General features: G+C 39.9%; 50 protein-coding genes and 2 pseudogenes (1 of these 52 running past the window's edge). 33 read left to right on the forward strand and 19 right to left on the reverse strand.

All coding sequences use genetic code 11. The annotated features are described in order from the left end of the window. Positions 1-341 precede the first annotated feature (341 nt). Positions 342-1,142, forward strand: coding sequence for an SGNH/GDSL hydrolase family protein (locus FCL54_RS03525; protein WP_138123279.1), 801 nt, complete (start codon positions 342-344; stop codon positions 1,140-1,142). A gap of 115 nt (positions 1,143-1,257) precedes the next feature. Beyond that, a pseudogene (locus FCL54_RS24305) lies at positions 1,258-1,451 on the forward strand (HTH domain-containing protein); the annotation flags it as partial. Between the two features lie 194 nt (positions 1,452-1,645). Here the strand turns inward: FCL54_RS24305 and FCL54_RS03530 are convergent. Genes FCL54_RS03530 through FCL54_RS03540 form a run of 3 tightly spaced genes read right to left on the reverse strand, consistent with a single transcriptional unit; the run spans position 1,646 to position 2,592 of the window. Continuing rightward, positions 1,646-1,897: a hypothetical protein gene (locus FCL54_RS03530; protein WP_171016664.1), complete on the reverse strand. Its 252-nt coding sequence runs from the start codon at positions 1,895-1,897 to the stop codon at positions 1,646-1,648. 24 nt (positions 1,898-1,921) lie between these two features. Beyond that, positions 1,922-2,251, reverse strand: coding sequence for a hypothetical protein (locus FCL54_RS03535; protein ID WP_138123283.1), 330 nt, complete (start codon positions 2,249-2,251; stop codon positions 1,922-1,924). A gap of 26 nt (positions 2,252-2,277) precedes the next feature. Then, positions 2,278-2,592 (reverse strand): hypothetical protein, encoded by a 315-nt coding sequence (locus FCL54_RS03540; protein ID WP_138123285.1) that lies wholly within the window; start codon positions 2,590-2,592, stop codon positions 2,278-2,280. Positions 2,593-2,896: 304 nt separating this feature from the next. On the opposite strand from FCL54_RS03540, the gene FCL54_RS03545 reads away from it, so the two are divergent. Further along, positions 2,897-3,295: a hypothetical protein gene (locus FCL54_RS03545; protein ID WP_138123287.1), complete on the forward strand. Its 399-nt coding sequence runs from the start codon at positions 2,897-2,899 to the stop codon at positions 3,293-3,295. A 108-nt stretch (positions 3,296-3,403) separates the two neighbouring features. On the opposite strand, the pseudogene FCL54_RS24310 reads toward FCL54_RS03545, so the two are convergent. Continuing rightward, positions 3,404-3,568, reverse strand: a pseudogene (locus tag FCL54_RS24310) (nuclease-related domain-containing protein); the annotation flags it as partial. Between the two features lie 138 nt (positions 3,569-3,706). Here FCL54_RS24310 and FCL54_RS03555 point away from each other — a divergent pair. From FCL54_RS03555 to FCL54_RS03570, 4 genes are all read left to right on the forward strand, one after another. Then, positions 3,707-4,378, forward strand: a complete 672-nt coding sequence (locus FCL54_RS03555; protein WP_171016665.1) for a hypothetical protein — start codon at positions 3,707-3,709, stop codon at positions 4,376-4,378. A gap of 88 nt (positions 4,379-4,466) precedes the next feature. Then, positions 4,467-5,078, forward strand: coding sequence for an OmpA family protein (locus FCL54_RS03560; protein ID WP_246055124.1), 612 nt, complete (start codon positions 4,467-4,469; stop codon positions 5,076-5,078). Between the two features lie 207 nt (positions 5,079-5,285). Then, positions 5,286-5,621, forward strand: coding sequence for a hypothetical protein (locus FCL54_RS03565; protein ID WP_138123293.1), 336 nt, complete (start codon positions 5,286-5,288; stop codon positions 5,619-5,621). A 103-nt stretch (positions 5,622-5,724) separates the two neighbouring features. Continuing rightward, positions 5,725-6,069 carry a hypothetical protein gene (locus FCL54_RS03570; protein ID WP_138123295.1) on the forward strand — a complete coding sequence of 115 codons (345 nt, stop codon included), beginning with the start codon at positions 5,725-5,727 and terminating at the stop codon, positions 6,067-6,069. A gap of 79 nt (positions 6,070-6,148) precedes the next feature. On the opposite strand, the gene FCL54_RS03575 is transcribed toward FCL54_RS03570, so the two are convergent. The 3 genes from FCL54_RS03575 to FCL54_RS03585 form a co-directional block, all read right to left on the reverse strand. Then, on the reverse strand, positions 6,149-6,556 hold the full coding sequence (locus tag FCL54_RS03575; RefSeq protein ID WP_138123297.1) for a VanZ family protein: 408 nt from the start codon (positions 6,554-6,556) through the stop codon (positions 6,149-6,151). Positions 6,557-6,785: 229 nt separating this feature from the next. Further along, positions 6,786-7,820 (reverse strand): DUF4179 domain-containing protein, encoded by a 1,035-nt coding sequence (locus tag FCL54_RS03580; RefSeq protein WP_138123299.1) that lies wholly within the window; start codon positions 7,818-7,820, stop codon positions 6,786-6,788. A 1-nt stretch (position 7,821) separates the two neighbouring features. After that, the gene (locus tag FCL54_RS03585; RefSeq protein ID WP_138123301.1) at positions 7,822-8,364 is read right to left on the reverse strand and encodes a sigma-70 family RNA polymerase sigma factor; all 543 of its coding nucleotides are present in this window, start codon (positions 8,362-8,364) and stop codon (positions 7,822-7,824) included. Positions 8,365-8,561: 197 nt separating this feature from the next. Between FCL54_RS03585 and FCL54_RS03590 the strand changes: the two genes are divergently transcribed. The 7 genes from FCL54_RS03590 to FCL54_RS03620 all read left to right on the forward strand — a co-directional run bounded on the left by FCL54_RS03590 (position 8,562) and on the right by FCL54_RS03620 (position 18,116). Then, on the forward strand, positions 8,562-11,483 hold the full coding sequence (locus tag FCL54_RS03590; protein ID WP_138123303.1) for a hypothetical protein: 2,922 nt from the start codon (positions 8,562-8,564) through the stop codon (positions 11,481-11,483). Positions 11,484-11,836: 353 nt separating this feature from the next. Then, the gene (locus FCL54_RS03595; RefSeq protein WP_138123305.1) at positions 11,837-12,394 is read left to right on the forward strand and encodes a TcaA second domain-containing protein; all 558 of its coding nucleotides are present in this window, start codon (positions 11,837-11,839) and stop codon (positions 12,392-12,394) included. Next, complete coding sequence (locus tag FCL54_RS03600) at positions 12,366-13,208, forward strand: TcaA NTF2-like domain-containing protein (RefSeq protein ID WP_138123307.1); 843 nt, start codon at positions 12,366-12,368, stop codon at positions 13,206-13,208. The genes FCL54_RS03595 and FCL54_RS03600 overlap by 29 nt, the downstream gene beginning before the upstream one ends. A gap of 20 nt (positions 13,209-13,228) precedes the next feature. Continuing rightward, positions 13,229-14,056 (forward strand): zinc ribbon domain-containing protein, encoded by an 828-nt coding sequence (locus tag FCL54_RS03605; protein WP_138123309.1) that lies wholly within the window; start codon positions 13,229-13,231, stop codon positions 14,054-14,056. Between the two features lie 84 nt (positions 14,057-14,140). Further along, a complete protein-coding gene (locus FCL54_RS03610; protein ID WP_138123311.1) occupies positions 14,141-15,538 on the forward strand; it encodes a zinc ribbon domain-containing protein in 1,398 nt (465 codons plus the stop codon). Positions 15,539-15,835: 297 nt separating this feature from the next. Next, on the forward strand, positions 15,836-16,906 hold the full coding sequence (locus FCL54_RS03615) for an outer membrane protein assembly factor BamD (protein ID WP_138123313.1): 1,071 nt from the start codon (positions 15,836-15,838) through the stop codon (positions 16,904-16,906). 325 nt (positions 16,907-17,231) lie between these two features. Further along, positions 17,232-18,116: an alpha/beta fold hydrolase gene (locus FCL54_RS03620; RefSeq protein ID WP_138123315.1), complete on the forward strand. Its 885-nt coding sequence runs from the start codon at positions 17,232-17,234 to the stop codon at positions 18,114-18,116. A gap of 236 nt (positions 18,117-18,352) precedes the next feature. On the opposite strand, the gene FCL54_RS23790 is transcribed toward FCL54_RS03620, so the two are convergent. Further along, positions 18,353-18,502, reverse strand: coding sequence for a hypothetical protein (locus FCL54_RS23790; protein WP_171016666.1), 150 nt, complete (start codon positions 18,500-18,502; stop codon positions 18,353-18,355). A gap of 621 nt (positions 18,503-19,123) precedes the next feature. On the opposite strand from FCL54_RS23790, the gene FCL54_RS23795 reads away from it, so the two are divergent. Together FCL54_RS23795 and FCL54_RS03625 are read left to right on the forward strand one after the other, a co-directional pair. Next, the gene (locus FCL54_RS23795) at positions 19,124-19,270 is read left to right on the forward strand and encodes a hypothetical protein (RefSeq protein WP_171016667.1); all 147 of its coding nucleotides are present in this window, start codon (positions 19,124-19,126) and stop codon (positions 19,268-19,270) included. 87 nt (positions 19,271-19,357) lie between these two features. Beyond that, on the forward strand, positions 19,358-19,654 hold the full coding sequence (locus FCL54_RS03625) for a type II toxin-antitoxin system death-on-curing family toxin (RefSeq protein WP_342773852.1): 297 nt from the start codon (positions 19,358-19,360) through the stop codon (positions 19,652-19,654). A gap of 707 nt (positions 19,655-20,361) precedes the next feature. Here the strand turns inward: FCL54_RS03625 and hepT are convergent. From hepT to FCL54_RS03645, 4 genes are all read right to left on the reverse strand, one after another. After that, positions 20,362-20,784 carry a type VII toxin-antitoxin system HepT family RNase toxin gene (hepT, locus tag FCL54_RS03630; RefSeq protein ID WP_138123319.1) on the reverse strand — a complete coding sequence of 141 codons (423 nt, stop codon included), beginning with the start codon at positions 20,782-20,784 and terminating at the stop codon, positions 20,362-20,364. Beyond that, the gene (mntA, locus tag FCL54_RS03635; RefSeq protein WP_138123321.1) at positions 20,753-21,157 is read right to left on the reverse strand and encodes a type VII toxin-antitoxin system MntA family adenylyltransferase antitoxin; all 405 of its coding nucleotides are present in this window, start codon (positions 21,155-21,157) and stop codon (positions 20,753-20,755) included. The genes hepT and mntA overlap by 32 nt, the downstream gene beginning before the upstream one ends. Before the next feature lie 136 nt (positions 21,158-21,293). Further along, on the reverse strand, positions 21,294-22,448 hold the full coding sequence (locus tag FCL54_RS03640; protein WP_138123323.1) for an SEC-C metal-binding domain-containing protein: 1,155 nt from the start codon (positions 22,446-22,448) through the stop codon (positions 21,294-21,296). Between the two features lie 117 nt (positions 22,449-22,565). After that, the gene (locus tag FCL54_RS03645; RefSeq protein ID WP_138123325.1) at positions 22,566-22,823 is read right to left on the reverse strand and encodes a hypothetical protein; all 258 of its coding nucleotides are present in this window, start codon (positions 22,821-22,823) and stop codon (positions 22,566-22,568) included. A gap of 265 nt (positions 22,824-23,088) precedes the next feature. Between FCL54_RS03645 and FCL54_RS03650 the strand changes: the two genes are divergently transcribed. The 4 genes from FCL54_RS03650 to FCL54_RS03665 all read left to right on the forward strand — a co-directional run bounded on the left by FCL54_RS03650 (position 23,089) and on the right by FCL54_RS03665 (position 29,678). Further along, positions 23,089-23,793 carry a transposase gene (locus FCL54_RS03650; RefSeq protein WP_246055125.1) on the forward strand — a complete coding sequence of 235 codons (705 nt, stop codon included), beginning with the start codon at positions 23,089-23,091 and terminating at the stop codon, positions 23,791-23,793. Between the two features lie 107 nt (positions 23,794-23,900). Continuing rightward, a complete protein-coding gene (locus FCL54_RS03655) occupies positions 23,901-25,430 on the forward strand; it encodes a YifB family Mg chelatase-like AAA ATPase (protein ID WP_138123327.1) in 1,530 nt (509 codons plus the stop codon). Between the two features lie 328 nt (positions 25,431-25,758). Continuing rightward, positions 25,759-28,425 carry a glycoside hydrolase family 84 protein gene (locus tag FCL54_RS03660; RefSeq protein WP_171016668.1) on the forward strand — a complete coding sequence of 889 codons (2,667 nt, stop codon included), beginning with the start codon at positions 25,759-25,761 and terminating at the stop codon, positions 28,423-28,425. Between the two features lie 368 nt (positions 28,426-28,793). Beyond that, positions 28,794-29,678 (forward strand): alpha/beta fold hydrolase, encoded by an 885-nt coding sequence (locus tag FCL54_RS03665; RefSeq protein ID WP_138123331.1) that lies wholly within the window; start codon positions 28,794-28,796, stop codon positions 29,676-29,678. Positions 29,679-29,917: 239 nt separating this feature from the next. Here FCL54_RS03665 and FCL54_RS03670 read toward each other — a convergent pair whose 3' ends face one another. Continuing rightward, positions 29,918-30,244, reverse strand: coding sequence for a hypothetical protein (locus FCL54_RS03670; protein WP_138123333.1), 327 nt, complete (start codon positions 30,242-30,244; stop codon positions 29,918-29,920). An 11-nt stretch (positions 30,245-30,255) separates the two neighbouring features. Continuing rightward, positions 30,256-31,137 carry a hypothetical protein gene (locus tag FCL54_RS03675; RefSeq protein ID WP_138123335.1) on the reverse strand — a complete coding sequence of 294 codons (882 nt, stop codon included), beginning with the start codon at positions 31,135-31,137 and terminating at the stop codon, positions 30,256-30,258. Between the two features lie 603 nt (positions 31,138-31,740). Between FCL54_RS03675 and FCL54_RS03680 the strand changes: the two genes are divergently transcribed. Both FCL54_RS03680 and FCL54_RS03685 read left to right on the forward strand, forming a co-directional pair. Then, the gene (locus FCL54_RS03680) at positions 31,741-32,769 is read left to right on the forward strand and encodes a hypothetical protein (RefSeq protein WP_138123337.1); all 1,029 of its coding nucleotides are present in this window, start codon (positions 31,741-31,743) and stop codon (positions 32,767-32,769) included. A gap of 345 nt (positions 32,770-33,114) precedes the next feature. Further along, positions 33,115-34,383: a glycosyl hydrolase family 18 protein gene (locus FCL54_RS03685; RefSeq protein WP_171016669.1), complete on the forward strand. Its 1,269-nt coding sequence runs from the start codon at positions 33,115-33,117 to the stop codon at positions 34,381-34,383. A 229-nt stretch (positions 34,384-34,612) separates the two neighbouring features. On the opposite strand, the gene FCL54_RS03690 is transcribed toward FCL54_RS03685, so the two are convergent. The 4 genes from FCL54_RS03690 to FCL54_RS03705 all read right to left on the reverse strand — a co-directional run bounded on the left by FCL54_RS03690 (position 34,613) and on the right by FCL54_RS03705 (position 39,698). Beyond that, positions 34,613-35,389: a nuclease-related domain-containing protein gene (locus FCL54_RS03690; RefSeq protein ID WP_138123341.1), complete on the reverse strand. Its 777-nt coding sequence runs from the start codon at positions 35,387-35,389 to the stop codon at positions 34,613-34,615. Positions 35,390-35,737: 348 nt separating this feature from the next. Then, positions 35,738-37,099: an aspartate aminotransferase family protein gene (locus FCL54_RS03695; protein WP_138123343.1), complete on the reverse strand. Its 1,362-nt coding sequence runs from the start codon at positions 37,097-37,099 to the stop codon at positions 35,738-35,740. Between the two features lie 15 nt (positions 37,100-37,114). Next, positions 37,115-38,218 carry an alanine dehydrogenase gene (ald, locus tag FCL54_RS03700; RefSeq protein WP_138123345.1) on the reverse strand — a complete coding sequence of 368 codons (1,104 nt, stop codon included), beginning with the start codon at positions 38,216-38,218 and terminating at the stop codon, positions 37,115-37,117. 10 nt (positions 38,219-38,228) lie between these two features. After that, positions 38,229-39,698, reverse strand: a complete 1,470-nt coding sequence (locus FCL54_RS03705) for a CoA-acylating methylmalonate-semialdehyde dehydrogenase (RefSeq protein ID WP_138123347.1) — start codon at positions 39,696-39,698, stop codon at positions 38,229-38,231. Between the two features lie 163 nt (positions 39,699-39,861). Here FCL54_RS03705 and FCL54_RS03710 point away from each other — a divergent pair, with 163 nt between their 5' ends. From FCL54_RS03710 to FCL54_RS03725, 5 genes are all read left to right on the forward strand, one after another. Then, positions 39,862-41,508, forward strand: coding sequence for a PucR family transcriptional regulator (locus tag FCL54_RS03710; protein ID WP_138123349.1), 1,647 nt, complete (start codon positions 39,862-39,864; stop codon positions 41,506-41,508). A 484-nt stretch (positions 41,509-41,992) separates the two neighbouring features. Further along, the gene (locus FCL54_RS03715) at positions 41,993-42,838 is read left to right on the forward strand and encodes a carbon-nitrogen hydrolase family protein (protein WP_138123351.1); all 846 of its coding nucleotides are present in this window, start codon (positions 41,993-41,995) and stop codon (positions 42,836-42,838) included. A gap of 20 nt (positions 42,839-42,858) precedes the next feature. Further along, entirely contained in the window at positions 42,859-44,364 is a 1,506-nt protein-coding gene (locus FCL54_RS03720) for a sodium:solute symporter family transporter (protein WP_138123353.1), read from the forward strand. Positions 44,365-44,378: 14 nt separating this feature from the next. After that, positions 44,379-44,546, forward strand: a complete 168-nt coding sequence (locus tag FCL54_RS23800) for a hypothetical protein (RefSeq protein ID WP_171016670.1) — start codon at positions 44,379-44,381, stop codon at positions 44,544-44,546. Between the two features lie 383 nt (positions 44,547-44,929). After that, positions 44,930-48,505: a glycoside hydrolase family 2 TIM barrel-domain containing protein gene (locus tag FCL54_RS03725; RefSeq protein WP_138123355.1), complete on the forward strand. Its 3,576-nt coding sequence runs from the start codon at positions 44,930-44,932 to the stop codon at positions 48,503-48,505. Positions 48,506-49,303: 798 nt separating this feature from the next. On the opposite strand, the gene FCL54_RS03730 is transcribed toward FCL54_RS03725, so the two are convergent. Next, a complete protein-coding gene (locus FCL54_RS03730) occupies positions 49,304-51,403 on the reverse strand; it encodes a M28 family peptidase (protein WP_138123357.1) in 2,100 nt (699 codons plus the stop codon). Between the two features lie 426 nt (positions 51,404-51,829). Between FCL54_RS03730 and FCL54_RS03735 the strand changes: the two genes are divergently transcribed. From FCL54_RS03735 to FCL54_RS03760, 6 genes are all read left to right on the forward strand, one after another. Continuing rightward, a complete protein-coding gene (locus FCL54_RS03735) occupies positions 51,830-52,849 on the forward strand; it encodes an asparaginase (protein WP_138123359.1) in 1,020 nt (339 codons plus the stop codon). A gap of 18 nt (positions 52,850-52,867) precedes the next feature. Further along, positions 52,868-54,493: a glutathione ABC transporter substrate-binding protein gene (locus FCL54_RS03740; protein WP_246055126.1), complete on the forward strand. Its 1,626-nt coding sequence runs from the start codon at positions 52,868-52,870 to the stop codon at positions 54,491-54,493. 68 nt (positions 54,494-54,561) lie between these two features. Then, positions 54,562-55,482: a glutathione ABC transporter permease GsiC gene (gsiC, locus tag FCL54_RS03745; RefSeq protein WP_138123361.1), complete on the forward strand. Its 921-nt coding sequence runs from the start codon at positions 54,562-54,564 to the stop codon at positions 55,480-55,482. Between the two features lie 12 nt (positions 55,483-55,494). Then, on the forward strand, positions 55,495-56,418 hold the full coding sequence (locus FCL54_RS03750) for an ABC transporter permease subunit (protein WP_138123363.1): 924 nt from the start codon (positions 55,495-55,497) through the stop codon (positions 56,416-56,418). Between the two features lie 19 nt (positions 56,419-56,437). Further along, positions 56,438-57,424, forward strand: a complete 987-nt coding sequence (locus tag FCL54_RS03755; protein WP_138123365.1) for an ABC transporter ATP-binding protein — start codon at positions 56,438-56,440, stop codon at positions 57,422-57,424. 1 nt (position 57,425) lies between these two features. Beyond that, on the forward strand, positions 57,426-57,671 hold the start of the coding sequence (locus tag FCL54_RS03760; protein ID WP_138123367.1) for an ABC transporter ATP-binding protein. Its footprint extends 726 nt past the window's final position; only the first 246 of its 972 coding nucleotides appear in the window; the start codon lies at positions 57,426-57,428; its stop codon lies off the right edge, out of view.

The raw sequence follows: 57,671 nt of genomic DNA on the forward strand, positions 1-57,671 counted from the left end.
CACTCCAAATCAGTAATATATAGAAATGATTATCCGTTATTATTGGGGAATTTGAAACCGTTGTTATTAGGGATTTTAGCACCGTTGCTTACATTCCCAAGTTTTCATTCAAGCAAGTTTCTAAAGCTTGGTTAATGAAAGGTTTAAAACTCCTTACAGTTCTTTGGATATTTAGTCTAGCATTTACATTTAGTCCTGTTATTTCTTCATACTAATGCTTTTAATTTTCATAAAACCAAAAGTTTTAATTACAAAAAAATGTAAAATAATTCTAAAAAAGACAATAAACTGATAAAATAAGACAATAAATATAATAGAAAGAAAGTGCTATAGGGGGATCTATGAAAAAGTTAGGCTTGATCTTGATTTGTATAATGTCATTTATTTTAGTTATTTACGGTAAAATCCATTGGGAGACGAAAATTGAAAGAAGTACAACAGAAGCAAAAGCAGAGTTGCTAAAGGGAGATGAAGTGAAAAAACAACCAGAAAAAGAGAAGGATGAAGAAGGAAAAGATTTTTCAGTGCTACCGACAAATCTGCCTGAAGATATTAAGCAGCTAATAGTTAACGCTGAAAAAAATGGTGATTCAATTAAAATGGTTGCAATGGGATCTTCAGCCACTTCTAAGGACTCAAATAGTTGGCCAGCAATTCTGCAAGAGAAGTTGGACTCTGCATATGGAAATGGAATCTTTGAAATAGAAGTTGAAAGTTATAATGATAAAAACTCGCTAAATATATATAGGGATGAGCTTTATAAAGAAATCGCAACTAATGAGACGGACGTTCTGTTGCTTCAGCCTTTTTTTCTTAAGGATAGTGGCAAAGTGTCTGTAAAGGATACTTTATATGTTACAAATGATATTATAAAATCTTTTAAGAATAATAATGACGATTTAATCGTTTTAATACAACCGCCAAATCCAATTTTTGATGCTGCTAACTATAATGAACGCATAGTTGAATTAAAAGAATTTGCGGAAGATAATGCTTTTATATACCTTGATCATTGGACTGCATGGCCAGATGGTGGTAGTGAAAAAATAAAAACATATTTAGATGAAGAAGGAAAACTTCCAAGTGAAAAAGGGAATAAAGCATGGGCAGAATACCTTGCTGATTTTTTCACTGGAAATTAAGCAACTCTTAAAAAGTCACACTAAAGTATAAAGCCCCCTATAGGAAACACTTTGAAAAAAGGTCTTCCTATAGGGGGCTTTTTGTATAAAATAACTTATGGTGAAGAAGTTTGTTATGTCTACGAAAGTTTTTACAGAGAAAGAGCTGCCATTCTATCAAGGCAAACATATGTAAAGTCCGTTAGTTCAAAGAGTATCACCTATTCTGAAGAATTTAAACATCATTTTATTTCCGCGTATCAAACAGGAAAACTTCCGAGGGAGATCTTTGAGGAAGCAGGATTTGATGTTAAAATTCTTGGCTTAAAGAACAAATACATTCTAAAGAGGGACAGGAAAGTCTTTCGGTTCAACTTGGGCAAACCGAGACATTGATATAGCGTTTTTAAAGCAAAAGACGCTTTTTTGGAGTGATTCTGGCAACTGAAAACGAACACACCCATTAATCGAACGTTGGTTTAATGGGTGTGTTCGTCAAAATAACATACTATTGGGGAGTTATACTACTTTCTCTTATTCAACCAATTTGATACATCATTAGCTTTTACGGCTGCTCGATATGCAGTTTCATCTATTGCTAAAAATCCACCGAGAATTCTAAGCTCTCTGTATGCTTTGTGGTCTTTATCAGAGAATACATGGGAACACTTTTTGCATTGTCCAGGTAGAGTTTTATTGTCCCTCTTAAAATAAACTTGGAAACATTCTCCACAGTGAAAAGCATTTCCTTTTTGAACAATAGTACCCTCGTTCATCCCTACCACCCCTGTATCATTCACTTACCAGTTTCCTATACTATTTAATAAACCGCTCTTTGATATTCTTATCGGATTTAGATGTAGAAACTTACTGTTTTTTCCATTGTCGATAATATAAAGCTCCAGGTCGTCTGAACCTTTTCCTGACATAATTCTAAAATCTTCAGTACTAAAGGAATTCACCGTCTCAATCAATGGCTTCATTGAATACTTACCAACTGTAATATCAAAGTTAACCCATTCTTCCACTCTGCCAAAGCTTTTTCTCTTTCCGATTACTAAACTTTTACTATTTCTAAGCTTATCTGTTTTAATAAAAACATCTAAATCATTACTTATGGATATGCTCATCTTATTTCTCCTCGCTTTTTTAGAAATTAACGTCTATAGATTGAATCTTTAAATAGAAAGTAATGCTCTCTTCCTTGTTCGGTTCCGATACGGCAGGCTTCAGACGCTATTTTTTCATAGCAAGATTTTAAACTCTTAATTTTATGAAATGGAGTTATTTGATCTTGCCTATCAATTTTGTCAAAAAAGGAATTTAGAACCTTAGTGTTTTGAATCTCTCTAACTTTCTCAACATCATAGGGAGAGCCATGTATTTCACCAAGCTCATAACCGAAGTTGTCTATAAAAAGATCAAGGATAACTTTTGATACAAACTCTTTATGTATTCCAGTTTCTAACATTATGACAAGATCTTCTTGGGCATCTAACTTGTTGCATTCTAATATGATCACCTTGTCAATCTCGGGTTTATGATTCTCCCATTCATTTAAAAGAATTTGATTAATTTCAGACCTTGAAAGCACCTGCTTTTTGAACCGATTAAATATACCCAGATAAGGAACCTCCCTTTATGAAATTTCTATATTTTTAAGAATATAGTACTATTATAGATGAATAATTTGTAAATGTATGTATTATTTTGAAGTTGCTTACAATTTTCAACTCTATTAGAATGAAAGTATCTTAAGAGTAGGAGACTAAAGAATGAATCGATCGGAAGCAATAAACATTCAGATGACAAAGGATTTTAATAGCATTCTTGGTGGAGCAGAGAGAGAGTTATTAAAAGCTTTAAAGAACTATACTAATTTATCACAATCGGAAATCAACAATATAATGTCAGATCAAACCTTTATTAAAAACTATTTAAGTAAGCATTGTCTGGATTTATTTAGTCTCGGGTGGATGATAGGGTTGGAAGAATCCGTGAACAAATTTAGTGCAAGGATAGAAAAAATGGGAGCAGAATCTAAAGAAACACTAAATGAATTACTTGTTTTTCTACAAAATACCTTTTCCACAAAAATAGTTATCGATATATTTCATGATATTGGTTTAGGATTCTTTAATAATGGACATTATGCTGGATCACAATTTAAATGATTTATTCCCTTTTCAAGAAGTTCAATATTACTAAAATTACTTTCTAAAGTTCATACTTCAAATGAAAAAATCCAGCTCAAACTCCGGGTCTTTCATTCTGGGGAAAATTTTTCGATCTTTTTGGCCGTAAATAGTATCTTGATAGTTTTTGGTTTCTATGACGAAGATTCCGTATGGGTTTATAACAACATGGTCAATTTGTGAATACCCAGATTTCGCTTTTGGATTGCTAACAATAATGAAAAGCTGATTGAAAATACTAGTGAAGCACAATCATTTTTAAAGGATAGCTATGAAAGACTTAATGATCATAATGATAAAATAACCGAAAAACTAACTGCAAACTTGAGTCAGCTAGAAGGATTGCTAGGAAAAGAGTTCACGGAAAAGATTGAGGGATTACGAATATCATTGGATGAAAGGACCTCTATCCTATCAGATAGTATCCAGGATTTATCGAAAGAGTTCATTGAATACCAGAACACGATTAGTGCTGTATCAGAAACAATGAAGGAAGTTTCTGAAGAACAGAAGGTCTATCAAGAAACTATGCAGTACCGAGAAGAGATGTTTGAAAAGATTAATGAGCAACTTAATTTATTCCAATCCCATTTTGGTGAAGCTGTTAACTATCAGCAGGAAGTTGCCGCCAGCTATGAGGAGACAGCTAATAAAAATCATTTATTGATTCAAGAGGTTAATAATATTATTGAAAAAATGAATGCTGCATATGAAAACAGGGATCATCAATTTGAGGGGCAAATGGAATCTTTAAAAACAACCTTCAAAAAGCTAGAAGATTATTTAGGAAGCAGTATGAACGACGGGTTTAAAGACCTTGTTAAGAAAATGGGAGATTATATCACATTTACAAATAAACTAGTCGAACAAAAATTAAAAGAAATGGGTTTGTTACAAACAACTCTTCAAGAAGGAAGCAGTTTTCACATCCAGCAAACAATGAGTGGGCTAAAGACTGAACTTGACCGGCTAAATCAAACGGTCTCAACCTTTACTCGATCGGCAAACAATATATCAACGTTTATTGTAAATGCTGAAGAGAAAGGCATGAAAATAAAATGATTACTAAATATCAGCGGTTATTTCGCTCAGAAAATGAAGAGAGTCACTTCTGGCCGTCATTTACTGACTTGTTAACGACCATATTGATTTGCTTTATCTTATTTTCCTCATAACGAGCTTTATCTTCCAAAATAAAATCGAAGGAATCATTCATTATCAGCAAACGATAGATCAGATTATGGGTGTTCGTTTTGAAATCGTTAAAGCTCTTAATGAAGAATTTTCAGATACTGAGCTGGATATAGATGTTGATCCTGAAACAGGCGCGATCAGCTTTAGTGGGAATGTTCTGTTTGAATACGGAAAAGACAAGTTGCAGTCAAAGTTTGAAAAAGACCTTAATGAGTTCATTCCAAGGTATATGGGTGTATTGCTCAGCGACAGATTTAACCCATACATAGGAGAAATAATCATAGAAGGACATACAGATAAAGTCGGTGGTTATTTAAGTAACTTAAATCTATCTCAAGCTCGGGCATTTAGCGTAGCACACTATATTTTTAGTGAAAGGTTTCCCGACAAGGGCTTTCGAACGAAACTACGAGAAAAAATTACAGTTAACGGGCGTTCCTTTTTAGATGAAAAAACAAATGAACAGGGTCAATATGATGAAGAAAAATCTCGGAGGGTAGAATTTAAATTTCGATTGAAAGATACCGAGATACTGGAAGCCACGAAAGAACTGCTGAAAAATAATTAGAATGATTTGTTAGGTAGCGAACAAGGGTGTTAATCAAATGTTTGATTAATGTCTTTGTTCTCTAAAATCAAGGTGACAGTACATATGGAAATGTGATGGTATTAATTTCGCTAAAATTAACTTAATATTTTGCTTATTTTATGTCTAGCTGTAATAGCTCATGCGATATGTAGAGAAATGCGTATCTAAAGATAGGAGGATTAATCAATGGAAAGAGTTGTTGCTATAGAAGATTTATTAACAGCTGAAGCAGTATTTGTAGCTTTTAAAAGAGTTTACCCTGGATTTTTTCAAAAGATAAAAGAAGTATTTATATTTATGCGAAATAAAGGGATTCCAATTAGGTTCGGTTGTATGACTTTTCTGGGCTGGGAATCCAAAAAAGAGAAAAAAGTAAAACCAGAAGATAAAATGCTTCTGAAAAACGTCGTGATCAAACTCAAATATGAGGACATGGAAGCATTTAAGCATTTCATTAAACTATTAAACAGACACAGAGAAAAAGGTTACGAAAATATTGGCCAAATCATTAATAAAGTGTGATTGGTGCCATGTGATTGGTGCCAGGCACCCAAAAAAGACATTTTATCGAAATGTCTTTCTTGAGTGGACATTACAAATGTGAAGAGATTGGAGCCAGAAAAAGTTGGGGGATAACCAAAAGGTAAGACAATACAGCGATGAATATCAAGAAGACATGGATTTAATTGGTCATTTGGAAGTTTCTTTAGATATGATTCATGAGCATATTGGGTATATAGAAGATGATTTTAGGCATCCAAGAAATATTGAATCTATTAAGAAGATAAAAAAGCAAGTGTCGGATTTATTAGACGAACTTGGGTCTTTAGAAGGTCAGTTTATAAAACAGTTATATACAGATACAGAAGAATTTATAGGGTATTCTTTTCAACCTCCAAAAGAAACCTATAGTTTAACAGGATCAAAAGCCCCTCTTATCGAGCAACGAGGAAAGAAATATAGAAGATAGAACATTGATGCCAGGCACCGAAGAGAACACACCCTTTAATCAAACGTTTGATTAAAGGGTGTGTTCTTTATTACTTCATTTACTTTTCAATATTATTTGATCCCTTTATTTCGATTTGACTTTTATAAATCTGTTTGAGAATAATGTAACAAACCAAAACACCAATAGTATCTTTAATTAAGTCTATTAAAGTGGCGGATCTAGAAGGGACAAACGATTGATGGATCTCATCAAGAAAACCATAAGCTATAGCAAGGAATGCGCTTAGCTTATTGGTTGCTGGCGTAAGCTTCCCTAAACCATAGAAGAACAGCAGCCAGAGAACATATAAAGTTGCAAACTCTACTAAATGCAAGGCCTCTTTAATTGTTGAATCATAGGAGAGTCCTGTGTCGATTACATGATCCTGAGGATGGCTCGATAAGTACCAGATTAACCCCATATAACCAAATGGCAAGATGAGAAAAAAGTAACGAACAAATTTCATGTTAGAAGTGCTCCTCTGAAAAAATATAATTACTTATTTTAAGGAACAATTATGCTGATGTCTATGTGTATGTGAAGGGTGCCAGGCACCGAAAAAAGACATTATTGCTCGAATGTCTTTCTGGAGTGGACGGCCATCAATAAGAATGTTCAAAAAAAGGAACACCTCTATTCATCAAACGTTTGATGAATAGAGGTGTTGTTCTTGTACTTTCCTTTGATCCCTTCTTCTATTTATTTAAAGGTACCGTAAACGTTATGCTTTTTGATCTGTCATTCATACTATAAGCCTTAATAGTTATACTATCGGGAATCTCTTTTATCGGAGGGAAGGTTGATCGGTTAATAACAAGTTCCCTGCCATCATCTAAAAGTTCGGTGTGTCCTGATACTCCTTCGTCAGCCCCAACGTCTTTAATGCTAAATAAGATGTCTTGTCCCATTCCCTTTTCGACCATGGTTTCAGTCTCAAGTTCGATTCCGGTAGGGGAGAAAGTGACGGATTTGATTGTGATTTCTCCTCCGAGCCCTTTGGCTGTATAGTCTGGAGAGAATGATTGAACATTTTCTTTTGTCTTTTCTTTTGATATTGGAATCTTATAGCTCCATTCTCCTTTAACGCCTTGGATTTCAGAGAAACTTAGTTCTAATGTGATTTTATCTCCTTCAGGAAATTCGATAGGGTAAATATTTAAAATGCCTTCATAGGATCTGTCGCTTTTTACATCGAAGTCTTCTCCGTATCCACCATATGCTTTCGCCCCATTGAGTTTTATATCATAGTTTGGAATGGTTAGAATGAGAGATGAGCCAGGGGTTTTTGGTGGCAGTTCCCATATCTTATCAGTATTGTTTTTTAGTTCATATCCCACAGAGAGATTCACTCCATCATAGTAGGTATTTGTAATCGTTAATTCAACATCGTTCGAGACGATTGTTTTTTTATACTCATCTGCAACTCCGACTTCTTTTGCCTTCTCGAGTCCAATATCTTTTTGGTGGTCATCATAAAGAAATGAAATGATAGGCAGTTTTTGCAAGATGTTTGCCAGAGCTGGCGAGACGAAACTGAGCCCAAAGATTGAAAATGCTACAATGATTGAAGCAAAAGATAAATATAATTTCTTCCTCGATTTTATAACAGGTGAGGACTCTATATTTTGTACTCTTGTCATTAATTTCTTTTTCACCACCTGTTCATGAGATGGGTCATCAAAGAGTGCTTTATCTGCGATCCTTCGGAGGTTATTTAAATCTTTTTCCATTTCAGTGATTTCCCCCTTCCATCGTTTTCTTCAATAGTAATTTTCCTCTTCGCAGCCTTGTTTTTACGGTATTTTCGGTTATTTGTAATACCTTAGCTATTTCATGCATCTTTAGTTCTTGATAATAGTAAAGAATGATGATTTCACGATATTTTATTGGTAGATTAAGTACTTCCTTAATCATCTGGCTTTCACTTTCTTTTATGTAGACTGATTCTTCCGGAGTAGGTTCATGGCTTTTTTCTCGTTCAGAAAAAATGTTTGAGAAGAAAACTTTTCTGTATGACCAGCTTCTTAAATAGTCTTTACATTTGTTTGTCGTGATTTTAAATAACCAGTTTTTTATTTGTGCGTCTTCCCCCTGATAGGTTGATAGCTTTTCAAAACATGTAACAAAAACCTCTTGAGCGATATCCTCCGCCTTCCCTTTATCTTTTAAGTAAAAGAAAGCAAGCTTATATACCTCATATCCATATTCATTAACTAAGCTTTCAATCGAACGATCTCTAGAATAGTCATCATTTAAAGAATTTCTTTCCTCCATTGCTACACTCCTTATCCTGGCCGGCCTCAATATAAAAACGGGGCTGGAGGAAAAATAGTTTCATTTTTTTGAGGGACATGGGGACAGGTACATTGTCCCGTATTTCCAGTTATTGATAAATGTACCTGTCCTCCGACACTTGCGTCAGGTATAATAACATAGGTATAAAGAATTAGTGGTGAGGGGGAGAGAAGAGCTTGAATAGGAAAGTCTTAGGTATTATTTTATTATTGGTTTTTCTATTAACAGGGGGATATTTTGGTTATAACCATTTTAATGCCAACACGTTAACAGCGTCGAGTGAGGATGTGAACGGAGCCCCGGAGACGAATAAAACAACCGTGGAACCGGAAGAGCTAAAGGATATCGAACTGGATGTTCCTGTCGATAAAGTCTGGGAGTTTTCCTTTCCGGAAGCACTTGATGAGGGATTACTGAACGGCATTTCGATTACAGATAGTGAAGGAGCTGGCGTACCGATCACCAGTGAGCTCACTGATAAAGGGACGAGATTGTTGATAAAGCCTCCAGATGGCGGTTATAAAAAAGGATCTACATATAAGCTGGCGATTAAAAAGTTAAAATATACAAATGGCCAGCCTGTAACAAAACCATATGATTTAGAATTCATCATTACGAGAGATGAAGTGGAAGAGATTGTTGAAAATCCCAACATAATCAAAGTTCCTGGAAGTGTGATAACAGAAAATAGCGGAAATGCAATTAAAGTGTCCAAGAAGTTTAGCAAAAAGGTGAAGAGAGACGACATTTTAGTTCTCCCCTCAGCGGAAAACCCTGAAGGTAGAGCTGTAAAGGTTAGCGAAATAGATAACGGTTTTAGAACAGCTACAATTTATGTTACTCGTCCAGAATTTACGGAACTTTTTAACAAGCTGGATATTTACAAAACCTATCCGATTGAGGCAAAACATATTACGGTTACTGCAGCACAGAACGTATCTATCGAAGGCATTACCGCTTACTCGCCGAATACCATGATTGCCTCTTCAAATAGTGCGCCTGAGAAGAAAAACGAATACTCGGTTCCGACTGTGAATGTTGATACGAAAAAAGGCTTTAAGGTTACTGTCAATGATTTTGAAATCGCGACAAAAAAAGGAAGCGTTCTTGTTGACGGTACTATGAACTTCCTGGACCCTGAAATTCTGGCAGATGTCGATATGGGCTTCTTGAAGATTAATCGTTTTAACTTCGTGCAAAAAATGCAAGTGGATCAAGATCTCACGGTCCGAATCAAAGGATCAAAGTTTAAAAAGACTGGCAAAAAGGCCTGGGGAATGGACAATGACGGTGTGGGTAAAGACAATAAAGAAGAAATTCTTTTAACAGAAAAAGCAGAGCTTGGAAAAATGATCATTCCGACCCCTATTGCTGGCCTGTTTGTAAAAGGAACTATCTACCTGGGTGTGAAAGGTACGATTTCCGGAGATCCTGTAGCGGTAATAAGTGTAGAGGTCGATGACCAGAACGGATTTGTCTATCAAAAGAAGGAAACGACCCCCATTAGCAAACGCATCTTTGATTTTGATTTTACAGCGCTTGGTAAAGGTGAAGCAGAAGCAAAGGTTGGCGCGTTTGCGGGACTTGGATTAAGCTATCTTGAAATTATCGGAGGCGGAGTAGAAGGCTTCGGAGGTCTAAAGGGTGAAGCAAAGGCGGCGATCGGTGGAGACATTGATGATTTAGCATTTACATGTGCAGAGGCGAAACTTCAGCCAGTAGCAAGCATGAATGTGGTAGTCGACACGGTAGGTGATATCCGATTGCTCGAGATCCAACTTGCGGAAAAGTTATTTAAGCCTGTACTGCCATTTGGAAGCTGTGAACAGGTGAAGGGGCTTGATAAACTTCCCGAAGAAATTAATCTGAAAAGATCAGGAACCTATGAACTGGCGATTAAACAAAACCTCGTAAACTATTTAACCATGAACGAAAAAACGCAAGAAATCGATTATAAAAATCTCACGTTTGAAGTAGGCGATGAAGAGACAGTTAAAGCGGAAGTAACGGAAAACAGCAAAGGAGAAAAAGTGCTGGCAATAACGGCTCCTGAGTTTCCGAAAGAAAAGAACACCGCACTAAAAATCACTTATAACGCTAAAAATGAATTTTTTGGACTTAGCGGGAACGGCTCCGGTGATGGTTTTAATAACTTAGAATTAACGGAAGAAATCCCTGTCAGGATCGTGGATTGGATCGAGCCAAAACCAGCAACAGCAGGGGAAATCAAAAGCTTTATCGAAAGCCATTACTCTAAAATATTTGAGATACTTCGTATAGGGAGTGAAAAGTACAATTTTGCATTGACGTACAAGAATGGTTACGGAAATAAACCTGACTACACGAAATTGCAATCCCGCTTCCAGGAAATTGCAACGCCATCGTTTGAAGAAAGTATCTTAAAACCTCTCTTCTCGGATAATGGCTATTACTGTGAATGCGATGCTGAATTTTTGCCTTGGGCGCTCCACTTAAATACACGGTTTAAAGTTCTTGAAAACCGACCGGACTATTTTAAAATAGAAACGGTCGAAACAGAGCAGGAGTTGGGCGGCGGGTATAAAATCTTTATCGAGGGAAAAAAGGAAGATGGAAATTGGCGCTTTGAAAATCTTCAATGGGCAGGGTACTGGAAAAAACCAATTAACTTAACGAAGGAAGAAGCAGCATCAAATTTGAGGGAAAATGCCCAGACTGGCAGTGTATCATTTGTGGCTGAGACTGCGGGTAAAGCCTATAATCCAGTAGGTACAGGAAAGATAGATACCACATATTACATCTTTAAAGGAAGCAATGGCTTGATCGGCATTGATAAAAATAGCGGAAAGATTCTCTATGACGTTTCTGAAGTTTACCGAGAGCCATCACAAGAAAATGAAACCGCCATGACGGCAGAAGAAGCGATTGAAGCCGTTAGAGAGGAACTTGGCATAAGCCCGGATTCTAGTACAATCATTGAATATGATCATGACGAGGATGGACAATATGTCATCCACGTATACGACATTATCGAAAATGAGGGAGAACCAGGACACACTGCAACACGTGGATGGTACCTGGTGAATCCCGAAACAGGCACAATCAGCGATTTGTTCTAGGAGGGACAGAGGGACAGAGGGACAGGTACACTGTCCCCGTCCTTGTCAGTATGTTCTTATGAGTATTATTTTTTGAATAAGTGAATCTTGGATACCATAATCCAAATAGAAGTTTGGCGGAAAACGAACACAGGCCTTAATCATTGATTAAGGCCTGTGTTCGTTTAATAATATATTCTCTTTTCTTCTCTCCTCTTTAAGGGACAAGGAACCTGTCCCTGTGTCCCTCGGTCCATTTTTTTATAAAAAAATGGAAAAAAGACCAAAGTTTTGTCGAAAATCTGGTATAATAGGACAACGTAATAGGAATTAATTTCTATATTTTCTATTCATTAGAAGAAGGAGGGGGTAAATTGAAATGCTGCACTGAATGTGGTGCGGTTCTGAAAGAAAGGGAAGCTTTTTGTACTTCTTGCGGAGCGGGTGGTACTAAAGGAGAAACTGGAAAAGCACCGCAGATCACACCAAGAGAACCTATGTCAAAAAAGAAGAAATATTCTATCATCACCCTGGGGATAGTGGTCATAGGAATCATCACTGCTCACTTTATTGTATCTTCCATTCTGAATCCGATGAAGGATGTTCAAGCCATGGATAGAGCAGTTACCAATGAGGATAGTGACGCATTTTTTAATCAAATAGTACTAGAGGAAGATGCACTGATAAATAAAAAGCACTATCTGTCCTATATAAAGGCGCAAGATTGGGATAGCATCAGGGAGCAATTCGTGCAAATCCTGTCCAACGAATCGAAGTTTGATGAGGTGGTCACAGACTATAATGGGAATGACCTATTCAGGGTTAAAAAGGATTCAGTTCTGGGCCTCTATAAAGACTTTGAGATTGAAGCAATTCCGAATCAGTTGGTGCTGAACTCTAATCTTGATTCAACCAACCTTTTCTATCGATAAAATCAGTGCCGATTTAAAGAAAGATGAACCTATTAATCTTGCGAAAGCTTATCCAGGTACATATTCCATTTCTGATGTCGCTTCCAACTTGTTTGGCCAAATGAAGGTTACTGAAGAAATACATATTAGCACTAATAATAATCATACTTCTGAAATTAAGATTGCCTTTCCTGGCCAAAGCTATCATTTTGAAACCAATTTTCCTGAAGCTACCCTTTTTGTGAATGGTAAAAGTACTGGTAAGAGACTGGAGGAATTCTCCGTACTTGGCCCGTTCCCTGAAGATCAAGAGGTTTCCTTGTATGCAGAATTAACAAGTACAGATGGAAAAAAGCTGAAATCGGAACAAATCACCCAACGAGATGATGTCTGGGGAAGTCTTTATTTTACCTTTGAAGAGAACGCAGTGGCAGCCGTTAGTACAGACCATTCTGAAGATGGCTCTGACGATGTGGAGCAGAAAGTTCTGGACTTCCGTGATGCTTATGAGAATGCCCTGAATCAGCATAATTTCGACCTTATTGCTGATTACATGGCACCTGGAAGTTTTGCTGAGGAAGAACTTATGGAATACATTAAAGAAAACGATGGCAAGAGCTATACTTATGACTTTGTCGAAAATGAAATCACCGAAACCAGGAAGGTCAATGAGACGACTTATGAGATTTCTACGTTCGAAAAATTTATTTTTACTAACCACTTAGGTGAAAAGACCGATTACGAAAAGGATAAAGTCTATACACTGATTAAAACGGATTCAGGCTTTAAGATTAAATTTATTAATATTAAAAACACTGACCGAAACAAACTATAAATTTTGAAGGAGAAATTCAAATGATTACTTGTCCACAATGCAATACCCAGCAAGAGTCTGGTAAATTCTGCGGAAGCTGCGGAGCAGACCTGTCACCACAAGCCTCCGATTTTGCCCAGCCGTCGGCCAAACCAGAAGTAGCTGCTGCAGCTAGTGCTCAAAGTCAGCCTGTTTATACGAATGAAAATCTGAATAAAGCGAAAGAAGGAGTTTCTAAGTATTGGAATTTTGCTCTTGATGTCTTGAAACGTCCATCTGCTGCTTTAACAGGAAATGAAACACACTTTACGAACGGTTTAATCACCATTGCTGTTTATGTAGTCGCCTTTAGCTTAAGTCTTTACTTCCTGGCAAATAAATTGTTCAAGACAATGATGGGTGGCTTTGGAAGTGCCTTTGGTGAAGGAATGGGTGCCAAATCATTACCTTTCTTCGATATTGCTTCTCCCATCTTTATGTTTGTGCTTTTATTTATAGCTGGTGCCATGCTAAGTTCTTTTGCAGCTATTAAAATGATGTCGGAACCGCTATCATTTAAGGGGATTATCGGTCAGTTTGGAAGTATCATCATTCCTTTTGCTGCAATGAACGTAATCGCCATCATTTTTGGGTTGGCTGGTTCGATTCAATTAACCCTTCTTTTAACTGGATTATCTTTGCTTTTTACTACTTTCATTATGCCTGCAATCGTTGTTTATGATTTCTCTTTGAAAATCGGAAAGCCTGTGAATAGAGTTTATTGGAGTGTCGGTGCTTCAGCTTTATCCATGCTAATCGCATATCTGGTTGTCCGTACAAGTGTCTTGAGCTTTATAGAAGATATGGAACAAATCATGAATATATTTTAAAAGATTATCATTCTATTAATCAAATGAGTGAACAAGGAAAAAGTTCCCTTGTTCACTTTTTGTATGGGACGGGAGAGCTCATTAATGAAATACTGTAAAAATTGCGGTAGCGAATTGCAATCTGGAAAAGGTTTTTGTACCAGTTGCGGCCATAAGCTGGAGGAAGCTAAAAGTGCCCAAACTGCGGCTGTTCATCATGAAAACAAGGCACCACAAAGCCGTCGACCACAAAAGCCAATGAGCAAGAAAGCAAAGTTTACCTGGGTAGCTTTGGGAGTAATTGCGATAGCGTTATTTGGCGGACATAAATTTCTTGAAAACCACTACTCGCCTCATAATGTGGTTGCTGGGCTTGAAGAAACGATTGAACAAGGTGATCTTGAAGGCGCCAGAGACATGATGGATTTTTCCACTGTAGGCCATAAGGTAAAGGATAAGGAATTAAAAAGTTACCTTCAATTCCTAAAAGAAAATGAGGTAGAGGTTACAAAAGGATTGAATGAATCATTCTCATCCATCACACAGGGTTCTATTTCTGAAAGCATCTATACATCCAACGGAAACGAACTACTCAGAGTGATGAAAGATACCAAAAAGAAATGGGGGCTTTATGATCAATATATAATTGAAGCCGTTCCGTTTCAGTTAATGGTTTCTTCCAATATGCCTGAGGTAGAAGTAGAATATAACGGTACCAAAAAGGAGCTTCAGGATACACTGGAAATCAACGGTTTGCTCCCAGGTGAACAAGTAGTTAAAGGGAAATATAGAGGGGAATATAGCGAACTAGCCCAGAAAGCAGCCATTGATTTCAAAAAAGCTTATAACAATACGGTGGATGTGGTCCTAGAATTTGAAGGAGATTATATCGTCATCCGTTCGAATGAATCTGATAGTACACTGTTCGTAAACGGGAAAAGCACAGGTAAAAAAATAGGAAACTACTATGAACTCGGACCTATGCCTGTAGATGGGTCAATCGTTCTTCATGCCGAATACCAGGGAGAAAAAGGAGTCATTAAAACAGCAGAAGCTAAAGTTATGAATACAGATGAGATCTTTCTCGAATTTAAAGAAGAGGAATTGAATCCAGTGGAGGAAACTGTCGCATCTCCTGAAGAATTATCTTCTTCAGTTGGGGACTTTATGGTGGATTATATTTATACTGGTGTAAAAGCAATGAACCAGGGAGACTTTTCTATAGTTGAACCGCTCCTTCATCCAGACGGAAAGGCCTACCCTGAATCAAAAAATTACATTGATTATATCGTTTCAAAGGGAATCACTGAAGATGTCATATCAGTAGAAATGATTGATGCAAAAAATCAATCGGATGGACAACTGGTAACACTGAGAGAAGTATATGATATCCACTATTCAGATGGTACCACCAAGAACAAAACCTTTGAATCCTCTTATTTAGTTAAAAGAGTAGACGGCCGATATTCTGTTTGGTCTGTTGAAGATATAGATGAGCTTTAAGGGACAAGGGGACAGGTACATTGTCCCTGGCCTTGTTAGCGAATTCAGATGAGTATTGTTTTTGAAAAGTGACTTCTAAAGATCAATGGTCCAAATGATAAAATGTGGACTTTAAAATTAACACCATTCTTAATCAAATGTTGGATTAAGACTGGTGTTCTTTTAATAGTTTATTTCTCTTCCCTATATTTTTAGGAATGATGGTACAAGGAACCTGTCCCTATGTCCCCCCTAGAGGCATTATCACTGAAGTTTGGTGAAATTTTATTATAATATAAATGAAATGGGAGAATACATTTGAAATGCAAAAGACTTAGTCTGTTACTCACGATTATGATAGTACTGGCTGCCTGTTCAAATCAGGAATATGATCGGTATATCGAAAAAGGCATAGATCATCTAGGTGAGAAGGAATACCATCAAGCTGCACTGCAATTTGAGAGAGCACTTCAGCAAAAAGAAGGTGACAGAACCGCTGCTGCTTATTACCATCAAGCCAATCAAATGGACAATGCACTTGCAGAATACAGCCAGAAGGATTATGACTCTTCCCTGGAATCCCTTGAAACCGTAATTGCAAGAAAAAATGGACTTAAAACCGTTGAAGAAGAAGCAACCCGGCTAAAATCGAAAATCATGGAGATAGTGAACAAAACGAGGAAAGTTGAGGCAGAAATCAAGCTAATAGAAAGCCTGATTGAGAAGGAAAGCTTTAATACAGCTCAAGACAAATTAAAGGATCTGGAGCCAAAACTTGAAAAAGACGAAGATCTGGCTGTTTATCAATCTCAGTCCCAGAAACTTATGGAGCAGGCAGATATGGGACTAAAAGCTATGGAAACAAAGGTTCAGAATGAAGACCCAAAGAAAAAGCAGAAAGAAGATAAAGATAAATCTGAAGTCACTAAAAAAGATTCACATCAAGCCACAAAAGCGAATCCATTGAACCAAAAGTCAATAGTTTATAGTACGTACAACAATGAACGTTTTGGATTCAGCCTGCAAATTCCTGAGGGGATGACCATGGATCCGCCGCCTACCAATGGTGATGGAGGAACTTTCAGAAATGGCGAGCTCACGGTGACCGCTTATGGAGGTCATACCAATACAGTTCAACAAGGGGAAACAATCGGCACCTATTACAAACAAGATATGGAGAGTATCACAACAAATATAGCATACAAAAGACTGGCTGATGACTGGTATGTAATCTCCTATGAAGAAGCCGGAACAATCTACTATAAAAAATTCTTCTTCGGGGAAAATTCATTTAATACCTTTATCATTTCTTATCCCTCCTCCATGCAGCATAAATACGGAAGTGTGACCACCCATATTGCCAAAACCTTCACGTCTGCGGCATACTAACGGCGGGACAAGGGGACAGGTACATTGTCCCAGCATTTGTTAGCGTATCAGATGAGTAGTGTTTTTATAATGAAAGGCTTCGAAGAAATGAACAAAATAATAAAAATAGCTATTTAGAAAACGAACACAAGCCTTAATAAAACATTTGATTAAGGCTTGTGTTCGTTTTAATTATTTCTTTCACTTCGCTGTCTATTAAAGTTGGAGGTATAAAATAGAATCTGATTTTTTATGGAGATTTATTCAGAATTATTAAAAAACATTCTTTCCTGTGTTCGCCGGAAGTGATATTATTTTTATAATTCAGCTTAAGGGGGAATAAAGTATGTCGGAGATCAAACAATACACCATCACACTTCCTGATGGACGTGACCTGGATGTTGTGGAAGCTGGTATAGAGAATGGACCTGCTGTAATTGTACATAACGGGACGCCACAATCGGCGGGACTATTTAAAGAGCATATTGAGGATGCGAGTGAAAAGGGATTAAGGCTCATCAGCTATGGTCGACCAGGGTACGGAGCCTCTACTCGACAATCAGAAAGAACAGTTGCATCAGCTGCTAAGGATACGGCAGAATTAGCAACTGCGTTAGGAATTGAACGATTCGCTACCTGGGGTATCTCTGGAGGCGGTCCGCATGCATTAGCCTGTGCCGCTTTGCTTAGTGATCGTGTTGTGGCGGCAGCTTGCCTTGCAGGGATAGCTCCATATAACGCTGAGGATTTGGAGTTTTTGGCGGGTATGGGTGAGGATAATGTCGAAGAGTTTGGAGCAGCAATAGAGGGAGAAGGAAAGCTTAAACCATACCTTGAAGAACAGAGAACTGCTATTCTCAGTTCAACTCCGGAAGAAATGGCAGCACATATGAGCACCTTATTGAGTGACGCTGACAAAGCCGTCTTTACAGGCTCCTTTGGTGAACAATTGGCTCAACTCTTCCACGGTTCTCTTAAAACTGGGATTTACGGCTGGTTTGATGATGACCTTGCTTTTACAAAAGATTGGGGATTCTCTTTGTCTGATATTAAGGTTCCTCTGCAAATTTGGCAGGGTGAACAAGACCTTATGGTGCCGTATAGCCATGGCGAATGGTTGTCAAAGCATATCCCGCAAGCAGAAAGTCATCTTAATCAAGTGGATGGGCATCTTACACTTTATCTTAATCGAATTCCGGAAGTACATGCGTGGATTATAAAACATTTTTAGGAGGGACAAGGGGACAGGTACCTCTCATGATTCAGGTAGAGCCTTATTATAAAAGACTTTAAGTATCGATAATCCAAATGATAAAGTTAGGTCTACAGAAAACGAGCCCAAGCCTTAATCAAGTGTATGATTAAAGCTTGGGTTCGTTTAAAAATTTCATTCACCTAGTTATTTAAGAAGGAAGATACAAAAAAACAGCCACGTCTGGAATTTTGGTCCATTTTAAGAATAATGGTTTATTTTCTTTTTTGTCCTTCCTTCCTTATAGTTCCAATTTTTTTGTCACTTCTTGTATCTCTACCATCTGGATTACGGATAGACCCTGGAGGTAAGCCGTGTTTTTTCTCAAAAGTTCCAACTGTACAATCACTTCTAGTTTTTCTCATAAATCCCCCTCCTCTTAATGGTAATATTATACTATATCAGTAAATGGTAAAGAATAAAAAACATATATAAACGAACAAATGCCTTAATCAAACGTTTGATTAAGGCATTTGTTCGTTTAACTCGATTTTTGACCTCAATTATGTAAGTGAAATCAGTTGGTATATATTAACAAAAGCGAGAAAGGTGCCGATATAAAAGAGGGATAAATCCTTATATACAGTTGCGAATGGAGAATAGCTAATATTTTTATGCACTTAGATTATAGAGTAATGAAATGGTGCAAGTACATCTGACAAGAGATCGATTGGAGCTTTCATAGATTTTCGGCTGTACTTATAAAGGATCTATTAAGTCCAAAAGCAAGGATAAGTGAAATGTCAAAAAAGAAAAAAAGTAAAAAGACAAGGAGGGACAAGGGGACAGGTGCGTTGTCCCAGGCCTTGGTGGCATGATTTTAGTAAGAAATTTCAAATTGCACGCTGCTAAATTGGTAGATTTGTCTTGTGTGTTCGTGTAAAGTAGAGATAAGTGGGGTAAATATTATATAATTCCTAATTGATTAAAATTTCCTAAGTATGGCTATCCTAACATAAACATCGGTATATGGGAGTGATTACCATATGGGAAAGAAAAGGAATGATAAAAAAATGAACACAACTTCCATTAAACAAACACAAACTACGAAGCGTCAAGAAAGAATCAAGGCTAGTTATAATAAAGCTGTTGAAGCAAACGGTAAAGCCTTGGAGAAGCTTAGTAAGAATTAATAGAGTGTGAATATCTCCTCGTGGAGGATGTAATAGAGTTGCATGATATGACATTTAGGCGGTTTACCTGGTATAGAAAGAAGCAAACTGGAAGCAAAGTTAGCGTTACCCATGTCTGGTTTTGATGGTTTGGAACGTTTTCCTGCTATTGAACAAAAAGCTGCAGTGTATCACTATCATCTTGCTGGAGGCCATTGCTTCAAAGATGGCAATAAACGAACCTCTTATCTTGCTGCATTTGTTTTTTTAGACTTAAATGGATACGATCTTGTCGTTGATGATGAGGTTTTTACCTGGACATCTGCTTTGGCAAATGATAAAACCAGACCGCCTTTTGAAGAAGCAGTTAAATGGATTAAAAAATATATGTGTAAGCGTCGTTAAGAGCTATCTTTAATTCGGAGATAGCTCTTTCGTGTTCCAGAGGGACATGGGGAAGGGACAAGGGGACAGGTACGTTGTCCCAGACCTTGTTAGCATTTTGAGATGAGTATTGATTTAGAATAGAAAACTTTGAAGTATCGATGATCCAAGTAAATGTTCGATTATTCATTTCTCTTCTCCTAGCATTTTTGGAAGAAGAGATCCCTTGTAACCGTCAATTAGTTTTGTTTGACGGTCACATTAATCCGGTGACTTCTGATTACGGCCAGTGAAATGTACCACTAATGACATTCTATTTACCACTAGGTGTTAATGCTGTTTAAAAACGTCCAAATGTTGACGGTATTGTTTGTCCGGGGATTGATGTCCGGGATTGACGGATATAATATCCTTAATAACCCTGAAGAATGGAAAAGACGCCTTCCATAATGCCGGCCATTGACAGTAGCGCAACGGAAGACGTCCCTCAAATAATATGCTTATTGTTAATAATAATCCGCCAATAAAGGTGTTTTTTATTAAATGTGCAGAAAAGGTTCCTTATCCCGAGATATTATAATTTTTTTAGTTTTATGTTGCTTGGTTCGGTATCACTAAGTTTACTTAAGGGATGGGCAGTGAGTTAGATTGATGAGACCTTAAAATCACCTGTCAAAACAGAACACACACCACAATCAAAGTTTGATTGTGGTGTGTGTTCGTCTTATTTAAAAGCTAAGAATTTGCCGGGCATAGGTCTGGATATCATCCAAATGGTTTTCAACAATCTTTTGCAGGATCACCAGGTTAATTTCCTGATAGTCATGCACAGCGATATTCCGAAAACCAACCATCGCTTTCATTTGTTTTGCTGTTTCTTCTGATATAATTTGATTCTTCATGAGCAGGTCAAACGCTTCACGGCTCGTTTGGGGAATACCAAACTTTTTTTCAACCACATGCATACTTAAGTCAATGCTCGCTTCACAGGCACGTTGTAAATTTAAAATAATCGAGTCCTGCTTAGTGAAGTTAGAAAGATTATTAGGATTTCCAACATACTCTTCATGAATACGTTTTATGCAACTCTCAATGATACTGATTTTATTATAGATGATATCACTCTTCGTACACGGACCCTCTTTCTTCAATCTGCTTCAAAATGCTTCTTCTTTCTTCGTTTAACCTTGCATACATGCTAAAGGTTTTCATCTCAAACTCCATCCGTTCATTCTCATCCTCGCAATGGAGCACTTTTCCTAAACTTAAAATCTGCATTTGAAATACTGTTGAAGCCTTTTGGATATCTACAAGGTCAACTTCTCTATTCAAGGTAGAAGCTAACTCTTGCGCTAGAAGAAAGCGATTATAATCATCGATTGTTTTTTTAGTAAGAAAAGCAATATCGATATCGCTGTCAGGGCGATCTGTACCTTTTGCAGTCGATCCGAACAGGTAGATAAGGGAGGGTGACAGCTTTTGAATGAGAAATTGACTGATTTGTTTTTCTAGATCCTTATTCATTAATAGCCCTCCGTATCAATTTTAATTTCATTATATCATCTGGATTAGAGGGGACAAAGAGGGGAAGGGATAAGGGGCAGGTTGAAACCACAGGATGCTCATTTCATACCCCCGTCCCACCTGCGTCTCTTTTAGCTTATTTTCCACAGCACTTTTTGAACTTCTTCCCACTACCACAAGGACAAGGATTATTGCGTCCCACTTTTTGGGATTGGACAGTTGCTCTGGTTATTTCTTTTTGTCTTTTTTCCATTCTTGCTTCCTCGTATAGAATACTCTGCTTCCATTCTTCTATCTTAGGATGATCGATGTTGTTGATGACGCAACATACGTAGAGTGGCTCTTTGAGATTTAATAGTCCCTGGTCATAGCCTTCTTCTACGAAATGGGCTATGGAAGGAATCGCTTTTGTGGAGAGCTGTTTACATAACGCATCGGCAATCATAGTTTTTACTGTAATATCCTGCGTCTTTTCAAAATGTTCCAGTAATACTCCTTCAGCAGGTAGGAGCTTGATGTTCTCCAGTATTTCCACTGCTGAATATGCAGTATCCAAATCTACAAGATACTTTTCAACTTGTTGAATAACCTCTTCTGAACCTATCTTTAGGAGTGCTTTTGTTACTTCTTCTAGTAAAAGATCTTCGCTTGTCCGTTCAAGTAATGATGAGAGGAGTGGTACTAGCGCAGTTACCTTTTGCTCACCAGCAAGGTAAACATAGAAAATCCCTTTATAGGAAAAATACTCTTTCTCTACATTTTCTAAAATAACACTCTCTATTTCGGATTGAGAGAGTGTGATACGTTTCAACACTTCCTTATAAATTCTTTTTCCAAAACGGAATAAGGACTGATGATACCCCATTGATTCTAATTCGCTTATCAGGGAATCCGCTTCTTTCAATAATTGACCTTCATCCATGTTTAGTAGAGATAAATAAGATGCTAGCACATCTTGATTGATAAAAGGTGCAAGCTGATCTTGATAGGCAAGAAGAAGCTCAGTTTCAACTTCCTCTATTAAGCTCGCATACCAAATCTGATTTCCATCTTTTCTTTGAAGCCGTTCGATCAATTCCTTTACCATTCTATTGGTATACGGAATATTCCTTACATATGGAATCACCGAGTTTTTTAAAGGGTGAATGGGCTGTTGATCTACTGCTTGCATTGCGTAAAAAAACGTTTGTTCTGTTCCAAGATAACCCTTATCGATGACCTGTAAGGCAAAGGAACGTAAAGTTTTATCATGACTAAGGATTAAGGGCTCAACTTTATCTAAAAATGACATTTATCTATTCCTTTCGTTTCTAGGGACAAGGGGATAGGGACAAGGGGACAGGTACCTTGTCCCAGCCCTTGCTAGCATGATTCATCTCCCTGAACCAAGAATATTAGTATATAATCATCAAAAAGGATTGGAAGGAAAAGCCTCTTTCTCATAAGGAGTATTATCATTTTCTACGATCTCGTTACATATCGGACAAGCGATGTACGTATCAAACGTATGAAATCCCACATACCCATGGGTCGATTCCTGGATTTCCCAGATCGTAATCCATTCTACTTCAAATGTATGATCACAGTTAGTACAGAAGAATTCACATGTTCCAAAGTCTTCTTGTTTTTGTTGCTTTTTCTTTGATGTCTTCCTTTTCTTTCCCAATTATAATCTCTCCTTCACTTTCTAATATAACATGGTGGGGATGGTACAATGTCCTTCAAATTCTTTGGGTGAAAGTAGGATTTTAGATCGATCTATAGAATAATAAATGTAACCCCTCCTGAGACTGCTAGATTTTTTGACCTCGAAGATTTTCAAACCACTACATTAATGCTTCCTTTCTATTAATCCATCCATTTATTAAAAACATCCATATTTTCAAAAGAAAAGCTATTTTCTTTAAAACGAAAAATGGGGTGATTCATGCTTGCCAAGAAAAGCAAGGAGAAAGAGCGGTACCGGAATTTATCATGTCATTTTAAGAGGAATTAACAAACAAACGATTTTTGAAGATGATGAAGACAAGCGCAAGTTTTTAGAGAACCTGAAGAAATATAAAAAGGTTAGCGGATTTAAGCTATATAGCTATTGTTTGATGGATAACCATGTCCACTTATTAGTAAAGGAGTCCGAAGAAACGGTTTCGGAAGCATTAAAACGAATCAGCTCCAGTTATGTCTATTGGTACAACATGAAGTACGAACGGATTGGCCATTTGTTTCAGGAGCGTTTTAAGAGCGAGAATGTGGAAACCCGGAAATATTTTTTAACTGTACTTCGATATATCCACCAAAACCCTCTGAAGGCAGGGTTGGCTAAGGATGTATGGGGTAGTGAGTGGACGAGTGTACATGAATATGTTGGTAAGGCTGGCCTGGTGGATATTGACATGGGATTGAGGCTGTTTTCCCCGGATCGAAAAACAGCGATAAAAATGTTTATTGATTTTATGGAGGAACTTAATAATGATCAGTGTATGGATCTTTATGTAAGAGCCAGGATGTCGGACCGTCAAGTGAGGGAGTATCTTTTAACGTTAGGAGTGACGAGTAACAGTGTGTTGCAGCGGATGGACCGGGAAGATCGAGATGATGTTTTAGTAAGGCTCAAGGAACTCAATGGTGTGAGTTAAGGCAGCTATCGCGGATAACAGGTGTTTCTAAAAGTGTTATTCATCGGGCTGGAAATGAAAAGTGAACAAATCGAATTTTAATAATGTTGATAAGGGAGGAATATGTATTGGCAACGGTTGTTCCCAGTATTGGCTTAAAGGGAATCGAGGGTTATGTGGTGAAAGTCGAGGTGCAGGTAATGCCGGGTCTTGAGGGTGTTAGTATAGTAGGACTTCCGGATGCTTCGGTTAAGGAGTCGAAGGAGCGTGTGTTGGCGGCTCTGCATTGCTATAAATGTGAAGAGATACTCACAAGGAAGATCATTATTAATTTATCACCTGCTGAGCAGAAGAAGAACAGTCCGGTGTTTGACCTGGCGATGGCGATCGGAATTATGAAGGAAACTGGTTTTATGAGAGAAGTTATTCCATCGGATACGGCATTCCTCGGTATCCTGTCTCTGGATGGAAGTGTAAAACCGGTTGATGGAATGCTCCCAGCGATTTTAGCAGCGAAGCGTGAAGGATTCAAAATTCTATACTTACCTCCTCTTCAAGACATACCTCTTACGCACATTGAAGGCATCGAGCTCCGATTTGTACAATCTCTGCAAGAAGTATTAGATTCTCTTAATGGACAACTCTCTGTGTTTTCCCTCCCTCCTCAAGAACCTATTCCATTTCAAAAAAATGCTTCAGAAAAAGATTTTAAACATGTGATCGGTCATGAACAGGCAAAACGTGCATTAGAAATTGCAGCAGCAGGAGGCCATCATCTTTTGATGTCCGGTCCTCCAGGATGTGGGAAGAGTTTATTAGCGGAGACTTTTCCTTCGATTGTTCCTCTTATGTCCCAGGAAGGCCAATTTGAGGTGATGAGCATATACCAGCTGGCTGGAACTACAAATCCTTCATTCCAAACTCCGCCTTTTCGTTCCCCGCATCATTCCGCTTCTTCCGTTTCATTAATCGGCGGAGGTTCCAACCCAAAACCGGGTGAAGTGTCACTGGCCCATCGCGGAGTTTTGTTTTTAGATGAAATGGCAGAGTTCCCGAAGCGAACCCTTGATATGCTTCGTCAGCCTTTGGAAACGGGCAAAGTTACCATCAGCCGAGCTGCTTCCACCGTTACGTATCCTTCTCGCTTCATTCTCATCGGCGCGATGAACCCATGTCCGTGTGGTTATCTAGGAGCCAGCCATAGATATTGTACATGCTCCCCAAAACAGGTGAAGAAATATCAAAACCGAATTTCCGGTCCGATTCTGGATCGGATGGATATTCATTTGATACTTTCGGCCGTTCCACTGGATGGTGATTCGATAGAACATAATGAACCTTCTGCCGCAATACGTGAAAAAGTAACGGCAGCGAGGCAAAGACAGTACGAGCGATATCAAGCTGAAATTTACAACGCAGTGGTTCCGCCGGAAATATTGTTGCAACAAGTTGGTTTAAATGCGGGGCAGGAAAAGATGATCCAGCAAATGTCCAGTAAGCAGAATTGGAGTACGAGAGTGCAGATGAAAATCATAAGGCTGGCAAGAACGATTTCTGATTTGAACGGAGATGAGTTGATAACTGATGAAGCGATTTGGGAAGCGATGACGTTAAAGAGGGAAAACAATAACCGGAATCAAAAAGTGGTGGTGAGGTGAGTGGGTTCTTCAGTAACTAGAAATTGGGGTAGAAGTTGTTGATTAAGAAATACAAACTAAGTTCTACAGGGGTCACAATCAAGCGTCTGATTGTGACCCCTGTTCGTTGGACTATTATCCTTCTTTAAAAAAGAAATGCATAGGGACAAGCAACCTGTCCCTATGTCCCTTCCTGCACTATTTAACAATAGGTCTATTGAATCAATACAATTAAAGCCATAACTGGTAAATATTGTTAAAGGAAATCGGAGTTGGGATGTGTAAGGTATTAAACAGCAACTTAGATGATCCAGATTATACCAATATCTTAAAAAGGAGGCCCCTATTCATGACGTTGGTTAAAAGAGCGGTCTGGTTGTTTTTTTGTTTATTGTTGTTGATACCTGCATTTTCAATTCAGCCAGGAGAGGCAGGTGCTGAGAAATTCCAGAACGATATTCCTGATATTTCTCCTGTACCTCAAAATGTAACAGAAACAGGTAAGGGTTTTTCGCTTACTCCAGTGGTTGGAGTGGTGACAGGTGAGACTACAGATCAGGAAGCATTAAATGAATTGAAGGATGTATTAAAATCGGCTGATGTAAAGCGGATTGTTGTCCGTGATGTTAAGGACTCTATGCCAAATACACCTGTTACGATATGGCTTGGAAGTTCAGCATCTATTCCTGAGGTTAACGGGATTCTTGAAAAGTTAGGTGCAAAAGAAACATCTAAAAATGAAGGGTACACTGTTGCCGCAGGGCATGTTGATGGCCATAAAACGATCGTGCTATCGGGTGCAGACCAATCAGGAACGTTTTATGCAACCCAGACTTTCAAGCAATTAATAGCGGAGAAGGACGGGAGAGACTGGGTGCCTGGTGTTACGATAAATGATTGGCCAACTATGCCGCTGCGGGGTTCTATTGAAGGTTTTTACGGTCCACCGTGGTCTCACGAAGACCGTTTAAATCAAATCGAATTTTACGGCGAAAATAAAATGAACACCTACGTCTATGCCCCGAAAGATGATCCTTATCACCGTGATAAATGGCGAGAACCTTATCCTGATGAAAAAATGCTGGAGATAAGAGAACTTGTCCAGCGATCAAAGGAAAACCATGTTAATTTTGTTTTTGCATTGTCACCGGGTAACAGTGTTTGTTTTTCAGATGACAGGGATTTTGATTACATGATGCAGAAAATGCAGGCGGTTTGGGAGGTAGGGGTCCGTTCCTTTGCGGTTTTTCTTGATGATATTAACCCTAATATACGCTGTGCAAAGGATAAAGAGATGTTTGGGGATGATTCTAATCCGCCGGCAGCAGCTCAAGCCTACTTATTAAATCGGTTTAATCAAGAATTCGTTAAGACCCATGAAGGTGCAAACCAGTTGATCACAGTGCCGACTGATTACTGGCAAGCTGGAACGACGCCATACCGGGAACGTTTTGCTGACCTGGTGGACCGGGATATTATCGTTTATTGGACAGGTATCGGTGTAGTAGCTCCGGAAATCACCAATGAGGATGCTGAGAAAATATGGGGAATTTTTGATCATGACTTGTTAATCTGGGACAACTATCCTGTTAATGATTATGCAAGGAACCGCCTTTTCCTCGGTCCACTTGTTAACAGGGATGCAGAACTGACTGAGCATGGAGTGATCGGCTTGACCGCCAACCCGATGAATGAAGCCGAGGCTTCTAAGCTTTCGTTGTTTACGATCGCGGATTATGTATGGAACCCGACAGCGTATGACCCAAAAAGTTCGTGGGATTTAAGCATTGAGCGCTTTGGAGGAAATGCTGCAGACGCATTAAGAGTGTTTGCCGAGAACAATTATTCCTCTCCTATTAATTCTACCAACGGTTTGACTATTAAACCGCTCATAGAAATGTTCTGGAAAGACTTTGAATCGGATGCTTTCGAAAAAAGTGCAACTGAACTCCTTGCTGAATTTAAACGTGTACAGACAGCACCGGACATCTTACGTGAAGAGCTTGCAAACCAAAATTTCTTAGAAGAAACAGAGCCTTATCTCAATAAAATGGAGTTGTATGGTAAAGCGGGGGAACTGGCTGTCAAACTTTTAGAAGCCCAAAAAGGAAAAGATGGGGAGGATGTATGGAAGTACCGCCAACAGTTTGATACCACTTATAAAAAAGCTGAGGCTATACCACAGTTGTTTGGCGTTGATGTTTTCAGACCATTTTTTAATGAAGTTATAAAAAGGAATGATCTGTGGTTTCAGGTGAGTAAGACATCACCGATGACATCAATGGGAACCTATAGTAACTATTCTTTAAAAAATTTAATTGATGGCGATCCATCGACACTTTATTGGAGTAGCTCGGCTGCGGGCGTCGGGGATTACGTTGGCGTAGATTTAGGTGGTGTTTATACAATAGATTCGATCGAATTGTTGATGGGCTCAACCGATGGTCCGGTTGCACGGCCGGATGACTATATCCATCATGGCATACTGGAGGTTTCTAAAGATGGAAGTAACTGGACCCCTATAGTTGAAAAGGAAAATGAAACAGATATCTCTGTTGAGGCTGATCTTCAAGCACGCTATGTACGCTATCGGGCAGTTGAATCACAAACGAATTGGGTTCAAGTACGTGAATTCAATGTTAAAAGTAACAAGCCTACAATGGAGGTTACCGGATTGCCAGCACCTGCTGAAGGTTCATCAGTTTCCAATGCAGCAGATGGTGACCTTGCATCAGCTTATCGAGCCGGTTCCATTCCGGAATCTGATGACGGTTTAACCTTCCAAATGTCCTTAGCACACGATTTGAAAAGCATTGTTGTATTACAAGATCAGAACCAAGTGACAGAAGGGGTTATTGAAATTAAAAATGACCAGGGACAGTGGCTGAAAGTTGGTACTTTATCGAACGCCTATAGCAAGGTGCCTGTAAACAAAACTACTGATCAATTCAGGATAGTATGGAATAATGAGGACACTGCTCCTGTAGTTTATGAGGTGATCCCGGAATTTAATTAAGAGGGGGACAAGGGGACAGAGGGACAGGTGCGTTGTCCTAAGCCTTGTTAGCATGTTCAAATGAGATGTTTTAATAAAAAGCTTTATCTATATAAAGCGAACGTAAGCCTTAATCAAATATTTGATCAAGGCTTATGTTCGTAAATATACATATATTTTTATATGATAGTACAAGGGAATTGTCCCTGAGTCCCAAATTTATGCTTATAACCCTTTTTTTATTTGTTTAGTAGTAGGAAGACTTGCAGATCGTCTGAGAAAAAGCGAATTTACTATCGCTTTTTTATGGATGTTTACAAAAAACACTATTTCCTAAGTTCACCGGAAATGATATTATTTTTATAATTCAGATTAAGGGGGAATAAGGCATGTCGGAGATCAAACAATACACCATCACGCTTCCTGATGGACGTGACCTTGATGTTGTCGAAGCGGGTATAGAGAAGGGACCTGCTGTAATTGTACATAATGGGACGCCGCAATCAGCGGGACTTTTTAAAGAACATATTGAGGATGCGAGTGAAAAGGGATTGAGACTCATCAGCTATGGGCGACCAGGGTACGGAGCCTCTACTCGACAACCAGAAAGAACAGTAGCATCAGCTGCTAAGGATACGGCAGATCTGGCAACTGCGTTAGGTATTGAACGGTTTGCCACCTGGGGGATATCTGGCGGCGGTCCGCATGCATTAGCCTGTGCAGCTTTGCTGAGTGATCGTGTTGTGGCGGCAGCTTGTCTTGCAGGCGTGGCCCCATATAATGCTGAGGGATTGGATTTTTTGGCGGGTATGGGAGAGGATAACGTCGAAGAGTTTGGTGCAGCAATAGAGGGAGAAGAAAAGCTTAAGCCATACCTTGAAGAACAGAGAACTGCTATCCTCAGTTCAACTCCGGAAGAAATGGCCGCACATATGAGCAACTTACTGAGTGACGCTGACAAAGCGGTCTTTACTGGCTCCTTTGGTGAACAATTGGCTCAACTCTTCCACGGCTCTCTTAGAACTGGAATCTACGGCTGGTTTGATGATGATCTTGCTTTTACAAAAGATTGGGGATTCTCCTTATCTGATATTAAAGTTCCTCTGCAAATTTGGCAGGGTGAACAAGATCTTATGGTGCCGTACAGCCATGGCGAATGGTTGTCAAAGCATATTCCACAGGCAGAAAGCCATCTTAATCAGGTGGATGGACATCTTACACTTTATCTTAACCGTATCGCGGAAGTACATGCGTGGATTTTAAAACAATTTTAGGAGAGACAAGAGGGACAAGGGAACAGGTACATTGTCACCAAAAATGTTAGCATGAAGGATGCCTCTTGTTAGAATAAAAGATTCCTAAGATGATGGGCATTAGAAAATGAACACCAGCCTTAACCAATTGATTAAGGCTGGTGTTCATTTAACAATTTATTTCTCTTAACTATCTAGGAACAAGAAACCTATCCCTGTGACCCACTTGTTTTGTTCAAAAGAATACTTTACTTGTCACATTAAAAGCCGTAAATTTGCTGTCCTAATGCTCTATCAATATAATCAATTGAGTTATCCTGATTAGTGTCATATTTCCATTTAGTTATACCAAAATCATGCTCATATTGGTCAATCAGATTATTATGATTAATATCTACTTGATATTGGTCAATTAGGTTGTCGTTACCAATATCTACATCAAATTGATCCAGAATGCCATCATGGTCTAAATCATCGATTGAGTATGTACCATATTCTTGAAGCTCGTGTGTTTGAAGGTCATGACTGGTGATTTCCATATCATAATTTGTGTCAAGAAAGTCCATTGGATCAAGATCTATTGGCATTTATAGTCCTCCTAAAAGTTATTTAAAAAGTTCTTTAATCGCTTACCTGTTTTTGAAAATTTCTCTGACTGTTGTTTTTTTACATACTCCCAAGAGTTACCCATTCTTTTATCAAGGTCAGGCTGGTAAGTTAATGCGAACTTAGTATACGGGGCTTTGTAGTAAGTTTGTTCGATCTTTGTTTTCTTATCACTGTCAGTTGTTCTTTTTTTTAGGATAGATTTGATTAAGTTGTCTGCAGGCTGAAAACCTAATTTTCTCGAGATAGCTAACGATTTCAAATATAGTTGATCGTTGTTTGCTTGATCATAACATTGAGCTAAGTAATAAAAGTATTCTGCTTTTCTTTCTTTGAGAGTTTCTATTTCAATAGCTTTTGTAATACATTGAATAGCCTTTGTGAGGATTGCCTGTTTCGCTTTTTGATCTTTTGCATATGTGGAAGAATACATTTGGGCCTTTCCTAGATACACGAGTTCGGTTGCGGCAAGCAGGTTGTTTTTTGCTTTCTTCGTAAGAAGCGCAATAGTCATTCCGAGACATGTTTTCAAGTCAAACTTTTTAAATTCGTCATCAATTGAGTTTAACCCTGCTGCGACACCCTTGCCAGCAATGAATCCGACTGGGTTAAAGACAGCTCGTCCAACATTTACGCCACTTTTTAACTTTCTATACAGTATGCTGGCTTCATAAAAGTACAACCAATTTTGTGGATTGTTTGGTTCTCTTTTTAACTTTTCCTGAAGTTCACCTAATCCTGCCATACCTTGGGTCGCATCCCCCAGAGCAGAAATTACAGGCAAAGAAGAGAGTTCTTCTTTTGCTTTTCGTGAAAATCTTCCCAGTTTTTCTTGTTCTTCTTTTGATAGAAAACCGTCTAAGAAACCTTTCATTTCTTTTACCTCCATAAGTGTAACAATCCTCAATATATATATCGGAATTTAGCAGGAATGTTTTATGGTTTTTTTTGTAAAAAAATTATATTGTCCCAGCCCTATCTATCATGATACATCTCCTAAAACCAAGAATATTTATAGTATTAGGTTTGGTAATCATTAAAATGGATTGGATGGAAAAGACTCTATTTCATAAGAAGTATTATCGCTCTCTAGAATACGTTACATTTCGGACACGAGATATACAAATCTTAGGTATGAAATCCTACATGCCTATGGTTTGCTTTCTGGATAGAATCGATGGAACAAAATGAAGCTTTTGCCACAATCTCAGAGCGTGTAACAGCAGCTAGATAAAGGTGGTACGGTAAAACTAAATACGAACAGAGGCCTCAATCAAACGTTTGATTGAGGCCTCTGTTCGTTGAAATCACTATTCTATTAGAAAAAGATAAAGAAATAAACTTATACCCCTAGGGACAATGAACCTGTCCTATGTCCCGAGTACTGTAATTTTTTGTATACGCTTTTTACTATTTAATGATAGAATTGACAGGAAAATTAACAAACAGGTTATTTAGGGTACATAGGAGGATAAACATGAAGATTAATTTATTAATATTGCTCATTCTTTTTTCTGTTTTGTTAGGGGGATGTGGCAATACAGATAACGCTTCAAGTGAAGCATCTAAAAAAGAGAACAATACAAATACTGTTAATAACAGTGAAGATAGTAAAGATAATAAAGATAGTAAAGATAGTAAAGATAGTGAGGAAGTTAAAGAACAAATAGTAAATGATGTTGCTGGTTTTTGGTTTAATGAAGAACAGGGTCCTATTGAAATCAAATTTAAAGGTGTGCACAAAGGCACATTAAGCTACATAAGCGTTGGAAATAGTATATCTTATTCTCTTGAAATACTAGAAGCCAATGAAGGAACCTTGACTGTAAAGAAGACCTCTGGCACAGAGGGAGATACTATACTTCAACTTAGTAAAAATACAAATGGTGGTATTGAAATTTTTAACAAAGATGAAAATCACTCTTACACATTTGCAGAAGCTGATAAAAATTTTATTGTAAATAACTTTAATTATTCGTTAGAAGAAACTAATACATCTACATCAAATACAAATGAAAGTTTAGAAATAGAGGAGTATGATGAGGAAGTTGTACCAGACATAGTGGTTTATGAATATGGATCTTCGAATGAGTTTGGAAAAAGAATTCTGGAATCTGTGTTCAAGCAAACTAACCAAACCTATTATTACAGACCAATTATGAACCGAGCCGAAGGATATTATATATATAAGCCGATTGAAGAAAGAGGAATTAAGGTTGACGTATTATTGGATTTTAAAATTAATAAGGACAATCTCGATAATATTCCAAATGATATTTTATTAACAACTCCATACAAATATTCAGGGCATGGAGATGAAATTTACTCCTACAATTCATTCGCTTTCCCTTTAGAGCAAAACGAGTTGTATTTAATGGTAGAGGAAAAAATCCAATTACTAAAGTCGCAAAAATTTATCAGTGATATAGATTTTATTAGAGTAGGCGATAAAACAGAAGTTCAAATACCAGATGGAATGACACTTGAAGAGTTTATGAAGAAATAGATATTGAATGCAAAGGAAAAAACTAGACCTCAACACCAACTGCTTTTTCCGTTTCGTTATTCTACTAGAGTAGTTTTTAGAATAAATGCCAAAATAATCATGAAAAATATAAAGATTAATCTTTTAAAAGCGAACACAAGCCTTAATCAAATGTTTTATTAAGGCTTGTGTTCGCTTAATTATTTAACTTCTCTTGTTAACTATTTCTTCATGAAATTGCAAGGAACATGTCCATAAGTCACTATGTCCCTAATCTTTGATTATGGGATTTTTGATCATTCATGAATCCCCCTATACAAAAATACACTAACAGTAAATCCTGTTTCATAAATGGGAGGAGATCCAATGGCGATCCATACAGTAAAGTCAGGGGATAACCTGTGGAGTATTTCAATAATTTACGGTGTGCCGATCTCAACTATAATGACGGTGAACGGACTTGTTACTGATCTGATTGTGCCTGGATTGCATCTGTATATTCCTGGTCAGGAGCTGCCGGAAAGATATTATCAAATTAAGCAGGGAGATACGTTTTGGTATCTCTCTCAAATACATAATACTTCGGTTCACGCCATCATCACAGCTAACCCGGGAATCGATCCTAACGCTCTTCCAATCGGAGCAAGAATTCAAATTCCAACCTTACAAAAATATCCAATGGAAACGCTCGTCTTTTTTGATGCGATAGAAGGTTCTCCTTATCTAGAAACCATGGTTGATCTGGCCAGTTCGATTACTTATTTAGCTGTATTTATGTATTCCTTCACATCTGAGGGATTGCTCATTACAGTTTCAGATGATGCCATTTTACAACAAGCGAAAGCATTGAACATTAAGCCCTTACTTGTTATCAGCAATTATGAAGGAAACATGTTCAGTCCAGGATTAGCTGATATGGTTCTTAAAAGTCCAGTAAGAAGAACAATACTGGTGCAAAATATTGTGAGTAAGGTAAGTGAAAAAGGGTACGCAGGGGTTAGTGTTGATTTCGAATTCCTTCCACCAGAGAGAAGGAATGATTTTACGGCATTTTTAAGAGAGTTAAAGAAGGGACTGGGCAATCTGACGCTTCAACTTAACGCGCATGCGAAGACTAGCGACATGCCAACAAATCGCCTGGTCGGATTTCTGGATTACAGGGCGGTTGGTGAGATTGTTGATATCGTCTCTATCATGGTGATCGACTACGGCTATGCAATTGGTCCACCAGATCCCATTGCTCCTGTTTGGTGGACTGAACAGGTCTTGAGGTATGCAACGGGACAGATCAACCGGCACAAAGTGATGATGGCGATGAGCTTATATGGATATGATTGGACATTAACAGAACAGGTCAAGCCTGCTGAAATGATTGCGGTGCAAAACGTCCAGAACCGAGCGATCAGTGGATGGATTCCCATTCAATACGATCAAACGGCACAGGCACCAACCTACAGCTATAAAGACCTGATGGGGAAAGAGCATGTGGTATGGTTTGAGGATATTCAAAGCATCACGGCGAAATATAAGCAAATGCAAGTCTATAATCTGCTCGGGGCAACTTACTGGCGTCTGCGCTTTCCGTTTCCGCAGAATTGGGCGTACGTGGAGAAGAATATGCAGATTTTAAAATAAATAGAATAAGAGGTGAGGTTCCTTTCTTGGACCATGTTAGCATGTTTAGATAAGTATGTTTTAGAGTGAGGTTAGTAAGGATCGTTGAAACGCATCATAAAATTTTAACTTTTAGAAAACAAATACAGTCCTTAATCATCATTTGATTAAGGACTGTATTCTTTAGAGATTGGTGTATTAGGAAACCTGTCCCTATTTTCGAAATTTAAACACTTTTTTGATGATCATATCAATAAATCTTTCCTTTAAACTTTTTATTTGATAAACAAAACCTCTTAACGTTATCTGATACAGGCTTTTTACACTTTGAGCAAGTAGCTTGTTTCTTTGTTGAATTCGATTTAAGTACTTCTTTATGTGATTCTATTGCTTTTGGATCTGTAACATGAGCGTTTGAAAAAGCATTATAAATTGTTAGGATATCAGTTGCGCTTAATATCGGTTCTTTGTGTTTGTTCTGTAGAACAGAAATCTTATGTTGAAGAATTTTGAATAACTCAACATCATACACTATTATTTCATCAGAAGAAGCTATTTTATAATAGTCTACATCCACGTTTAATTTACACCGTTTTGTAAACGAAACGATAGAAATAAATACGTTAGCATGCTTTTTATCGAGTAATGATTCTAGCGCTTTGATATGTCCATAATTTTGTACAAATGGGTTCATCATCTGAAACTTTCCATTCACCAACCAAGTTTTTCGATCTTTTTGGCCGTAAATAGTACCTTGATAGTTTTTAGTTTCTATCGTGAAAATGCCGTATGGGGTTATAACAACATGGTCAATTTGTGAATATCCAGATTTTGCTTTTGGGTTTTTTATAAGCAGATCATTTAAAAAACGATATTCGCTTGGTAGTTGGTTTAATTGAAGGTCAATCTTATATTCACCAAGTTCCCCTTTTCGGGTTGCAATCCTTTGATTCGTCTGTTGAGTCTCTTGCTTTTTTAGGTTTTCTTCTTTGTTCTTCCTTTTTAAGAAATTTAAGAATAATAACATGGCCTTCTCCTTACTCGCCTGGTTTGTTTAGCACTCCTTAATAATATCGGAAAAGTAAATAGGTTTATTAAATCGGAAATCTATTCAGCTTCATTAATAAAACAGAAAAGTTAAAGTCAAGTAGACTACAGAAAACTTACTTAAGATGAACCCATTGATGACTAAAGTACAACCCCCGGCAAGTTAAAGGGTAGGCGAGCAAGGAAGGTAAAGGTTAAAGAAGAAATAAATTATTATTTCCGTGTAAAAGGAAAAGATATATGCGTTTTATGGTGAATTGGGATTTTGAAAAATTAATTAAAAAGGACACAGGGACAATGAACCTGTCCCTGTGTCACTATGTTTTAATTATTTATGCGAGTTAAACACTCTCTTCAAAGTAGAAACAATAAACTCAAAATCCTCATCCGTACATGATAATGGTGGACTCAAAGCAAGAATATTATTATGTCCTGCAACAGTGTCGCCGTTTTTCCCGATAATCAATCCCCTCGATTTGCAATCCCCGATAATAGAGCTTAACAGTGAAGGAGGGGCCGGTTCCCTGGTATCTTTATCTTTAACCAATTCGATGCCCATTAAGAATCCAAGGGAGCGAATGTCACCTACATTTGGATGGTCTTTCAGTTCCTCTAATTCCTCCTTAAGCCTTTCTCCTAACTGCCTGGAACGGTCAACAAGGTTTTCTTTTTCCATTAGTTCAAGGTTCTTTAATGCAACGGCACATGCTGCCGGATTGCCGCCGAATGTGTTGATATGGCGGAAATGATCGTATTCAGAAGAGTTTTTGAACTTCTCATAGACCTCTTTTTTTACAGCTGTAGCAGAAAGGGGGAGGTATCCGCTGGTGATGCCTTTTGCCATCGTAACGATATCAGGCTTAATATCATAGTTCTGGAAACCAAACTTCTTGCCGGTCCGGCCAAAACCGCAGATCACTTCATCGATGATGAGCAGGACGCCATGTTTTTTACAGATTTCTTCAACCTTTTTCACGTAGACGGGATGCGGGACCAGGATGCCGCCTCCTGTGATGGCCGGTTCCATGATAACTCCGGCGATGCTTTCCTTGCCTTCCCAGATGATTTTTTGCTCAATATCAGCAGCGCATTCTAAATTGAATTGTTCCACTGTTTGGCCTTCCGGTCGGCGATAGTTATCTGGCGGGCGAACGTGGAGGAAGCCGGATACGAGCGGTTCGTACTTGTATTTTCTTTGTGATTGGCCGGTTGCAGACAGGGCCCCCATCGAGCTTCCATGGTAGCCGCGATAACGGGCTATAAACTTAAATCTGTTCGGTTCGCCGTTCTGGGCATGATATTGCCGGGTCACTTTAAAGGCAACTTCATTTGCATCCGAGCCACTGTTTGAGAAAAAAATGACATAATCATCCTCAAGCCATTCGTTCAGTTTTTCCGCTAAAAGAATCGCTGGTTCATGGCTCTGGGTTAAAGGATAGTAGGCCATTTTCTTCAGCTGTTCGTAGGCTGCGTTGGCAAGTTCCTCTCTTCCGTAGCCAACATTCACACACCATAACCCTGACATGGCGTCCAGATACTTCTTTCCTTCACTATCTGTGATCCAGGAACCGCTTGCTTCTGTCACTACCATCGGATCCTGCTTTTCATTATATGGCGAGATGTGGTGCCACAGGTGCTTGCGGTCTTTTTCTGCCAGTGTTGAATCGCTTACATTATTAACCGTTTCCATTATAATCTCCTCCCGTTAAGAGTATATTAGTGATTCCTTTAAAGCAGAAGCAACAGACGGATGGATGATTTCCCCGCCCTGGATGTTCAATCCTTTTGCCAGAAATTTGTTTTCTTCCATCGCCCGATCGATTCCTTTAGACGCAATTTCAAGAATATAGGGAAGAGTTAAATTCGTTAAAGCGATGGTAGAAGTGTAAGGAACAGCTCCAGGCATATTCGCAACCCCATAATGCACAACCCCGTATCTGGTGTAGGTCGGCTCGTCATGCGTCGTTACCCTGTCGATCGTTTCAATGCAGCCTCCCTGGTCGATTGCTACATCGATGATGACAGAACCGGACCTCATTTGTTTGACCATTTCTTTCGTTACCAACCTGGGGGCGCGGGCACCGGGGACAAGCACTGCTCCTATAACAAGGTCAGCATTCACGACAGCTTTTTCGATGTTGTAGGGATTAGACATGATTACCTGCACCTGGCCTCCGAACAAATTATCCAACTCTCGGATCCGTTTCGAATTGTTTTCCAGGATGGTTACCTTTGCACGTAAACCAAGAGCTATCGTTGCCGCATTTGTGCCAACGATGCCTCCTCCAACAATCACCACATGACCCGGCTCCACACCTGGAACTCCGCCAAGTAATAGCCCCCGGCCTCCCTGTCTTTTCTCAAGGATATGTGCACCGATCTGAATGGCCATCCTCCCGGCCACCTCACTCATCGGGGTTAGCAGAGGTAAGGATCCATCATCCAGCTGGATCGTTTCATATGCGATCGCGGTAGCTTTGCTTTTTAACAGATGCTCTGATAGCTCTGGAGCAGAAGCAAGGTGCAGGTAAGTGAAAATCGCTAAGTCTTCCCGAAAGTATTTATATTCTTCAGGAAGCGGTTCTTTTACCTTTAAAATAAGATTTGCCTTTTGCCATAGTTCGTCCCGGTTGGAGAGAACTTCCGCACCTACTGCCCGGAAGCTGTCGTCACTAAAACCGCTGTTTGTTCCAGCGTTGGTTTCAATCAAAACAGTATGGCCTGCTGAGTTGAGTGCCTGGACGCCTGCGGGTGTGATCGCAATTCGGTTTTCATTATTTTTTATTTCTTTTGGAACCCCGATAATCACTTGAACACCTCTATTCGTGTCGCTGAGTGACCATTTTTTTGCGTGTATAGAACTCGACCCCATCACGGCCGTTAGCATGAAGATCACCGTAGAAGGACTTTTTGTATCCGGAAAACGGGAAGAAGGCCATTGGTGCAGGGACCCCAAGGTTGATTCCAAGCATGCCGGCATCGATTTCTTCACGGAACTGGCGGATCGCTTTTGCGCTGTCTGTAAACAAGCACGCACCGTTTGCAAACTCGGATTTATTCGTAAGTTCGATCGCTTCCGTTAAATCTTCAACACGGACAACGGATAGTACAGGCGCAAAGATCTCGTCGTTCCACACCTTCATTCCCGGCTTTACATGGTCCAGAATGGTCGGTCCAACAAAATAGCCCTCGCTGCTTTTCGTTTCAGAATAGTTGCGTCCATCACATACGATTTCAGCACCTTCCTCTTCACCATGTTCAATGTATTTAAGGGTCCGTTCTTTTTGGGTATCGCGGATAACGGGACCGAGAAAAACGCCATCTTCTAATCCGTTGCCGATCTGGACGTTTTCTGCTTCTTTTTTAAGGCGGTCAACCAGTTCATCAGCGACCTCGCCGACAGCGACTACAACAGAACACGCCATACAGCGTTCTCCTGCGGAACCGAAGGCAGCGTTGAAGATATTGTTTACGGCAGAATCTAGATTCGCATCAGGCAGGACAATGGTATGGTTTTTTGCGCCTGCAAGCGCCTGTACGCGTTTTCCGTATTCAGCTGCTTTTTTATAGACGTATTCCGCGACAGGTTGTGATCCAACAAATGAGATCGCTTTTACATCCTCGTGCTCTAGAAGGCCGTTTACCACATCATGTGCACCATGGACGATGTTGAACACTCCGTCAGGTAAACCTGCTTCTTCCAGTAACTCTGCTAACCGGTTGGCAAGAATCGGAGTGCGCTCAGACGGCTTCAGGATAAACGTGTTGCCGCATGCAATCGCAAGGGGGAACATCCAGCACGGGACCATCATCGGGAAGTTGAAAGGAGTAATCCCGCCGATAACGCCGATCGGGTAACGGTACATCCCGGACTCGATGTTTCCGGCGATGTCGGGAAGTTGATTTCCCATCATTAAAGAAGGCGCACCTGCAGCGAATTCCACACATTCGATCCCGCGCTGTACTTCTCCGGCGGCTTCGTTTACGCTCTTTCCGTTTTCCTGAGTAATCAGGCGGGCAAGCTCTTCTGAATGTTCGATTAATAGCTGCTGGTAACGGAACATGATTCTTGCACGTTTTGGAACAGGAACCTTTTTCCATGATTCGTAAGCTTTTGCTGCTGCTTTTACAGCGTTGTCCAGATCTTCTTTCGTAGAGATCGGAACACGTGCCATTGTTTCGCCAGTTGCAGGATTCGGAACATCTTCATACGTTGATGAAGCAGATTTTACCCATTGTCCATTAATGTAATTATCTAAGTCCTTGACTGTTTTGTCTGTAATAGCCATGAATGGAGCCTCCTCGTATAAATTTGTGAATTTTTGCGTAATTCTGTAAAATCAATTTAAGTATATCGCTTATTGTTTCGTTCTTGCATTAGACACTTTGTCAAAATTCTTTTGTTGAAGGTTTAACATTAGAGAATTCCCGCTTTTATAAGGAGGCTATTACATGTTTACTGTCAATCAGGCATTGGAGCATCCGTTGTTCCAAAAAGCGAGGGTGGTTGCAGGGCATAGTGGATTGAATAAACAGATCCGCTGGGTCCATATTCTTGAGATCTCTAACTTCGATACACTGATTCGTGGAGAAGAGATGATTTTAGCAACAGGTATAGGGTTGCAGCAGACAGTGGCCTCTAAGACGGAATATTTAAAAAGGTTGATTTCCCATGGTGCAGCCTGCCTCTGCATCGAAATAGGCCACTACTTTGATTCTGTTTCAGAGGAATTGATCAGAATAGCGAATGAACATGAGTTCCCTATCATTGAGTTTAGAGAAACGGTTAGATTTGTGGATATCACACAAGAGTTTCATTCGTTGATCATCAACCAGCAATATAAGATGCTACAGGCCCTGGAGAAGATTTCCTTTGAATTAAATCAGTTTACCTTAACCTCAAAAGGTGTTCCGAACATTTTAAAATTGCTTCAGGAAACGTTAGATGTACAGGTGATTTATTTACCGCCGGACGGGAAAACACAGTTTGTTCCGCTAATAAACCATGAAGAGCAGGATAACTTTATTCGTGCGATTGATTGTAAGATTTCAGACGGAAAAAAGGGAGTCTGGCAGGAAGGGGAAAGGCGTTTTTTCCTTCAGCCGGTAGAAGCGATGAACCAGGTATGGGCCAACTTATGCATTGTAAGCGATAAAAGAAAACCTGGAGAATTTGAAATGCTCGTGCTTGATCGTGCAGCAATGTCGATCGCTCAGGACTTATTAAGAAAACGATATATGGAAGAACGAAAACTCCACACCGAAAACCTATGGGTAAGCGACCTGATCCATAATCGAGTTGAAAATGAAGAACAGGTTAAGATGCAGCTTGGAATTGGTTTTAAACAATCAAACTTATTGGCGAGAGTGTGCTTGATTGAGATTGCAAATCTAAGAAGAATGGAAACGGAGTTAACGGAAGAAGATGCAGAGTCACTGAGAATACATATCGCACTGATCGTCAGAGCTATTTTTGAAAAACATGGCTTTAAGCCTGTCATGACGAGCAACAAGAATCAGCTTGTCATTATTGCCATCCAAGAAGAAACAGAGTTAAACTTAAAGGACAAGCTTTCAAAAATTTTTATGTTGATAAAAGAAATTTGTAAAGATAAAAAGATAGGGGAAGTCCACCTAAACATCGGAGTCGGGCGGGAAGTAAGCGATTTAACCGATTGTCATATGAGCTATAAACAGGCACAGATGGTGTTAAAAGTCGTTCTTTCAGATGAGAATGTTCGTTCTTACTTTTACGATGACATGGGAGTATTTCGCTTGCTCCTTCCGTTTGGAAATGACAAAACGATGCAACAGTTTATAGAGGATCATCTTGGACCGCTTATTGAGCATGACCGGAAGAAGGGAACGAAGCTGCTTAAAACATTAAAAGTTTTTCTTGATAACGAGGGTTCAAAACAAAGGTCGGCAGAAAAGCTTTATATTGTGAGACAAACGCTTTATCATCGATTGGAAAAAATAAAGGAATTAATCGGAGATGAATTTATGGCTTCGGAGAGAAGGCTATCGATAGAGGTGGCGTTGAGGGCTTATCAGTTATTAAAAGTACAGACAGAACAGCCGGAAAAGGTACCGGAATAATTTTTGGAAGATTCCATCTATTTGTCATCATGTAAGAATGCTTAATCGATTTATTGACAAAGTGTCTAATGAAAGAGTAAATTTTTCACAATATACTAAACATAAAGGCATAAGAAACCTCTGTTAAAGTTTCATCTGAAAAATTGTCCGGGAGTAAAAAACTGGAAACCATGTATGGAGAAACTTCCTGATGGTGGATATGAAGGGGGGAGGATGGACATAAACGTTTGAGAGTTTCGGTCGATCTATTGATGGGTTATAGAAAAGTAATAAGCTGAGTTCCAAATTTTTTAATAAACTTTTCAATGAAATCTCCTTCACAAAACTTCTAATTACTTATCCCACAACAGAAGATGTGATAATTCAACTATTCATTTTTGGTTTTGGAGAATTTAACACATTGCCAACTCGGTCAATTAAATTTTCAATTTATGTCTAAGGTAATTTTCCTTCGATATTTTTAAACTGATACTGTTTTCTGGAAATGAAAATTAAAATAAAAAAAGAGGTGATCTTTCTGCTGAAAGTTATGCTCGCACAAATGAAACCTGTGCTATTTGATAAAACAATAAATTTGCAGAAGATGGAGAGGTATATTCAAGTTGCCTCTAAAGAAAATGCTGACCTTATACTCTTCCCCGAGTTAGCATTAACTGGATATTTCACAAGAGATAAAACGATATCCCTTGCAGAAGATCTGGAAGGTAAAAGTATTAAGCTTTTACAAAGCTGGGCGAGGGACTATAACATTAAGGTCATTACTGGTTTTCCAGAAGTAAAGGGAGATTCAGTATACAATTCCGCAATTTTTATTAATAATGACGGGATGATTATTGGAACGTACCAAAAATGCCACTTATGGGATGAGGAATACAAATATTTTCAACCAGGTAACAGCTATCCGATATGGGAAACTGATATTGGCAAGATAGGAATCATGATCTGTTACGATACAGAGTTTCCAGAAGTGGCTAGAACCCTTGCTTTGAAAGGAGCTCAGTTAATTTTTGCCCCAACAGCCAACATGTCTCCATTAGAACATTCCCAAAGAATATATATCCAGGCTCGTGCTGTGGAAAATCAAATATTTGTGGCAACCACTAACCGTGTTGGTATAGAAGAGGATACACACTTTTTTGGTGAAAGTGCTGCCGCAGATCCATTTGGTCGGTTTTTAACATTGGGTGAAGATAAAGAAGAACATTACTTTGTTGAAATCAACTTAGAGAGGATTAGCGAAGCCAGGGAAAATTTCTTTTATTTAAAAGACAGAGCAGTACAAACCTATAACACTATTTCTAAAATATCAGATAAACCGATTACGAAGTAAAAACTTTAGGAGGGATCTGCTTGAGTATTAGTGCAATTGGGTATCTTATCATTGTTATATTTGCTGCAATACTACTTGTTGTTGCTTATGGAATTCATAAAAGGAATGCACTAAGTAACGTAGATGAACTGTTGACCGCTGGAAGAAGAGTGCCGTTTGGCTTTGTGGCAGCTAGTGTTTTTGTTGCCTGGGTATGGACAGGAACCATCATGGCTGCTTCTGAAGCAGGTGTTTGGTATGGGGTAGGAGGCGGGTTTAACTATGGCTGGGGAGCGATTGTCCCATTCTTAGTTTTTATTCCAGTCGCATTACGCCTAAGGAAAATCATGCCCCGTACAACAACTTTTATTGAATTTGTTAGAGAGCGGTATGGTGAAGTGCTAGCAAATGTATTTTTTGTATTTGGAGTAGTTTTAGTGCTATACGTATGTGTTATGCAAGCGGTTGGAATCGCGTATGCCTTTGAATATGCTTTTAATATTAACTACAAACTTATCGCTATCATTTCCTCACTCTTATTTGCAAGTTTCATAGCGATCGCAGGGCTTCGAGGTTCAATTTATAACTCGCTCTTTCAGTTTTTCATCATTATGCTCGTTGTATTTATTACAGTACCCTTCATTATTAAAGAAATTGGTATTGAAAATATCTATAACGGTCTCCATAATGCAGCAACAAACCCTGACAATCCTAACTATAATACAGAGGCATTGAATTTATTTGGTCCGTCTGGATTACGCTATGGCCTTGCAGCAGTTGTTATTGCTATGGGGCAGGTTGTGTTAAGTCAAGGATATTACTCCACTGCCGCAGCTGCAACTAGTTCCCGTAATCTATTTTGGGCATACCTGGTCGGAACAATCCTTGCCTGGCTACCAGTACCGATCATTTTCGGAAATGTTGTTGGTGGATCTGTATTTGCCTTAAATGTTTCCCCCGAAGATTTAGAAGTAGCAACTGGTGCAGCCCCTTATATCTTTAACTATTTCCTTGGGACCTATGGGTCGATAGTCTTTGTTATTTTGATTTTTATGGCAGGGCTTACAACTGGCGGGAACGGCCTTGCAGGGATTCAAGCTATGTTTACCATTGATTTCTATAAAAGGTATATTAACCGTCTTGCTAGTGAAAAGCAGCAGGCTCAATTCGGGAAAAGAATCACGCTTTTATTTGGTTTAACTATTGGAATCGGTGCACTGCTTTTAGATGGTGTTTCTTTACTTAAGATTGATATATTCAGTGGTATTTTGTTTGCTGCACCTACAGCATCTTTAATCATTGGTCTATGGTTACCTAGATTAAATACGAAAGTTGCCTTTGCCTCAATGGTTATTGGCCTGGCTGCTGGCCTGACTGCATACTTTACCATTAATGATAATGAACTTAATTGGTTTGTAGGAAACATATTAGCCCTTGGATTGCCGTTTCTCATTATATTAATCGCTATTCCATTTACAAAAGAAAGATACAATTTTAATAAACTGAAAGATTATCGTCCAGACCATCAAGTTGAAAAAATTAGCTAAGAGGTGGGGATAATATGATGTCTTTACTAGAATTTAAAATTTATTACTGGGTTCTTTTCTTATGGGGAGGAGCGGGTATGTTATTTATCGCCATAGTTAGTATTAAAGAAATATTCACTCAGGTTAATTCAGCGAAAGGACAAAAGCGGCATTTGGATAAATCATTTAAAGAGACTATTTGAGGGGGGACAGGTTCCTTGTCCCATTCCTAGTTAGCGTGTTTTTAACCTTCTTTTTTAAAAAAAGTCACCTAAGTTTAGATGATCCAATTAATAATATCTAAGTTTTAGAAAACCAGTACAGGCCGTAATCAAACATTTGATTACGGCCTGTACTTTGTTGAAATAAATTCTTTAATCTAGTCTATTAAGTATGGAGGTACAAGGGACCAGTCCCTTTGTCCCGCTTAAAATAATGAAGATTATCACAATATAATGCTATTGTTTTTGCATCGGATTACCAATATTTTCTTTTACAATTAATATATGTTAGCGCTTTCTTTTTTGGGGTTATGAACCATACATAACTGAATTGGAAAGTAATATCACCAAAAGGAGGAGTATGATTGTTGAAGAAAATCTTGGTAGGAGCTCTTGCGGTGTTGTTGGTTTGCACGATGTCATTTGGTGCTCAAACGAATCAGGCCATGGCGAAAAAAAGTCATCACGAGAAAAAGAAAAGTTCGTACGAAAACAGTAGTAGAAGTTTAGATTTTGATCAGGATTGGAAGTTTTCATTAGTTAACACGGAGGATGTAACAGATCCGACTGGTGAATATGAAAATGCACAGGAAGTGAATTATGATGATTCATCCTGGAGAACGCTGGATCTTCCTCATGATTGGAGTATTGAATTAGCTCCTACTGCTGATCCGCCTGCGGAAGCCGGAACTGGTTTCTTTAAAGGTGGATTAGGGTGGTATAGAAAGACCTTCACGTTAGACCCCTCCATGAATGGCAAAAATATTTCTATCGATTTTGATGGTGTGTACATGAATTCTGATGTATATATTAACGGTGAACATTTAGGAAACCACCCGTATGGTTACACAGGTTTTAGTTATGATATAACCCCTTACGTTCACACTGATGGTAAAACCCCTAACGTTATTGCTGTTAAAGTGCAAAATAAATTACCTACTAGTAGATGGTACTCTGGTAGTGGAATCTATCGGAATGTACATTTAACCGTAACGAATGATACACACGTAAACAGATGGGGAACTTTTGTCACCACACCAGACCTTAAAGAAACAATCAAAGAAAACTACGCTAATATACATGTGAAAACAGATCTAATAAATGAAAACGGTAAACGTGAAAACGTTACACTTGTATCAAGAGTAAAAGATGCGAAAGGAAAAGTGGTCGCAAAAGCAACCGCAAATGAAGCTTTTGAAAGTGAAAAAACATATGAAAATGACTTAAAAGTAGAAGATCCAACATTGTGGTCAACCGACAATCCTTATCTATACACATTAGAGACCGAGGTAGTAGTGAATAAAAAAGTTGTGGATAGCTATGAAACAACATTTGGAATCAGGTATTTTGATTTAGATGCAGATGAAGGATTTTCTTTAAACGGTGAATACATGAAATTCCATGGTGTAAATATGCATCATGACCTGGGTGCGCTTGGTGCTGCAACAAATTACGATGCAGTATATAGACAGCTTAAAATTATGAAAAGTATGGGTGTAAATGCGGTACGAACCTCTCACAACCCACCGTCCCCGGAAGTGATAAAAGCCTCAGACGAGTTAGGGCTTGTTATGATCGTAGAAGCTTTTGATGCATGGTCATGGGGCAAGAGAACATATGATTATCATCTCTACTTTGATGAACATAGTGATCGTGACATAAAAGAAATGGTGAATGCAGCTAAAAATTCTCCGGCTGTCATTATGTGGTCGATTGGTAACGAAATTCCGATATCAACTAATCAAGCTGGTGTTCCGATTGCCCAGCGTCTAATTGATGACATCGAATCAATTGATACCACTCGTCCGATAACAATCGGTTCGGATAAATATCGCCGTCTTCCAGGTGATGGATCAGCTCAGGATAAGATAGCGCAAAAGGTAGATTCTTTAGGTCTTAACTATAACAGTGCAACTTCTATTGATCAGTTGCATGCTAAATATCCAGATTTAGTTTTATATGAGTCAGAGTCTTCATCGGAAACATCTACTCGTGGGGAATACAGAGATCCAAACTCTCTAAACACTCCTGTTGACTATACACCAGGTCATATGGCTACTTCATCCTATGATAATAACTTAGCATCCTGGACGTTTAGTGGAGAGTATTCGTTGAAGAAGGATCGCGATAGAAAGTACTTTGCAGGACAATTTTTATGGTCAGGCTTTGACTACTTAGGCGAGCCTACACCTTATTGGGATAATTATCCTGTAAAGAGCTCGTTCTTCGGTGCAGTGGATACGGCAGGATTTCCAAAAGATGCTTATTATCTGTATCAAAGCCAATGGACAGATGAGCCAATGGTCCACTTAGTCCCGATGGATTATACCAATTATGAACCGGGCGAAAATGTTAGTGTCTGGGCATACTCCAATGTAGACACGGTAGAACTATTCTTAAATGGAAAATCATTGGGTGAGAAAAAATTTGATACGAAAACAACGGCTGATGGTAGAGAGTATTTAGAAACGACAGAGCCAACTGGTGATGATAAAAACATGCCGGGTGGCAATTATACAAGTCCCAATGGCAGCACCGGGAAACTTCATCTTACCTGGGATGTACCGTTTGAACCAGGTGAATTAGTTGCAGTTGCGAAGAAAGAGGGCAAGGAAGTAGCACGAGATGAAGTGAATACTGCAGGTGAAGCATATGAACTACAAGTAACACCAGATAAAAAAGTGATTACAGCAGATGGTAAAAGCTTATCGTTTATTACGATAGATGTAGTTGACTCCAAAGGTGTTGTTGTACCAGATGCAGACAATTTAATTAACTTTGAAGTATCAGGTGGAAAACTGGTGGGAGTCGATAATGGTCGCCAGGAAAGTGCGGAAAGCTATAAAGCATCATCTCGTGAAGCTTTTAATGGTAAGGCACTAGCGATCATTCAATCTGAAGAAGAAGAGGGCCCGATCAGTATTACAGCAACTTCTTCAGGGTTACTACCAGGTACAGCTACAGTTTTTGCAACTGACAGAACAAAGAAAAAAGATCAATTAGTCGGCATTGAGCCTTTGCATGTGAGAGTGCAGAACGGAGATACTCCAGAACTTCCAACAATGGTTGAAGGAGTTTATGCTGATAATACGCAAAAAGAACTACCAGTGAGATGGAACAAAATTCATAAGTTTGATAAGAATAAGAATGGTGTTTATACCGCTAAAGGACATGTAAAGGGAACTGGAATTAAAGCGGAAGCAATCGTTACAGTTTACGATGTAGCCGAAGTTACTACCTATACAGCAGATGTGCCAAAAGGAACAAAGCCTTCACTACCTGGTAAAGTTCAGGTAAGGTACACAGATGGAGTAGATCAATTTAAACCTGTTACATGGGATACAATTGACTCTTCTGCATATGAAAAAGAAGGCAAGTTCTCCGTAGAGGGAAAAGCTGAAGGAATTTCAACGAAAGCATTAGCCAAACTTCATGTCACTTCTGATTTCATACAAGATGCTAACCTGGCTTTATTAAATGAACAACTTGGCGCAAAAGCAACAGCCAGCTTTAGTGGATCAGAAAGTACGGTTCCAGCGGCTATGCTTGATGGAGACACATCAACGGGATGGTCTAATCAATATCACGTAAGTGCAACTGCTAACTTACCAGCAATGTCTGGTGCCAGGGAAAGTGATTGGGTTGAAGTTTACTGGCCAGAAGTACAGTACACTAATAATCTGAACATTTTATTTAAAGAAGCTGATAAAAATTCAGTACCTGCTTCTATTGAAGTCAGCTATTGGGATGGAAGTAACTATGTGCCTGTTTCCAACCTGAAAGTCCAAAAGGCACAAGCTTCAAACGAAGCAACAACAATAAGCTTCGATAAAATAGGTACTACTAGAATTAAAGTAGACATGACTAGTAGCACTCCAGGTGAATCTGATGGAAACTTCACTATAACTGAGCTTAAAGTGATTGGACCAAAAGGGACGTAAAGAAGGGACATAGGGACAGGTTCCTTGTCCCAGGTACCTGGCATCTCCCCAAATGAGGTAGTGATTTTGCCGGGGGATGCTTCCGTCATACTTGGTTAAATGTAAAATCAATGAGTCTAAAATAAGAACAAGAGCCTTAATCTGAGGGACGAGGGGACAGGTACCTTGTCCCATTATTTTGTTCCTTTTCTCTGTATTTTTGTAGATGGCCCTGTTAAAAGTTAAGTTTTTTGCTTTATTGTTTTATTATTGAGGAGCCGATGATCCACTTAAATATTGTTCTTAGTCGAACATAGCCTTTAAACAAACGTTTGATTAAAAGCTATGTTCGTTGTTCTTCAAAGGCTTTGATGAGAGGGACGAGGGGACAGGTACCTTGTCCCACTATTTTGTTCCTTTTCTCTATATTTCTGTAGATGGCCTTGTTTAAAAGTTAATTTTTTTGCTTTGTTGTCTTATTATGGAGGAGTCGATGATTCACTTAGAGATTATTCTTAGTCAAACATAGCCTTTAATCAAACGTTTGATTAAAGGCTATATTCGTTGTTCTTCAAATGTTTAGCTGGGTAATCTGAAACCGTAATTAGTAGGGGGCCATAGTATAACTTTGGTGCATAAAAAATAGCTGGCTCATTTACCAGCTATTTTTTCTTTATTTAGTAGATGTACAAGTATTGTTATCTGAGTAGTGTACAGACACATTTTTACATGGAACATAAGGATCTAGATTTTCCTGGTGTTTTTTCCTCTATAGGGAGGGACAAGGAACCTGTCCCTTTGTCCCTCTCTTTGTCCCTCTTATTTTTTTATTGCCGATTTAACTGTATTTGTAGCGTCTTTCAGTGCTGATTCGAGTGCATCAGAAGCCTGCTCCAAAGCTTTACTATCTCCAGCTTCGATGGCTTCTGCTAAAGCAGGAAGCGGGAGGGCTGCATACCCGGTTGTCATGCCCGGAGCCCAAACTTGATGCTTGTACCATGGCCGTTCAGGTAATCCTTTGTCATTGATTAAATCACGTTCCTGTGCAAGCATCGCGGCATTTATGTTCTTAAGCTTATGCGTTTCCGGACCTTGAATTCCATCATCAATCATATCAGCAGCTTTTATTTCTAAAGCAGATGCTGCAAATTGCCATTCCCTTGCCTGTGCTTTAACGGTTGAAAGATCAACTCCTTCGTTCTGCTCCAGATTTTCCAGTAGTTGAACAACTTCCCGCGCATAAGCGGAGTATTGGAAAGGTAAAACGTCAGCGTTAGCTAAACGAAGAGCGGCAAGTCCAACGAGCTGTGCTCCTGCAGCATGGTGCTGGTAATCCGGATCGTCAAACCGTTGAAGCGCATCTAAATTATCATAAAAACTATGGTAAAGTCCTCCCGGTGAGCCAAAGCCCATTCCTAGCGAAGGTACACCGATATGTTGAAGGAAAGCAGTATAATCCGATCCGCTTCCTAACTGCCCGAGACGAGGTTCTTTATTTCCTGATCGAGCAAACCAGTCATCATAAACAGAGGTTCCGGTTCTTGGTTCTTCAACTTCTTTTGTAACCGAATAGATAAGCTCATCAAGAGATGGAACAGAAGAAGCCCCAAAATATTTCCCGCCTAAGCCATCCATATTTAAATAAGCTACAGCATTTTTTGTTAAATCTTTTCGTTCTTCCTCCACCCATTCCGTCGATCCTAACAGGCCGTATTCCTCGCCATCCCATCCGGCAATGACAATCGTTCGATCAGGTCTCCAGCCCTTTTGGTACATTTCGCCAAGTGACCGTGCGATTTCCATCGCTGTTGACCAACCAGAGGTGTTATCGTTTGATCCATATACCCAGGTGTCCCGATGAGCACCAATAACAATTTTTTCTTTAGGGAACTTCTTGCCCTTTATCTCAACAATGACATCGTTTACCGGCTGGTTTTTATATTCAATGTCTAAAGATAGTTTAACTTTGGTAGGGCCAGGACCGATTTTGTAATCGATCGGCAGTCCGCCTTGCCATGATTCAGGGGCTGATTCGCCTTCCATTGCAGCTAAAAGAGGTTCAGCTTCTCCATACGAAATAGGTGTTGTCGGAACAGTAGGAAGGGAATCCGCATCTGCTGGATCAATCCGTTTTGTGCCCTTTTTAGAAGCAGTACCTGGAGTGAGTGGATCTCCTGGATAATTAAAAATGTAGAGGATACTTCCTCTCTGGATACCGTCTTCCGGAAGCCATGGTCCTTCAGGGTATACTGGTCCATGGACATAATCTTCAGGATCTGAGTACAAGAGGACCCCGGCAGCACCGCGTTGTTCTGCTTGTGAAGGCTTCACACCGCGGAAGTTAGCACCATATCGTGCGATCACAATTTTATCTTTTACAGAAATGCCGCGCCTCTCCAATTCTTCAAAGTCTTCTGGCCTGCCATAATTTGCATAAACGATTTCAGCCTCCACTTCCCCTGCAGGCGAGTAAGCATTATATCCCTGGACAATCTCATTTGCGTAAGGGGTGCCCTCTGGAATGTTTTCGATGACGCTTAACTTACGCTGTTGTGGTGCAGTCTGGCTGACCGAAATGCTTTTGGGCTTGGACATATAGACATCATACGATTTAACTCTTGGCTTTAACCCTGCTTCTTGAAGTTGTTGGACAGCATAGTTGAGGGAAGCATCATTTCCTTCTGTAGCAACTTTGGAGGGACGGGAACTCATTGCTTCCGAGTACTTTTTAATAGAGGTCGATTTTACAGAATCTAAGTAGTTTTGTTCAAACTCATGTTGCCAATGAGATTTGTCTTTTGAAAATCCGTTGATAGATTCGGTGTTTGTTTCCGCATTAGCTGGCAAAGCAAGTGGTGTTAGTAAAGACAACGAAAAGACACTACTCAACAATAAATGCCGACTTTTTGATCGTTTCATTCAGATAGCCACTCCCTTATCATTTTGCCATTATACTAGCAGAGTTCTTCATAAGTTCATATGGTAGTTTGTTAGTATTTTACAATAATGGAAAATGGGGATTTAACGAAAGTAGGAAACAAAGCCTATGTAAATTGGAAAGTATTTTTTGGAAGTTTTGTCGAAATAAGAGGAAATAGGAAAATTACGGGGATTTTATGGCTTATAAGCTGGGGACAATTGGACAGGTTCCTTGTCCCATTCCTAGTTATCATATTTAGAACTCTATTTTTATCATGGTTAATTAAGTATATATTAGTATTTTTAATTCCTTCACAAAACACAATTTGTTAAAATTTTCATAAATAGGTTGAATTAGGTTGAAATATGATGTAATCTAGTTTTAATTATTAGAAAATTATTAATTTTAAAAATTGGAGGTGAATTATGGGAGCAGAAAAGGTAGTGAACGTGTACCGAAACGGAAGGTTGGAAAGTTCTCATATGGGTCATATTGCGGTGGTAAATGCGAAGGGAGAGTTGCTTTACGAAGTCGGGGATGTGAACCGGAGAACATACGCCCGATCTTCGGTTAAGCCAATCCAGGCGATACCACTCGTCGAAACAGGTGCTGCAGACTTCTTCAACTATTCAGAGGCAGACCTATCCATCGCATGTGCTTCCCATAGTGGGGAGGAGCAACACACGTCAAGGGTAGCAGATATCCTCCAACGATCTGGCATCAACGAAGACAGGCTTCAATGCGGCCCCCACATTCCGCACTCACAGGATACATACAAGCAACTGATTGCAAATGGGGGAGAACTGACATCGGTCCATAGCAACTGTTCAGGAAAACATACGGGCATGCTAGTTACGGCGAAATATATGGATGAACCGTTGGAAGACTACCATGAAGCCGGACATCCTGTTCAGCAACGGATCAAAGAGGTTCTGAGTGACCTTACTGAATATCCGGAGGCGGACATCGGCGTAGGAATCGACGGCTGCGGGGTTCCGGTGTTTGAATTGCCGCTTGAAAGGCTTGCGCTTGGCTTTGCCAGGTTAGCAGACCCATCTGGATTAAGCGAAGGACGCAGGGATGCGATCGAAAGAGTGACTTCTGCCATGATGAAGTATCCGGAAATGGTAGGGGGAACGGGCAGGTTTTGCACAGACTTTATGAAAGTGGCAGACGGAAGGCTCTTTGGTAAGGCCGGAGCTGAATCGGTCTATTGTATCGGGGACAGGGAAACCGGCATCGGTATCGCGATCAAGGTCGAAGACGGAAGCGGAAGAGCAATGTATCCGGTTGCACTTGAAGTCCTCAAACAGCTGGGACTGTTGTCAGGTTCACAGCTTGTAGAGCTTGAAGACCATTATAAACCCAAAATTAAGAATACCCGCCAGGAAAAAGTTGGCGAAATTGTTGCTTCTTTTAAATTAAAAAGTGCAAGTCCACTATAAAACAAGGGGGAAAATTTTTTGTTGAAGAAAAGCTATCAATTGCTGTTGTTGGTCGTATTGGCATTTTCACTCGTTTTAGCAGGCTGTTCGAGTAATTCTACTAGCTCGAACGGTGGAAAAGACTCTGACAGTGACGGAAAGTTGAAAGAAGCGGAAGAGCAGCCGCTTGCTAAAAAGGAAGGAAACAGTATCACAGTTGGTGTGGCGGACAACTTCATCAGCATGGACCCGCATGATACGAATGATACCCTTTCTTATTCTGCCCAAAAATCGATGCTCGAGGGATTGGTTGGTTTCGATAAAGACATGAACGTCATTCCCGTGCTTGCGGAAGATTACGAAGCGAGTGACAATGCGAAGGAATTTACGTTTAAGCTAAGAGAAGGTGTGACCTTCCATGACGGAACCCCATTTAACGCAGAAGCGGTTAAAGTAAACGTCGACCGTTTAGCTGACCCTGATAACAATCTGAAGAGACACAGCCTTTTCTCTTTAGTCGATAAAACAGAAGTGGTGGATGAGTACACCGTGAAGGTCTCGCTGAAAGAGCCTTTTGGTGCGATGATTAATAACTTCGCCCATCCGGCAGCGATGATGATCAGTCCGAAAGCGTTAGAAGAGTATGGCAAGGATGTAGCGCGCAACCCGGTTGGGACAGGGCCTTATAAATTTTCTGAATGGGAGCCCGGTGACCACCTATCCGTTGAAAAAAATGAAGACTACTGGCAGGACGGGCTTCCTAAGCTGGATGGCATCACGTTTAAACCGGTACCGGAAAACGGTTCACGTGTAGCGATGCTGCAGACAGGTGAAGCGGACTATATCTATCCAGTCCCAACTGAGCAAGCGAACGAAATTCAGGGGAAAGATGGCATCGTAATCGAGAGCGATCCGTCTATCATTGTTCGATACATGTCTATGAACACAAATAAAGAGCCGTTTAATGACCTGAAAGTGCGCCAGGCGATCAACTATGCGATCAATAAAGAGGCGTTCGTAAAAGTGGTGATGCAAGGGTTCGGCAGCGAACTGGATTCAGTCATCGCCCCGAACACGCAGTTCTACTCTAAGCAGGATCCGTACAAATACGACATAGAAAAAGCAAAACAGCTTTTAAAAGAAGCGGGCTACGAAAACGGATTTGAAGCAACGATCTGGGGTTCCAACAACTCCAGCACTATGAAGGGGATGGAATTTTTGCAGCAGCAGCTATCGCAGGTCGGCATCAAGCTGGATGTCGAGCCGATGGAATCCGGTACGATGTCAGATAAGATCTGGTCGGTCGAGAATCCGGAAGATGCGGAAATCGAGCTTTACTATGGCGGCTGGTCTCCTTCGACAGGTGATGCAGACTGGGGGATCCGTCCGTTGTTAGGCGGAGAGTCATTCCCTCCACAATCGTATAACACTGCTTATTATAAAAATGATAAAGCGGACAAATTGATCAACGACGCTCTTCAGACAGCTGATCCTGATGTTCGTGAAAAGGCATATGCCGACGTCCAAAAGATTCTATGGGAAGATGCACCATGGGCGTTCCTGGCGGTGACGAACACGATGGGTGGTAAAAAGAACTATCTCGAAGGCGTATACTTGTTGCCTGATGGGTCGTTAAGCGTTCAGGAAGCGGAAATCAAACAGTAAATCGAAAGACTCGGGCGCTAATCTAATTAGCGCTCGATTATTATCCTGTTCATCAGGGAGGGCTATACATGCTTAAGTATTTTGTTAAACGAGTAGTTGGCATCATACCGATTTTAATCATTGTCTCGGTACTTATTTTCTTGTTCGTACATATGATTCCGGGTGATCCTGCACGCCTCGTAGCAGGGCCAGATGCATCATATCAGGATATTGAACTTGTACGGGAGCAGCTTGGACTGAACGAGTCGCTTCCTTCGCAATATTTTAGTTTTGTGGGGAACATTTTCCAGGGCGATCTCGGAACGTCACTAAAAACGAAGCGGCCAGTGTTTGATGAATTGGCAACGCGCTTTATGCCGACCTTCTGGTTAAGTGTATGGAGCATGGCATGGGCAGTGCTGATCGGCTTGCTCATCGGGGTCATTTCAGCCACAAACCGTAACAACTGGAAAGATTATCTGGGAATGTTCGGGGCAGTATCCGGAATTTCCTTGCCTTCTTTCTGGCTGGGTCTCATGTTGATCCAGCTCTTTTCCGTGAAGTTAGGATGGTTTCCAACCGGCGGGCTCGATTCCTGGAAAAGCTATGTTCTGCCTTCTTTAACGCTTGGAGCAGGGGTAGCGGCTGTAATTGCGAGGTTCACCAGGTCGTCCCTCATGGATATTTTAAAAGAAGATTATGTGAGAACTGGCAGGGCAAAAGGGCTTCGGGAACGGAAGATTGTATGGGACCATTCCTTGAAGAACGCACTGATCCCGGTAGTTACCATGACCGGCCTTCAGTTCGGCTTCTTGTTGGGGGGTTCGATCGTTATCGAGACGGTGTTCAGCTGGCCGGGATTAGGGCGGTTGTTGATCGACTCGGTATCGTTTCGGGATTATCCGGTCATCCAGGCCTGTATGCTATTGTTTGCCCTGGAGTTTATCCTGATAAACCTTGTTGTTGACTTGCTGTATGGTGTCATGAATCCACAAATCAAGTATGAGTAGAAGGAGGGGGAGATGGTGGGACAACCCGAACCAGCTGTACCAAAAAATGACCCAAAAGGACCGCGGGTCGATGTGAAAGACGAAAAAAAGAAGGTGAAAACGCCTTTCTCGGAGTTCTGGAAAAAATTCAAAAAGCAGCGCCTGGCACTGTTTGCGGGTATCTTTATCGTTCTGTTATTGATACTGGCAGCAATCGGGCCGTATATCACACCTTACGGATCAGAAGAATTCGATTATGACAATATATTGGTCGGCCCCTCCCTTGCTCACTGGGCGGGTACGGATGCTTACGGAAGGGATATTTTCAGCCGGATTATCGCCGGGACCAGGATATCGTTGTTCGTCGGGTTATGTTCTGTCTTGTTAGGAGCGACGGCCGGAACGATCCTCGGGTTGATCAGTGGGTTTTATGGTAAGTGGCTCGATAGCTTGATCATGAGAATGTGTGATGTCATGTTTGCTTTTCCTGGCATATTGCTTGCGATCGGTATCATTGCAGTTCTTGGACCGGGACTTGGAAATGTGATCATCGCGGTTTCGATCTTTAGCGTGCCGATCTTTGCAAGGATTGTCCGGAGCACAACGTTAGCGGTAAAAGCGACCCTTTTTGTGGAGGCGACGAGGTCGTTGGGAGCGACTAACCGGCGCTTGATCTGGAAACATATTTTCCCTGGCACAACGAGCAGCATCATCGTGTACTTCACGATGAGGATCGGAACAGCGATCCTGATTGCCGCGAGCTTGAGTTTCCTTGGGTTGGGTGCGCAGCCTCCTACGCCTGAATGGGGTGCGATGCTTAGTTCGGGCAGGGATTATTTGAACACTGCCCCGCATGTGACGTTCTTCCCGGGTATGGCCATTTTCGTGACCGTGCTTGCGTTCAACCTGTTGGGCGATGGGCTTAGGGACGCACTGGACCCTAAGATTAAAGATTAAGGAAGGGAGGGCAAAACCTATGTCTGAAAACCTGTTGGATATCAATCATTTAAAAACGCATTTCTTCAGCGACGAAGGAGTGGTACGCGCCGTGGATGGGGTGAGCATTTCTATCAAAAAAGGAGAGACGGTCGGAATCGTTGGGGAATCCGGCTGTGGAAAGAGTGTAACCTCGCTTTCTGTGATGCGACTGTTAAAGGACACACCGGGAAAGATAGTCGATGGCACGATCGAATTCGATGGCAAAAACCTGCTCGATGTTTCAGAAGGGGAGATGAGGGCGATCAGGGGGAATGACATCGCGATGATTTTTCAAGAGCCGATGACTTCCCTCAACCCTGTTTTTAAAATCGGTAAACAGATCCAGGAAGCGGTCGAGCTTCATTTAAAATACGATAAGAAAAAGGCGCGCCAGCATGTCATCGATATGCTCGATTCGGTAGGGATTCCGAGGGCGAACGAGATCGTCGATGAATACCCGCACCAGTTATCAGGAGGAATGCGGCAAAGGGTCATGATCGCGATGGCGATGGCATGTAAACCGAAGCTCTTGATCGCAGACGAGCCGACAACCGCCCTCGATGTGACGATTCAAGCACAAATCCTCGAATTAATGAAAAAGTTAAAAGAGGAAGAAGAAACAGCGATCATGTTAATAACGCATGACCTGGGTGTCGTTGCAGAGATGTGCGATCGGGTGGTCGTCATGTATGCCGGAAAAGTGGTGGAAGAAGCGAGTGTTTATGATCTCTTCGATAACCCCCAGCATCCGTATACGAAAGGATTGCTTGCTTCTGTTCCAAAGATGCGCCAAAACGTAAAACGACTCGGGTCCATCCAGGGGAACGTACCAAGTCCAGATGATTTGCCGGTAGGCTGTAAGTTTGCACCGCGTTGCCCGGCAGCGATGACTATTTGTTGGGAAAAAGAACCAGAGCTTGAGGATCACAAACAGGGACGATGCCGCTGCTGGTTATACGACTCCGAGTTGGTGAAGGAGGTATAAGATGGGGACCCCATTGTTAGAAGTAAAGGAACTTAAAAAGCATTTTCCATTGAATAAAGGCTGGTTTGGCCGGCAAACCGGATCGGTAAAAGCAGTAGACGGCGTTTCGTTTGTTATTAATGAGGGGGAAACGTTAGGTCTTGTCGGAGAGAGCGGCTGCGGAAAGTCGACAACCGGCAGGATGATCATGAGTCTTCTGAAGCCCACCGACGGCCAGATATGGTTCAAAGGCCAGGAGATCAGCAAG

The sequence above is a fragment of the Exobacillus caeni genome, assembly GCF_005747095.1.
Lineage (GTDB): Bacteria > Bacillota > Bacilli > Bacillales > Guptibacillaceae > Exobacillus > Exobacillus caeni.

What these genes read in the sequence shown, in the direction of transcription:
- FCL54_RS03730 (WP_138123357.1), bottom strand. Translation starts at nt 51,403, where the DNA reads ATGAAACGATCAAAAAGTCGGCATTTATTGTTGAGTAGTGTCTTTTCG.
- FCL54_RS03585 (WP_138123301.1), bottom strand. Translation starts at nt 8,364, where the DNA reads ATGGAGGAAAGAAATTCTTTAAATGATGACTATTCTAGAGATCGTTCG.
- FCL54_RS23795 (WP_171016667.1), top strand. Translation starts at nt 19,124, where the DNA reads ATGGGAAAGAAAAGGAATGATAAAAAAATGAACACAACTTCCATTAAA.
- FCL54_RS03580 (WP_138123299.1), bottom strand. Translation starts at nt 7,820, where the DNA reads ATGGAAAAAGATTTAAATAACCTCCGAAGGATCGCAGATAAAGCACTC.
- FCL54_RS03675 (WP_138123335.1), bottom strand. Translation starts at nt 31,137, where the DNA reads ATGAAAGGTTTCTTAGACGGTTTTCTATCAAAAGAAGAACAAGAAAAA.
- FCL54_RS03735 (WP_138123359.1), top strand. Translation starts at nt 51,830, where the DNA reads ATGGGAGCAGAAAAGGTAGTGAACGTGTACCGAAACGGAAGGTTGGAA.
- FCL54_RS03525 (WP_138123279.1), top strand. Translation starts at nt 342, where the DNA reads ATGAAAAAGTTAGGCTTGATCTTGATTTGTATAATGTCATTTATTTTA.
- FCL54_RS03690 (WP_138123341.1), bottom strand. Translation starts at nt 35,389, where the DNA reads ATGTTATTATTCTTAAATTTCTTAAAAAGGAAGAACAAAGAAGAAAAC.
- FCL54_RS03680 (WP_138123337.1), top strand. Translation starts at nt 31,741, where the DNA reads ATGAAGATTAATTTATTAATATTGCTCATTCTTTTTTCTGTTTTGTTA.
- gsiC (WP_138123361.1), top strand. Translation starts at nt 54,562, where the DNA reads ATGCTTAAGTATTTTGTTAAACGAGTAGTTGGCATCATACCGATTTTA.
- FCL54_RS03685 (WP_171016669.1), top strand. Translation starts at nt 33,115, where the DNA reads ATGGCGATCCATACAGTAAAGTCAGGGGATAACCTGTGGAGTATTTCA.
- FCL54_RS03530 (WP_171016664.1), bottom strand. Translation starts at nt 1,897, where the DNA reads ATGAACGAGGGTACTATTGTTCAAAAAGGAAATGCTTTTCACTGTGGA.
- FCL54_RS03640 (WP_138123323.1), bottom strand. Translation starts at nt 22,448, where the DNA reads ATGTCATTTTTAGATAAAGTTGAGCCCTTAATCCTTAGTCATGATAAA.
- FCL54_RS03545 (WP_138123287.1), top strand. Translation starts at nt 2,897, where the DNA reads ATGAATCGATCGGAAGCAATAAACATTCAGATGACAAAGGATTTTAAT.
- FCL54_RS23790 (WP_171016666.1), bottom strand. Translation starts at nt 18,502, where the DNA reads ATGAGAAAAACTAGAAGTGATTGTACAGTTGGAACTTTTGAGAAAAAA.
- mntA (WP_138123321.1), bottom strand. Translation starts at nt 21,157, where the DNA reads ATGAATAAGGATCTAGAAAAACAAATCAGTCAATTTCTCATTCAAAAG.
- FCL54_RS03710 (WP_138123349.1), top strand. Translation starts at nt 39,862, where the DNA reads ATGTTTACTGTCAATCAGGCATTGGAGCATCCGTTGTTCCAAAAAGCG.
- FCL54_RS03610 (WP_138123311.1), top strand. Translation starts at nt 14,141, where the DNA reads ATGAAATACTGTAAAAATTGCGGTAGCGAATTGCAATCTGGAAAAGGT.
- FCL54_RS03750 (WP_138123363.1), top strand. Translation starts at nt 55,495, where the DNA reads ATGGTGGGACAACCCGAACCAGCTGTACCAAAAAATGACCCAAAAGGA.
- FCL54_RS03705 (WP_138123347.1), bottom strand. Translation starts at nt 39,698, where the DNA reads ATGGCTATTACAGACAAAACAGTCAAGGACTTAGATAATTACATTAAT.
- FCL54_RS03535 (WP_138123283.1), bottom strand. Translation starts at nt 2,251, where the DNA reads ATGAGCATATCCATAAGTAATGATTTAGATGTTTTTATTAAAACAGAT.
- FCL54_RS03715 (WP_138123351.1), top strand. Translation starts at nt 41,993, where the DNA reads ATGAAAATTAAAATAAAAAAAGAGGTGATCTTTCTGCTGAAAGTTATG.
- FCL54_RS03605 (WP_138123309.1), top strand. Translation starts at nt 13,229, where the DNA reads ATGATTACTTGTCCACAATGCAATACCCAGCAAGAGTCTGGTAAATTC.
- FCL54_RS03620 (WP_138123315.1), top strand. Translation starts at nt 17,232, where the DNA reads ATGTCGGAGATCAAACAATACACCATCACACTTCCTGATGGACGTGAC.
- FCL54_RS03575 (WP_138123297.1), bottom strand. Translation starts at nt 6,556, where the DNA reads ATGAAATTTGTTCGTTACTTTTTTCTCATCTTGCCATTTGGTTATATG.
- FCL54_RS23800 (WP_171016670.1), top strand. Translation starts at nt 44,379, where the DNA reads ATGATGTCTTTACTAGAATTTAAAATTTATTACTGGGTTCTTTTCTTA.
- FCL54_RS03695 (WP_138123343.1), bottom strand. Translation starts at nt 37,099, where the DNA reads ATGGAAACGGTTAATAATGTAAGCGATTCAACACTGGCAGAAAAAGAC.
- FCL54_RS03565 (WP_138123293.1), top strand. Translation starts at nt 5,286, where the DNA reads ATGGAAAGAGTTGTTGCTATAGAAGATTTATTAACAGCTGAAGCAGTA.
- FCL54_RS03670 (WP_138123333.1), bottom strand. Translation starts at nt 30,244, where the DNA reads ATGCCAATAGATCTTGATCCAATGGACTTTCTTGACACAAATTATGAT.
- FCL54_RS03755 (WP_138123365.1), top strand. Translation starts at nt 56,438, where the DNA reads ATGTCTGAAAACCTGTTGGATATCAATCATTTAAAAACGCATTTCTTC.
- FCL54_RS03665 (WP_138123331.1), top strand. Translation starts at nt 28,794, where the DNA reads ATGTCGGAGATCAAACAATACACCATCACGCTTCCTGATGGACGTGAC.
- FCL54_RS03540 (WP_138123285.1), bottom strand. Translation starts at nt 2,592, where the DNA reads ATGTTAGAAACTGGAATACATAAAGAGTTTGTATCAAAAGTTATCCTT.
- FCL54_RS03660 (WP_171016668.1), top strand. Translation starts at nt 25,759, where the DNA reads ATGACGTTGGTTAAAAGAGCGGTCTGGTTGTTTTTTTGTTTATTGTTG.